Annotated in this window: 51 protein-coding genes and 2 pseudogenes (2 of these 53 running past the window's edge); 20 read left to right on the top strand and 33 right to left on the bottom strand. The window is 71.0% G+C overall.

Annotated features, from left to right (window positions below; all coding sequences use genetic code 11):
- On the top strand, positions 1-1,155 hold the 3' portion of the coding sequence (locus RKD05_RS12090) for a DUF4032 domain-containing protein (protein ID WP_424710301.1). It extends 168 nt beyond the left edge of the window; only the last 1,155 of its 1,323 coding nucleotides appear in the window; its start codon lies off the left edge, out of view; its stop codon occupies positions 1,153-1,155.
- A gap of 54 nt (positions 1,156-1,209) precedes the next feature.
- Here RKD05_RS12090 and RKD05_RS12085 read toward each other — a convergent pair whose 3' ends face one another.
- The 4 genes from RKD05_RS12085 to RKD05_RS12070 form a co-directional block, all read right to left on the bottom strand.
- Positions 1,210-1,851, bottom strand: a complete 642-nt coding sequence (locus tag RKD05_RS12085; protein WP_424710300.1) for an NAD(P)-dependent oxidoreductase — start codon at positions 1,849-1,851, stop codon at positions 1,210-1,212.
- Between the two features lie 103 nt (positions 1,852-1,954).
- The gene (locus RKD05_RS12080) at positions 1,955-2,623 is read right to left on the bottom strand and encodes a 2-oxo acid dehydrogenase subunit E2 (protein ID WP_424710299.1); all 669 of its coding nucleotides are present in this window, start codon (positions 2,621-2,623) and stop codon (positions 1,955-1,957) included.
- Positions 2,624-2,633: 10 nt separating this feature from the next.
- A complete protein-coding gene (locus RKD05_RS12075; RefSeq protein ID WP_424710298.1) occupies positions 2,634-3,305 on the bottom strand; it encodes an E3 binding domain-containing protein in 672 nt (223 codons plus the stop codon).
- On the bottom strand, positions 3,305-5,494 hold the full coding sequence (locus tag RKD05_RS12070; RefSeq protein WP_424710297.1) for an alpha-ketoacid dehydrogenase subunit alpha/beta: 2,190 nt from the start codon (positions 5,492-5,494) through the stop codon (positions 3,305-3,307). The genes RKD05_RS12075 and RKD05_RS12070 overlap by 1 nt, the downstream gene beginning before the upstream one ends.
- A 149-nt stretch (positions 5,495-5,643) precedes the next feature.
- Between RKD05_RS12070 and RKD05_RS12065 the strand changes: the two genes are divergently transcribed.
- Together RKD05_RS12065 and RKD05_RS12060 are read left to right on the top strand one after the other, a co-directional pair.
- Entirely contained in the window at positions 5,644-6,168 is a 525-nt protein-coding gene (locus RKD05_RS12065) for a VOC family protein (RefSeq protein WP_424710295.1), read from the top strand.
- Positions 6,165-6,848 carry a GntR family transcriptional regulator gene (locus tag RKD05_RS12060; protein ID WP_424710293.1) on the top strand — a complete coding sequence of 228 codons (684 nt, stop codon included), beginning with the start codon at positions 6,165-6,167 and terminating at the stop codon, positions 6,846-6,848. The genes RKD05_RS12065 and RKD05_RS12060 overlap by 4 nt, the downstream gene beginning before the upstream one ends.
- Here RKD05_RS12060 and RKD05_RS12055 read toward each other — a convergent pair.
- The 8 genes from RKD05_RS12055 to RKD05_RS12020 all read right to left on the bottom strand — a co-directional run bounded on the left by RKD05_RS12055 (position 6,841) and on the right by RKD05_RS12020 (position 17,660).
- Positions 6,841-7,545 (bottom strand): SDR family oxidoreductase, encoded by a 705-nt coding sequence (locus tag RKD05_RS12055; protein WP_424710292.1) that lies wholly within the window; start codon positions 7,543-7,545, stop codon positions 6,841-6,843. The two genes, RKD05_RS12060 and RKD05_RS12055, sit on opposite strands and share 8 nt — an antisense overlap.
- Complete coding sequence (locus RKD05_RS12050; protein ID WP_424710290.1) at positions 7,542-8,447, bottom strand: NAD(P)-dependent oxidoreductase; 906 nt, start codon at positions 8,445-8,447, stop codon at positions 7,542-7,544. The genes RKD05_RS12055 and RKD05_RS12050 overlap by 4 nt, the downstream gene beginning before the upstream one ends.
- Positions 8,447-9,829, bottom strand: a complete 1,383-nt coding sequence (locus RKD05_RS12045) for a M24 family metallopeptidase (protein WP_264631858.1) — start codon at positions 9,827-9,829, stop codon at positions 8,447-8,449. Before RKD05_RS12045 ends, RKD05_RS12050 begins: the two co-directional genes overlap by 1 nt.
- Positions 9,830-9,879: 50 nt before the next feature.
- Entirely contained in the window at positions 9,880-12,390 is a 2,511-nt protein-coding gene (locus RKD05_RS12040) for an ATP-binding cassette domain-containing protein (RefSeq protein WP_424710289.1), read from the bottom strand.
- Positions 12,390-13,574 carry a substrate-binding domain-containing protein gene (locus tag RKD05_RS12035; RefSeq protein WP_424710288.1) on the bottom strand — a complete coding sequence of 395 codons (1,185 nt, stop codon included), beginning with the start codon at positions 13,572-13,574 and terminating at the stop codon, positions 12,390-12,392. The genes RKD05_RS12040 and RKD05_RS12035 overlap by 1 nt, the downstream gene beginning before the upstream one ends.
- Before the next feature lie 104 nt (positions 13,575-13,678).
- Positions 13,679-14,644: an ABC transporter permease gene (locus tag RKD05_RS12030; protein WP_424710286.1), complete on the bottom strand. Its 966-nt coding sequence runs from the start codon at positions 14,642-14,644 to the stop codon at positions 13,679-13,681.
- A 57-nt stretch (positions 14,645-14,701) separates the two neighbouring features.
- A complete protein-coding gene (locus RKD05_RS12025) occupies positions 14,702-16,081 on the bottom strand; it encodes an amidohydrolase family protein (protein ID WP_424710285.1) in 1,380 nt (459 codons plus the stop codon).
- A 133-nt stretch (positions 16,082-16,214) separates the two neighbouring features.
- A complete protein-coding gene (locus RKD05_RS12020; RefSeq protein ID WP_424710284.1) occupies positions 16,215-17,660 on the bottom strand; it encodes an amidohydrolase family protein in 1,446 nt (481 codons plus the stop codon).
- Positions 17,661-17,785: 125 nt separating this feature from the next.
- Between RKD05_RS12020 and RKD05_RS12015 the strand changes: the two genes are divergently transcribed.
- Entirely contained in the window at positions 17,786-18,826 is a 1,041-nt protein-coding gene (locus RKD05_RS12015; RefSeq protein WP_063256358.1) for a ketopantoate reductase family protein, read from the top strand.
- A 119-nt stretch (positions 18,827-18,945) separates the two neighbouring features.
- Positions 18,946-19,638, top strand: a complete 693-nt coding sequence (locus RKD05_RS12010) for a helix-turn-helix domain-containing protein (RefSeq protein WP_424710283.1) — start codon at positions 18,946-18,948, stop codon at positions 19,636-19,638.
- Between the two features lie 29 nt (positions 19,639-19,667).
- Here RKD05_RS12010 and RKD05_RS12005 read toward each other — a convergent pair whose 3' ends face one another.
- From RKD05_RS12005 to RKD05_RS11995, 3 genes are read right to left on the bottom strand one after another with little or no spacing between them, the layout of a single operon-like run.
- Entirely contained in the window at positions 19,668-20,714 is a 1,047-nt protein-coding gene (locus RKD05_RS12005; RefSeq protein WP_231901738.1) for a zinc-dependent alcohol dehydrogenase, read from the bottom strand.
- A gap of 5 nt (positions 20,715-20,719) precedes the next feature.
- Positions 20,720-21,031 carry a Dabb family protein gene (locus RKD05_RS12000; protein WP_424710281.1) on the bottom strand — a complete coding sequence of 104 codons (312 nt, stop codon included), beginning with the start codon at positions 21,029-21,031 and terminating at the stop codon, positions 20,720-20,722.
- A gap of 9 nt (positions 21,032-21,040) precedes the next feature.
- Complete coding sequence (locus RKD05_RS11995) at positions 21,041-22,507, bottom strand: amidohydrolase family protein (RefSeq protein ID WP_424710279.1); 1,467 nt, start codon at positions 22,505-22,507, stop codon at positions 21,041-21,043.
- Between the two features lie 143 nt (positions 22,508-22,650).
- On the opposite strand from RKD05_RS11995, the gene RKD05_RS11990 reads away from it, so the two are divergent.
- Positions 22,651-23,655, top strand: a complete 1,005-nt coding sequence (locus tag RKD05_RS11990) for a ketopantoate reductase family protein (protein ID WP_424710278.1) — start codon at positions 22,651-22,653, stop codon at positions 23,653-23,655.
- A gap of 4 nt (positions 23,656-23,659) precedes the next feature.
- Here RKD05_RS11990 and rlmB read toward each other — a convergent pair whose 3' ends face one another.
- Both rlmB and cysS read right to left on the bottom strand, forming a co-directional pair.
- Positions 23,660-24,658, bottom strand: a complete 999-nt coding sequence (gene rlmB / locus RKD05_RS11985) for a 23S rRNA (guanosine(2251)-2'-O)-methyltransferase RlmB (RefSeq protein ID WP_063256353.1) — start codon at positions 24,656-24,658, stop codon at positions 23,660-23,662.
- A complete protein-coding gene (gene cysS, locus RKD05_RS11980) occupies positions 24,655-26,037 on the bottom strand; it encodes a cysteine--tRNA ligase (RefSeq protein WP_424710276.1) in 1,383 nt (460 codons plus the stop codon). Before cysS ends, rlmB begins: the two co-directional genes overlap by 4 nt.
- A 68-nt stretch (positions 26,038-26,105) precedes the next feature.
- On the opposite strand from cysS, the gene RKD05_RS11975 reads away from it, so the two are divergent.
- On the top strand, positions 26,106-26,567 hold the full coding sequence (locus tag RKD05_RS11975) for a GNAT family N-acetyltransferase (protein ID WP_424710275.1): 462 nt from the start codon (positions 26,106-26,108) through the stop codon (positions 26,565-26,567).
- Here RKD05_RS11975 and ispD read toward each other — a convergent pair.
- Together ispD and RKD05_RS11965 are read right to left on the bottom strand one after the other, a co-directional pair.
- Complete coding sequence (ispD, locus tag RKD05_RS11970; RefSeq protein WP_424710273.1) at positions 26,564-27,763, bottom strand: 2-C-methyl-D-erythritol 4-phosphate cytidylyltransferase; 1,200 nt, start codon at positions 27,761-27,763, stop codon at positions 26,564-26,566. The two genes, RKD05_RS11975 and ispD, sit on opposite strands and share 4 nt — an antisense overlap.
- Before the next feature lie 43 nt (positions 27,764-27,806).
- A complete protein-coding gene (locus RKD05_RS11965; protein ID WP_022878946.1) occupies positions 27,807-28,289 on the bottom strand; it encodes a CarD family transcriptional regulator in 483 nt (160 codons plus the stop codon).
- Positions 28,290-28,471: 182 nt separating this feature from the next.
- On the opposite strand from RKD05_RS11965, the gene RKD05_RS11960 reads away from it, so the two are divergent.
- Positions 28,472-29,020: a hypothetical protein gene (locus RKD05_RS11960; RefSeq protein WP_063256349.1), complete on the top strand. Its 549-nt coding sequence runs from the start codon at positions 28,472-28,474 to the stop codon at positions 29,018-29,020.
- Positions 29,021-29,087: 67 nt separating this feature from the next.
- On the opposite strand, the gene RKD05_RS11955 is transcribed toward RKD05_RS11960, so the two are convergent.
- Together RKD05_RS11955 and RKD05_RS11950 are read right to left on the bottom strand one after the other, a co-directional pair.
- The gene (locus tag RKD05_RS11955; protein ID WP_424710272.1) at positions 29,088-29,771 is read right to left on the bottom strand and encodes a response regulator; all 684 of its coding nucleotides are present in this window, start codon (positions 29,769-29,771) and stop codon (positions 29,088-29,090) included.
- Positions 29,768-30,985, bottom strand: a complete 1,218-nt coding sequence (locus tag RKD05_RS11950) for a sensor histidine kinase (RefSeq protein ID WP_424710271.1) — start codon at positions 30,983-30,985, stop codon at positions 29,768-29,770. The genes RKD05_RS11955 and RKD05_RS11950 overlap by 4 nt, the downstream gene beginning before the upstream one ends.
- 171 nt (positions 30,986-31,156) lie before the next feature.
- Between RKD05_RS11950 and phoU the strand changes: the two genes are divergently transcribed.
- Positions 31,157-31,831 carry a phosphate signaling complex protein PhoU gene (gene phoU, locus RKD05_RS11945; protein WP_424710270.1) on the top strand — a complete coding sequence of 225 codons (675 nt, stop codon included), beginning with the start codon at positions 31,157-31,159 and terminating at the stop codon, positions 31,829-31,831.
- A gap of 63 nt (positions 31,832-31,894) precedes the next feature.
- Here phoU and RKD05_RS11940 read toward each other — a convergent pair whose 3' ends face one another.
- On the bottom strand, positions 31,895-32,641 hold the full coding sequence (locus RKD05_RS11940) for a phosphoglyceromutase (RefSeq protein WP_063256345.1): 747 nt from the start codon (positions 32,639-32,641) through the stop codon (positions 31,895-31,897).
- A gap of 59 nt (positions 32,642-32,700) precedes the next feature.
- On the opposite strand from RKD05_RS11940, the gene RKD05_RS11935 reads away from it, so the two are divergent.
- Complete coding sequence (locus tag RKD05_RS11935; protein WP_424710269.1) at positions 32,701-33,489, top strand: class I SAM-dependent methyltransferase; 789 nt, start codon at positions 32,701-32,703, stop codon at positions 33,487-33,489.
- 1 nt (position 33,490) lies between these two features.
- Here the strand turns inward: RKD05_RS11935 and RKD05_RS11930 are convergent, their stop codons facing one another.
- From RKD05_RS11930 to RKD05_RS11915, 4 genes are all read right to left on the bottom strand, one after another.
- The gene (locus RKD05_RS11930) at positions 33,491-34,600 is read right to left on the bottom strand and encodes an FUSC family protein (RefSeq protein WP_424710267.1); all 1,110 of its coding nucleotides are present in this window, start codon (positions 34,598-34,600) and stop codon (positions 33,491-33,493) included.
- Between the two features lie 10 nt (positions 34,601-34,610).
- Entirely contained in the window at positions 34,611-35,714 is a 1,104-nt protein-coding gene (locus RKD05_RS11925) for a YgfZ/GcvT domain-containing protein (RefSeq protein WP_424710266.1), read from the bottom strand.
- Positions 35,714-36,313, bottom strand: coding sequence for an FABP family protein (locus RKD05_RS11920; RefSeq protein ID WP_424710264.1), 600 nt, complete (start codon positions 36,311-36,313; stop codon positions 35,714-35,716). The genes RKD05_RS11925 and RKD05_RS11920 overlap by 1 nt, the downstream gene beginning before the upstream one ends.
- A gap of 134 nt (positions 36,314-36,447) precedes the next feature.
- Positions 36,448-36,738 carry a hypothetical protein gene (locus tag RKD05_RS11915; protein ID WP_424710263.1) on the bottom strand — a complete coding sequence of 97 codons (291 nt, stop codon included), beginning with the start codon at positions 36,736-36,738 and terminating at the stop codon, positions 36,448-36,450.
- A gap of 152 nt (positions 36,739-36,890) precedes the next feature.
- On the opposite strand from RKD05_RS11915, the pseudogene RKD05_RS11910 reads away from it, so the two are divergent.
- The 4 genes and pseudogenes from RKD05_RS11910 (at position 36,891) to RKD05_RS11895 (ending at position 41,255) form a co-directional block, all read left to right on the top strand.
- A pseudogene (locus tag RKD05_RS11910) lies at positions 36,891-37,584 on the top strand (response regulator transcription factor).
- Positions 37,585-37,639: 55 nt separating this feature from the next.
- Positions 37,640-39,808 carry an RNA degradosome polyphosphate kinase gene (locus RKD05_RS11905; protein WP_424710261.1) on the top strand — a complete coding sequence of 723 codons (2,169 nt, stop codon included), beginning with the start codon at positions 37,640-37,642 and terminating at the stop codon, positions 39,806-39,808.
- Positions 39,805-40,743 (top strand): NUDIX hydrolase, encoded by a 939-nt coding sequence (locus RKD05_RS11900; RefSeq protein WP_424710260.1) that lies wholly within the window; start codon positions 39,805-39,807, stop codon positions 40,741-40,743. Before RKD05_RS11905 ends, RKD05_RS11900 begins: the two co-directional genes overlap by 4 nt.
- Positions 40,740-41,255 carry a hypothetical protein gene (locus RKD05_RS11895; RefSeq protein WP_424710258.1) on the top strand — a complete coding sequence of 172 codons (516 nt, stop codon included), beginning with the start codon at positions 40,740-40,742 and terminating at the stop codon, positions 41,253-41,255. Before RKD05_RS11900 ends, RKD05_RS11895 begins: the two co-directional genes overlap by 4 nt.
- A 164-nt stretch (positions 41,256-41,419) precedes the next feature.
- On the opposite strand, the gene RKD05_RS11890 is transcribed toward RKD05_RS11895, so the two are convergent.
- Both RKD05_RS11890 and RKD05_RS11885 read right to left on the bottom strand, forming a co-directional pair.
- Entirely contained in the window at positions 41,420-42,718 is a 1,299-nt protein-coding gene (locus RKD05_RS11890) for a M1 family metallopeptidase (protein ID WP_424710257.1), read from the bottom strand.
- On the bottom strand, positions 42,715-46,653 hold the full coding sequence (locus tag RKD05_RS11885) for a Pls/PosA family non-ribosomal peptide synthetase (protein ID WP_424710256.1): 3,939 nt from the start codon (positions 46,651-46,653) through the stop codon (positions 42,715-42,717). The genes RKD05_RS11890 and RKD05_RS11885 overlap by 4 nt, the downstream gene beginning before the upstream one ends.
- A 158-nt stretch (positions 46,654-46,811) precedes the next feature.
- Here RKD05_RS11885 and RKD05_RS11880 point away from each other — a divergent pair, with 158 nt between their 5' ends.
- From RKD05_RS11880 to pstB, 4 genes and pseudogenes are all read left to right on the top strand, one after another.
- A complete protein-coding gene (locus RKD05_RS11880; RefSeq protein ID WP_424710255.1) occupies positions 46,812-47,933 on the top strand; it encodes a phosphate ABC transporter substrate-binding protein PstS in 1,122 nt (373 codons plus the stop codon).
- Positions 47,934-48,095: 162 nt separating this feature from the next.
- Positions 48,096-49,097, top strand: coding sequence for a phosphate ABC transporter permease subunit PstC (gene pstC, locus RKD05_RS11875; protein ID WP_424710253.1), 1,002 nt, complete (start codon positions 48,096-48,098; stop codon positions 49,095-49,097).
- A 5-nt stretch (positions 49,098-49,102) separates the two neighbouring features.
- Positions 49,103-50,198, top strand: a pseudogene (pstA, locus tag RKD05_RS11870) (phosphate ABC transporter permease PstA).
- Positions 50,199-50,214: 16 nt separating this feature from the next.
- On the top strand, positions 50,215-50,994 hold the full coding sequence (pstB, locus tag RKD05_RS11865; RefSeq protein WP_134128067.1) for a phosphate ABC transporter ATP-binding protein PstB: 780 nt from the start codon (positions 50,215-50,217) through the stop codon (positions 50,992-50,994).
- 62 nt (positions 50,995-51,056) lie between these two features.
- On the opposite strand, the gene RKD05_RS11860 is transcribed toward pstB, so the two are convergent.
- The 4 genes from RKD05_RS11860 to sigK form a co-directional block, all read right to left on the bottom strand.
- Entirely contained in the window at positions 51,057-51,941 is an 885-nt protein-coding gene (locus RKD05_RS11860) for an aminodeoxychorismate lyase (RefSeq protein WP_424710251.1), read from the bottom strand.
- Between the two features lie 278 nt (positions 51,942-52,219).
- Positions 52,220-52,858, bottom strand: coding sequence for a hypothetical protein (locus RKD05_RS11855; protein ID WP_063256332.1), 639 nt, complete (start codon positions 52,856-52,858; stop codon positions 52,220-52,222).
- Positions 52,859-52,909: 51 nt separating this feature from the next.
- A complete protein-coding gene (locus RKD05_RS11850; RefSeq protein WP_424710249.1) occupies positions 52,910-53,707 on the bottom strand; it encodes an anti-sigma factor in 798 nt (265 codons plus the stop codon).
- Complete coding sequence (sigK, locus tag RKD05_RS11845) at positions 53,704-54,306, bottom strand: ECF RNA polymerase sigma factor SigK (protein WP_424710247.1); 603 nt, start codon at positions 54,304-54,306, stop codon at positions 53,704-53,706. The genes RKD05_RS11850 and sigK overlap by 4 nt, the downstream gene beginning before the upstream one ends.
- A 300-nt stretch (positions 54,307-54,606) precedes the next feature.
- On the opposite strand from sigK, the gene RKD05_RS11840 reads away from it, so the two are divergent.
- Positions 54,607-55,278 carry a fasciclin domain-containing protein gene (locus RKD05_RS11840; RefSeq protein WP_424710246.1) on the top strand — a complete coding sequence of 224 codons (672 nt, stop codon included), beginning with the start codon at positions 54,607-54,609 and terminating at the stop codon, positions 55,276-55,278.
- Positions 55,279-55,385: 107 nt separating this feature from the next.
- Here RKD05_RS11840 and RKD05_RS11835 read toward each other — a convergent pair whose 3' ends face one another.
- Entirely contained in the window at positions 55,386-56,435 is a 1,050-nt protein-coding gene (locus RKD05_RS11835; RefSeq protein ID WP_424710244.1) for an ABC transporter substrate-binding protein, read from the bottom strand.
- Positions 56,436-56,458: 23 nt separating this feature from the next.
- On the opposite strand from RKD05_RS11835, the gene RKD05_RS11830 reads away from it, so the two are divergent.
- Positions 56,459-57,204: the 5' portion of a FecCD family ABC transporter permease gene (locus tag RKD05_RS11830; RefSeq protein ID WP_424710243.1), read on the top strand. 304 nt of this gene lie beyond the right edge of the window; only the first 746 of its 1,050 coding nucleotides appear in the window; it begins with the start codon at positions 56,459-56,461; its stop codon lies beyond the right edge, outside the window.

The following is a 57,204-nucleotide window of genomic DNA, read 5'->3' as shown; positions in this document are numbered from 1 at the left end:
ATCAAGGAGACGACCGAGGAGATGGCCCGTCGCGAGTACGACATGCTGGGCAACCTCGACCGCCTCGACGCGCCCTGCGTCGACCGCGTTGCCGTGATCGCGGGGCGCACCGATGCCTCGGGCCGCCCGCTCCCCGCGGCGCTGGTCACGGCGCACCTGAAGTTCTCACTCCCCTACCGCGCGCTGTTCACGCAGGTACTGCGCCCGCACACCGCGACGCGTCTGGTCGACGCTCTGGCGGTTCTGCTCGTGCGCCTCCACAACGTCGGCTTCTACTGGGGCGACGTGTCGCTGTCGAACACGCTGTTCCGCCGCGACGCGGGTGAATTCGCCGCGTACCTCGTCGACGCGGAGACGGGCGAGCTGCAGGGCAACCGCCTGACCGCCGGGCAGCGCGCACACGATCTCGACATCGCCCGCATCAACATCGCCGGCGAGATCATGGACCTTGAGGCCGGCGGCCGCCTCGAGGGCGGAGTGGATGCCGTCGCGATCGCCGACGGACTCGTCGCCTCGTACCACTCGTTGTGGGGCGCGCTCACCGACAAGGAGACGTTCGCCGTCGACGAGTCGTGGCGGATCACCGAGCGCGTGCACCGCCTCAACGCTCTCGGTTTCGACATCGGCGAGATGTCGATCAAGACCGCGAGCGACGGCACGCAGGTCTCGATCCAGCCCAAGGTCGTGGATGCCGGGCACCACCAGCGTCGCCTGCTGCGGCTCACGGGTCTCGACGTGGAGGAGAACCAGGCCCGCCGCCTGCTCAACGACCTGGACGAGTTCCGCGCGCGGGTCTCACGCCTCGGAGCCGACGAGGAGATGGTCGCGCACGAGTGGCTCACCCGCGTCTTCGAGCCCATCGTCATGGCGATCCCGTTCGACCTGCGCGCGAAGCTCGAACCGGCCGAGGTCTTCCACCAGGTGCTCGAGCACCGGTGGTACATGTCGCAGGCGCGCGGCCGGTCCGTGCCGCTGGCCGAGGTCGTGACCTCCTACATCGACGACGTGCTGAGCCACCGTCGCGACGAGGCGACGGTCATGGGACCGCCGACCGACACGATGTCGCTGGCCACCATCTCCGACGCCTCGGCCCCGGAGACCGGTGAAGTCCCCACCACCGACACGGACGTCATCGACTGGCGCGATCTGGTCTGACAGAACGACGACGGCGCCGCCCCGGAAGGGACGGCGCCGTCGTCGTTCGAGCGGTCAGTAACCGACGGCGAAGTGGTCGCGCGAGTGCTTCGGGTTCTCGATCTCGTCGAGCACCGCCACGGCGAAGTCGGCGCCCGAGATGAACGAGTTGCCGTCGGCATCCACGACGAGGACGTGCCCGCCGTCGCGGTACGCGCCGGTGCGCTCCCCGGGAGCCCACACGCCGAACCCGCCGGCGGGGTGCACGTAGAACCAGTCGCGGTCCGAGGAGTCTGCCTCGAGGTCTTCCAGGATGCCGATGGCCTCCGACGCCTCGGGCTTGTACTCGTCGGTGAAGCCCTCGGTGTCGATGAGGCGCGGGCCGCCCTCGGCCACGAGCGATCCGCCGGCGCCGCCGATGACGCCCAGACGCACGTCCTCGGGGAGGACGGAGTTCAGCTGCGCGATCGCGGGGCGGAGCTTGCCCAGCATGTCGCCGCGCGGCGCGACGGCCGAGACGACGACGTCGACGCCCTCGAGCTCGGCGAGCAGGCCGGGCACGTCGAGGACGGTGCCCTCGATGTAGGTCGCTCCCTCGACGCGCTCGGCCGGCACCGAACGGGCGACCGAGACGACCGTGTGGCCGCGACGGACGGCTTCGGTCACGATGTGGCTGCCGGCGTAGCCGGTTCCTCCGATGACGGCGATACGGGTCACGGGTGTTCCTTTCCTCCGGTCCGCGATCCCCCGCGGACGTGTCCTCCCAGCGTGCCGGTTCCGGGCCCCGTCGCGAAGCGCGGACGCCCGAAACCGACACGATTCACAGCAGGATCTGCAGCGGGTTCTCGATACGCGCCACGAACGCGGCCAACCACTGCGCCGCGAGCGCCCCGTCGAGCACCCGATGATCAGCCGAGAGCGTCACGGACATGACCGTGGCGGCCGCGAGCGACCCGTCCTCCTCGACCACGGGACGCCGCGTCGCGGCTCCGACGGCGAGGATCCCGGCGTGCGGCGGGTTGATGATCGCCGAGAACGACGTCGTCCCGTACATGCCGAGGTTCGACACCGCGAAGGAACCGCCCTCGAGCTCGTTCTGCTTCAGGCGGCTCTCGCGCGCCCGCTCCGCGAGGTCACGGACCGTGGCGGCGAGCTGGCTGATCGAGAGGCGGTCGGCCCCTCGGACCACCGGGGTGAGGAGCCCGCCGGGCACCGACACGGCCACGGCGATGTCGGCGGCCGAGAACCGGCGCGTGGCATCCGGGGTCCAGATCGCGTTCGCCTCAGGAACATCGCGCATCGCGCCGGCGACCGCCTTCACCACGAGGTCGTTGACCGAGATGCGCTGTTCGCGCCCCGCGTTGATCTGAGCCCGGAGGGCGAGCAGCGCATCGACCCGGCAGTCGGCCTGCAGGTAGAAGTGCGGAACGGTGGACTTCGACTCGGTGAGTCGCCGCGCGATCGCGCGACGCATTCCCGTGTGCGGCACGTCCTCGTACTCACTCCCCGCCGCCGCCGGAGCGGTCGGTTCGGACGCGGGCGGGGACGGGTTCGGGATGCCGCTCCTCCGGCGCCGGTGTCCACGCATCCAGGTCGCGGCGGACGATGCGTCCACGCGGACCGGATCCGGGGACCTCGGCGAGGTCGATGCCGCGCTCCGCGGCCAGCCGGCGCACGAGCGGCGAAGCGAAGAGGCGGCGCTCCTCGGCGAGCGGTTGAGCGGGAGCGGGAGCGGGAGCCGGGGCGGCAGCGGGAGCCGGAGCGGCGGCGGAAGCCGGAGCGGCGGCGGGAGCCGGGGTGGACGCCGGTGCCGGGGCGGCCGGCGCCTCCGCCGCCTCCTCGGGCACGGCGGCGACCTCGGCGTCGGACGGCGTCGCGCTCGCGGAGGCGGGCGCTCCCCCGGCCGCGGCGAGGGCGGCATCCACGCTCTCCCCCTCCTCGGCGAGGACGGCGATGGGGACGCCCACAGCGGCGGCGTCACCGGCGGGCAGGAGGATCCCTGCCAGGATGCCGGCGCGTTCGGCCTCGTATTCGACGACCGCCTTCTCGGTCTCGATCTCGACGATCGCCTGACCGGCGCGGACGGGACTGCCGACCTCGACGAGCCAGCTCTGGATCGCGGCCTCGGCGGCCCCGGTGGCGATCTCGGGCATGCGGACGACGACGGCCATCAGCGGATCCCTCCCGCCGCGCGCACGCGCTCGAGCCCTTCGACGACCTCTTCCGTGCGGGCGATCGCGGCCCGTTCGAGCACCTTGGAGATGCTCGGGCTCGCCTCCCCGCCGGTGACGCGCTCGACCGGCTGGTCGAGCCAGTCGAAGAACCGGCGCTGGATCTCGTCGGCGAGCCACGTTCCGTAGGACGGTCCGCGCGCGCCCTGTTCCACGATGAGGACGGCGTTGGTCTTGCGGATGCTCTCACCGACGGTGTCCCAGTCGAGCGACGCGCGGTCGAGCCAGCGGAGGTCGATGACCTCGGCATCCGTTCCGGTCTGCTCGACCGCCTCCAGGGTGTGACCGACCATCGACAGGTACGTGAGCACCGTCACGTCGTTGCCCTTGCGGCGCACGGCGGCGGATCCGGGCGGGATGACGTAGTCGAGATCGGCGTCGGGGACGCGGTCGGGCGTGCCGTAGAGGTCGACGTGCTCGATCACGAGCACCGGGTCTTCGAGTGCGAGGGCGGCGTTCATCAGGCCGACGTAGTCGGCGGCGGTCGAGGCGGCGACGATGCGCCACCCCGCCTGCGTCGCGAAGATGCCGGCCGGGTCCATGAGGTGCTGCGAGCCGTAGCCGGACCCCATCGCGACCTTCGTGCGCAGCACGAGCGGGACGGTGTTGTTGTCACCGAACATGTGCCGCGCCTTGCCGACCTGGTTGAACACCTGGTCGGCGGCGACCCACATGAAGTCGGGGTACATGAACTCCACGACGGGGCGGAACCGGCCGTCCATCGCGATGCCGCCGGCGGCGCCGAAGAAGCCGTTCTCACTGATCGGGGTGCCGATGACGCGGTCGGGGCCGTACTTCTCGGCGAGCCCCTTCGTCGCGCCGTTCGTGCCGCCGCCGAGGCGGTGCACGTCCTCGCCGAGCACGATGATGCGCGGGTCGGTCTCCATGCGGCGGTCCATGGTCTGGGCGACGGCATCGACGAACTTCACGTCGCGCCAGGGTCCGGTCCATTCCGCGGGCTCGGCGGTCGCGAGCGCGGCGAGTTCGGAGGCATCCCCCCGGATGCCGGTGTCCACCACGGCCGGGTCGGGCCACAGCTCCGGGCGGATGCGGCGTCGGCCGGGACGCTCGGGGTCGGCCTCGACAACGGCCGCGACCGACTGCGCGACGGCGGCCACGGCCTGCTCGCGGACCGCCTGCGCCTCGGCGTCGTCGAGGAGGCCCAGGCGGCGCATCTCGGACGCCGTTCGCTCGAGCGGATCGCGCGCCCGCCACTGCCCCTCTTCGTCCTTGGTCCGGTACCCGAACGCGCTGCCCGGGTAGGGGCCGTTCTGGTGGAAGAAGCGGTAGACCTCGGCCTCGACGATCGCGGGGCCCTCCCCCGCGCGCATGCGGTCGAGCGCTTCGCCCGTGGCGAGGTGCACGGCGAGCGGGTCCATGCCGTCCACGCGCCACGCGGGGATAGAGAAGCCCTGGCCGCGCACGGAGAAGCGCGTGTCGGCGCTCGCCTCGTCGGCGCGGGTCGACACCGCGTAGAGGTTGTTCTCGATGAAGAACGCGACGGGGAGCTTCCACGTCGACGCGAGGTTCATGGACTCCAGCACCGAGCCGATCTGGCTCGACCCGTCACCGAAGTAGTTGATCGAGACATCCGAGGTGCCGGCGTGCTTCTGTGCCCACGCGTGGCCGGTGGCGAGCGGAGCGCCGCCGCCGACGATCGCGTTCGTCCCCAGCGCACCGGCCTCGAGCCACTGCAGGTGCATCGAGCCACCGCGTCCCCCCGAGAAGCCGGAGGCGAGCCCGAGGATCTCGGCGAGCGTGCGGTCGAGCAGCGTCTGGATGTCGGGCGTCACGAGCGCGGCGGGATCGAGCGCGCCGCCGGAGACGTACGCGAGCGTCTTGGCGAGGAACTGGTGGTGTCCGCGGTGCGAGCCATTAACGGCATCCGCCGGGCGGAGGCTCACGATCGAGCCGACCGCGCCGCCCTCCTGCCCGATGCTGGAATGCGCGGGGCCGTGGACGAGACCCGCGCCCGCCAGGTCGAGCACCGCCTCCTCGAAGGCCCGGATGAGATGCAGCTGACCGAGCATCGTCCCGAGCAGTTCCGAGTCGGCCGCCTTCCAGTCCGCGGCGGTCGTCTCCAGCTGCACCCACTCGACACCGGTGTTCAGCCGTTTCCGCTTGGCCATGTCGCTCCTCACGCGTCGTTGCGTCCACCTATACAGGTCGTTCGCTCACACTGTACGATCGGATTGTCTCCAATACAAGGCGCAATCGCCGCGAGATACTGTCGGAAGGCGCCTCGAGCGGCGTCAATGGATCCAATGGAGGATGCGACATGGGACTTCCGGGACTGCGTGGCAGCGACCACATCGGCTTCACCGTGCCCGATCTCGACGAGGCCGAGGCCTTCCTCGTGGACGTCCTCGGTGCTGTGCCGGTGTACACGCTGCCCGCACGCAGCGGCGAGGGCGACTGGATGACGCGACAGCTCGGCGTCCACCCGCGGACGGCGATCCGCGAGATTCGCTTCTACCGCCTCGGCAACGGCACGAACCTCGAGGTCTTCGCGTACGACGCCGCCGACGGACAGGCTCCTCCCCCGCGCAACAGCGACATCGGCGGGCATCACCTCGCGCTGTACGTCGATGACCTGGATGCCGCTGTCTCCCACCTCCGCGCGCACGGCGTCGACGTCATGGGCGAGCCGGTCGTGAGCGGCGCCGCCTCGGCGGGACAGCGCTGGATCTACTTCCGCGCCCCGTGGGGCATGCAGTTCGAGCTCGTGAGCTTCCCCGACGGCAAGGCCTACGAGCGCGACGCCGAGACGCTGCTCTGGCACCCCGCGAGGCCCGCCGAATGACCGAGCTCATGCCCCTCGCGCGAGACCACGGCCGCGCCGGATTGGGGATCGCCGACACCCTGCGCGACGAGATCCTCCGCGGCATCCATCCGCCCGGGACCCGGATCCGGCAAGAAGACCTCGCGGCCCGGCACACCACGAGCCGCATCCCGGTGCGCGAGGCGCTGCGGATCCTCGAGGCCGAGGGACTCGTGACGCTCGTCGCCAACTCGGGCGCGTGGGTCTCGCGCCTCACGCTCGCCGAATGCGAAGAGCTCTACCTCGTGCGCGAGCGCATCGAGCCGGTGCTCCTCGGGATGAGCGCGCCGCTGCTCTCCCCCGACGACCTGGACGCCCTCGACGACCTGGCCGCACGCATGGAGCACGCGGATGCCGAGGACTTCCTGCGCCACGATCGGGAGTTCCACTTCGCGACCTACGCGCCGGCGCGCACCGTGATGCTCGGCGACACGGTCGTGGGCCTGTGGAACCGGACGCACCACTACCGCCGCGCCTTCGTCACCGCGGCGCACGCCCGCCACGACGGCACCGCGCACCTCGACCACCGGCTGCTCGTCGCCGCCCTCCGCCGCGGCGACGCCGAAGAGGCCGCCCACGTGCTCGAGCGCCACATCCGGCGCACGCGCATCGAGCTGGAGCGGCATCCCGAGATCTTCGGCGACGCGCCCGGCATCAGGTGATGCGCCAGCCCCGGTCGACGTAGAGGTTGGTGGCCGAGACGCCCTCGTTGTGGAGCAGGAACCGGGTGGCATCCACCACGTCGTTCATCGTCGCGAGTTCACCGCCGGGCGTGCGGGACGAGTAGCCCTCGAGGACGCCCGCGGGCTTTCCTGCCCAGAACGGGCTGTCACCGATGATGCCCGGGTGCAGGGCGTTCACGCGCAGCGGCGCGAGCTCGAGCGCGAGGGCGGTGGTGAGCCCCTCCACACCGCCGTTGATGGTCGACACGGTGATGGAGCCGGGGTACGGCGCATCCTTCGCGCGGCCGCCGAACAGCACGATGCCGGTCGAACGCGCGGGCACGAGCCGATCGAGCAGCGCATGCACGGTCTCGGTGTACCCCACGAGCTTGAGGGTCACCAGGCGCCGGGCGCGGGCGATGTCGTAGTCGCGCACGGTGTTCGCGTCGCGCTCGATCGCGGCGAGCACGAGGCCGTCCAGTTCGCCGACGTCGGCGAGGGCGGGGGCGATGTCCTCCGGCTCGGAGATGTCGACCGCGATCCCGCGGACGTTCGGGCCGATCTCCGCGGCGATCGCCTGGGCGGCGATCGGGTCACGACCCGTGAGCGTCACCTCGTGGCCGTCCGCGGCGAGTGACGCGACGATCTCGCGTCCGATCCCGGACGTGCCCCCCACCACCAGATACCTGCGGCTCATGCCGCACCTCCTTCTCGTTCGTCATCGGATGCCGGCAGGAGCCCCCGCCGGGTGACTTCGGCCGCGGCGCCCCAGTCGAGGCGCGCGAGGTCGGGTTCGGCGAGCGCCCGCTCGAACACCGCGGTGAGCGCGGCCAGGGTCGGCAGGTGCGTCCCGGTCTCGCCCGCGATCTCGGCGCTCAGCCGGAGATCCTTGTAGCCAAGGGCCACGTCGAATCCGGGCGGGTCGTACGCCTGCCGCGCGATCATCCCGCCGTAGCCGCTGTACACGACCCCGGCGAACAGCGTCGACGTGAGGATCTCGACGAAGAGTCCGGGATCGACGCCGCGCGCTTCGACGAGGGCGACCGACTCGCCGATGGCCTGGATCGCGTGAATGATGTCGTAGTTCACCGCGATCTTCACGGCGTTCGCGGTCGACGGCTCCGCCCCGAGCGGCCACAGGCGCGCGGCGAACAGCTGCAGGAACGGCTCGACCGCGGCGACGTCGTCGGGCGCGCCCGCGACGAGGACGTTGAGCTTGCCCTCGGCGGCGACGGTCGGCCGCCCGAGCACGGGAGCGGCGACGTACCGGGCGTCCGCTGCCGCGAATCGCCGCTGCAGCTCCCCCGCCTCCGCGGGGCTGATCGACGCCATGTTCACGTGGACGCCGCCGGTCGCGGATGCCACGGATCCGGCATCCAGGACGGAGAGGGCCGCGGGCCCGTCGGCGAGCATCGAGAACGACACCGGGTGCGCGAGCGCCTCGCCCGGCGTCGCGCAGGCCACGGCCCCGACCGCGACGAGGTCGTCGACGGGCCCGCGCGAGCGGTTCCAGACGTGCACGTCGTGGCCGGCGTCGACGAGGCGGCGAGCGAGCGCCGCCCCCATCGAGCCGAGGCCGAGGAATCCGACCGACGCCATCACGCCTCCCCGCGGCCCCACGTCGTGTTCAGGTGCGACTGCGAGTCGCGCTGGTTGTTCAGCGGGCCGCCGACCGCGATGTACCGGGGACCGGCGATCAGCAGCTCTTCGGCGGGGAACTTCGTGATGACCTCGCAGCCGTCCGCGGTGACCACGACCTCCTCCTCGATGCGCGCGGCGCCCCAGCCGTCCGCGGAGGGCCAGTACGTCTCGAGGGCGAAGACCATGCCTTCCTTGAGCTCCTCCGGGTGGTCGAACGACACCAGCCGCGAGAAGATCGGCTTCTCCCAGATCGACAGGCCGACCCCGTGGCCGTACTGCAGGGCGAACGCCGCTTCCTCATCCGCGAAGCCGAACTCCTGCGCCGTCGGCCACACCGAAACGATGTCGGCGGTCGTGGCACCGGGACGCACGAGGGCGATCGCGCGGTCCATGTACTCGCGCGCCCGGGTGTAGGCATCCTTCTGCTTCGTGCTCGCCGAACCGACCGCGAAGGTGCGGTAGTAGCACGTGCGGTAGCCGTTCCAGCTGTGCAGGATGTCGAAGAACGCGGGGTCGCCCGGCCGGATCAGCCGGTCGGAGAACACGTGCGGGTGCGGGGAGCAGCGCTCGCCCGAGATCGCGTTGACGCCCTCGACGTACTCGGACCCGAGGTCGTACAGCGTCTTGGCGACGAGCCCCACCGCCTCGTTCTCGCGGACGCCGGGGCGCAGGAACCGGTACAGGTCCTCATACGCCGCGTCCACCATCGACGCCGCCTGCGTGAGGAGTCGGATCTCGTCGTTCGTCTTGATGCGCCGGGCCTCCATGAAGACCTGCTGGCCGTCAACGACCCGGATGCCGACCTGCTGAAGCGCGAAAAGGATCGGGAGCTCGATGACGTCGACGCCGAGCGGCTGGTCGGCGACCCCGAACTTCTCCAGCTCGCGCTTGATCTTGCGCGCGACCTCCTCGGCGATCCCGGCATCCGGCGGGAAGGCTCCGCGGAGGGTCGAGATGCCCGCCCGCGCCCCCGACTCGAGCCGCGGACGCTTGGTGCCCTCGTGCGGCGCGTGGGGATCGGCATCCATCTCCGACGACGTCACGTCCAGCCACGGGTTGTACAGCGCGTGGTGCTTGGCCGCGGATCCGAAATCCCACGAGATCGGGTCGGTGTTGCGGGTGAGCAGGCTGAAGCGGATGAGCTTGTCCATCGCCCACGTGCCGATGTGCGTCGCGGTCATGTAGCGGATGTTGGAGAAGTCGAACGCGAGCACCGCACCGAGGTCGGAGCGCTCCAGCTCCGCCTTCACGCGCGCGAGACGCTCGTCGCGGAGGCGGTCGAAGTCGACGCGCGCCTCCCAGTCGACACCGTTGGTGCCGGTGGTTCCGGTGTTCTTCATGATGGCCTTTCCGAGAGGTCTGAGGGTTCCGAAGGGGGACGACGCAGCGGTCAGCCGGCTCGCGTGCCCGGTGAGCGACCGCGGCGCACGAGCGCCATGACGAGCGGGACGACGGCGGCGAAGAGCACGAACGCGCCCTGGATCCAGTACTGCCAGGACAGCCCGAGCGACAGGAACGCCAGGGCGCTCGTCACGGTCTGCAGCAGCAGCCCGGCTGCGGCGACGGCGAGGGCCGAGCCCGAACCGCCGAAGATGCTCGCGCCCGCGATGACGACGGCCGTCACGGAGGTGAGGGTGAGCGCCTGCGCCGCGTTGGCGTCGCCGATGCCCGACCGCGAGTACACCGCGAGTCCGGCCAGGGCCGCGAGCACGCCCGCGGTGACGGAGGCGAGCAACCGGGTGCGCGGGACGCGGACGCCCATGCGGTTGGCCTTGACGGGGTCGGATCCCGCAGCGCGCAGGGCGCGACCGCCGCGGGTGCGCTGGATGACGAACCACATCACCACCGCGATCGCCACGGCCAGCGCGAGGATCATCGGCACCCCCGCGATCGCGAGGCCGAGCGTCGTGAGGACGTCCGCGCGGGCGGAGCCGCCCGGACTCGGACGCAGCACCTGCGCGAGACCCAGCACCGCGATCGAGCTCACGAGCGTCGCGATCACGGGCGGCAGCGAAAGGCGCGTGACGAGGAGGCCGTTGACCCACCCGACCGCGGCACCCGCGGCGAGCGCCAGCACGAGGCCGACGAGGAAGTAGCCGATCCCCTGTTGCGCGAAGAACGACAGGATCACCGCCGACAGCGCCGTGACCGACCCGATGCTCAGGTCGATGCCGCCGGTCATGACGACGACGAGCTGCGCGAGCCCCACGAAGATGAGGACGCTCGTCGCCGCCAGCAGCTGGCTGATGCTGAGCGGGCTCAGGAACGCCGACGACGCGAACGACGCCACGATCGACAGCGCGACGGCGAGTCCGAGGAGGACGACGGCCTGCGTCTCCCCCGCCAGGAACCCGCGCGACCGACGGCGCGTGTCGCGAGCGACTTCGATGGATGCCGTCTCGTGAGACATCACCGCGGCGCCCGTGATCGCGCGCTCGTCGACGTCGTCGCCGATGAGGGTCGTCTGCACACGGCCGCGGGAGAACACCACGACCCGGTCGCACAGTCCCTCGAGCTCGACGGCATCCGTCGACAGCACGACGACCGCGACGCCCGAGGCGGCGAGTTCGCGCAGGAACGCGTAGATGTCCACGCGCGCGCCGGCATCGACGCCCTGCGTGGGGTCCTCGACGAGCAGCACCTTCGGGTCGCCGAGGCGTCCCCGGGCGAGCAGCACCTTCTGCTGGTTGCCGCCGGACAGCGCCGACACCGGCACCTCGAAGTGCGGGGTCTTCACGGCGAGTCCGGCCACGCCCTCGCGGGTCAGCTCGTACTCGCGGCTCCGGCGGACGAGGCCGCCGGGCATCGCGGCGCGCAGGGCCCCGGCGACGGCGTTCTCGCGAATCGACATCTTGCCGAACATCGCCTCGCCGATGCGGTCGCCGGGGAGGAACACGACCCCCGCGGACGACGCCGACCGGCGGGAGCGGGTCGAGATCTCCTCGCCGTTCACGAGCACCCGGCCGCCCGTCGCGCCTCCGCCGGCGATGCCGCGGAGCACGCGGCGCTGGCCGTTGCCCTCGACGCCGGCGAGACCGATGATCTGGCCGGGGTACACCGAGAAGGAGACGTTGTCGTACCCGGGGCCGCTGAGCTCCAGGACCTCCAGCGCGGGCGTCGCCGTCGCGGCCGGAGCCGCGGGCTTGTCGGGGAACGTCGTCTCGAGCGACCGCCCGACGATGAGCTCGACCACCTGATCCGCGGTGAAGTCCGCGACCAGGCCGCGCCCGACGACGCGGCCGTCGCGCAGCACGGTGAGGTCGTTGCCGATCTCCATCACCTCGGGGATCCGGTGCGTGATGTAGACGATCGCGACGTCCTTCTCGAGCAGCCCCCGGACCTGGGCGAACAGCCACGCGGTCTCCTCCGGGCCGAGCGCCTCGGTCGGTTCGTCGAGCACGAGCACACGGGGGTCGGATGCCAGGGCGGCGGCGATCTCGACGAGGTGCGCCTCGCGCAGCGAGAGCGACGACACGAGAGCGTGCGGGTCGATCTTCAGCGACAGACGCTCGAAGTGCGCGCTGACCCAGGCGGCCGCCGTGCGACGGGAGGGGCGCTTGCTCGCGGGGAGCAGTAGGAGGACGGCATCCACCACGCTCAGGGAGGGAGCGAGCGCGGGGATCTGGTAGACGATGGCGAGTCCTGCCTCCCGCGCCTCGGCAGGGCGGATGCGATCGAACTCGCGCCCGGCGAGGCCGATGGTGCCGGCATCCGGCACCACCGACCCCGCCGCGATCCCCACGAGGGTGGACTTTCCGGCGCCGTTCTCGCCGAGCACGGCGTGCACGCGACCGGCGGCGATGTCGACCGAGACCGCGTCCAGCGCGGTGACACCGGGGTAGGTCTTGGTGATGCCCGAGAGAGTGAGTGCGGATGCCACGGTCGTGGGGGTCTCGTTCATCAGCCGAAGAGCTTCGTGATCTCGTCGGCGGTCAGCAGCGTCGACGGCGTCGCGTCGGACGGGGCGGACGACAGGCACGCCTTGTCGGGCGTGACAGCGCCGGCCGTCTTGCCGGTGGAGTCCTCGAACAGCGCGAGCTCGTACAGCGAGGGCTCGGTGTCGGACTTGCCCGCGACGGCGGCGAGGGCCTTGCGCAGCGCCACGCGACCGATCCAGGTGCGCGACGAAACGGTGGCCAGCTCGTAGCCGGGGTTCTTCGCCTTCAGGTCGGCGTAGCCGCAGCTGAGGGAGTTGTCATCGGTCGAGGTGAGGATCGGCAGCTGCTGACCCGCGGCCTCGTACGCGCGGATGATGCCCGACGCGGAGGCGCCGTAGTCCGCGATGATCGCGTTGATCGGCGTGCCCTGCGAGAGGACGCCCGCCATCGCCTGCTGCGCCTGCGCCGGGTCCCAGTTGGTCCAGATCGGCTCGGTGTTGACGAGCTTGATCTGCGGGTTGGCGTCGAACACCTCCTTGGCACCGGCGAACTCCTGCGTGGACACCAGGGCCCCCGAGGGACCGCCGAAGAAGGCGACGTTGCCGCCGGCGCTGCCCAGCTGGTCGACGATCCACTGCGCCTTGGACTTACCGACGAACGCGGGGATCTGGTCGGTGTAGTCGAGGTAGTCGGTGCCGGCCGTGCCCTGCGGGTCGGAGGCGAAGGCGACCACCGTGGAACCGGCCTGCGTGGCCTGGCGGATCGCGGGGAGGTGCGCCTCACCGGGACCGGCGTCGGGGATGACGAGGATGATGTTCGTGCCCTTGGCGGCGAGGCTCGTGATGCCCGAGGTCGTGGCCTCGAGGTCGCCGCGGCCGGCGATGAACTCGACGCCCGAGATGGCGGAGCACTTGGCCGCCTCGCTCTGGATCTCGGCCAGAACGGTCTTGGACCACGTGTTGGTCCCGTAGCCGTCGACGACGCCGACCGAGACCTTCTTGCCGTCCGTGGGGCAGACGGCCGAGATGTCGGTGAACTGGTCGACGGTGCCCGTGCTGCCGGCGGCGATGTCGGCGGTGAGGTTGCTGGCACCGTCGGTGCCGCCGCCTCCGCCGGCGCTGTTGGTCGACGAACAGCCGGCGAGGACCAGCGCTCCGAGCGCGAGGACGACGAGACCTGCTCGCCGTGCGGGTGCTGTGGTGATCATGGGGGTACTCCTCTTCGAGTGGTGATCGGGTATGCGGGGACGGGTTTCGGGCGCGACGGATCGCCCGTCGACCCGGATGGGTCGCGGTCGGGAATGAGCCGGTGTCAGGCTCCCGGACGCCGTCGCATGAGGTTCCGGATGCGGGAGGTGGAGCCGCCCAGCTGGAGCTGGGCGACGATGCCGACGCCGATGATCAGCGCCTGCACGATGTTCTGCACGGCGGTGGCCTGCGTGAACGTCTGGACGAGCTGGGTCAGCTGGGCCAGGAAGAGTGCGCCGAGCGCGGTGCCGACGACGCTTCCCCGCCCGCCCGTGAGGGCGGTGCCACCGAGCACCACCGCCGCGATCGAGGGCAGCAGGTAGTCGTCGCCGGCGGTGAGCGTGGGCGTGCGCAGGAGCCCCGCGAGCAGCACGCCGCCGACGGCGGCGAGCGCGGCCGACAGCACGTACGCGATGATCGTGTACCCGCGCGTCCCGATGCCGAGATTCGCGGCGCTGCGCGGGTTCTCGCCGACGAGTTCGAACCGGCGGCCGAGTCGGGTGAGCTTCAGCACGACGTGGACGGCGAGCGTCAGCACGAGGGCGAAGAACACCAGGACGGGGATGCCACCCCAGCGGCTGAGCGCGAACTGGTTGAGGGCGTCCGGGCTCTGGGTGGCGAATCCGCCGGACAGGGCCTGGACGGTGCCGATCATCAGCGCGTTGACCGCGATGGTGACGACGAGCGGCGGGAGACCGAAAAGCGTGATGACCAGGCCGCTGGCCAGGCCGAACGCCGCGGTCGCGACGATCGCGACGGTGATCGCCGCGGGGAGACCGAGCGCGTCGTCGCCGCCGAAGCGCGCGACGATCAACGCGCCGAGCGTCACGGCGCCCGGGATCGACAGGTCGAGACCGCCCTGCTGGATGACGAGGGTCTGACCGATCGCGACGATCGCGATCAGCGCCGCGAACGGCAGCATCGACACGATGGCCGTGGGCCCGACGCTGCCCGGTGCGATCAGCGGGCTGATCAGGAACAGTGCCGCGACGGCGATGAGCGCCCGGGTCCCCGGCCACGCCAGCACCATCCGCGCCGTGGACCCGTGGTCCTTCGGGGGCGATGCGCGCGGGAACGGCGAGATCGGTCATGCCGTCACCAGGGCGGGGTGCCACGTGCCGTCGAGGCGGGCTTCGGGCATCTCGCCGAGCAGGTAGCTGCGGGAGGACTCGGCATCCGCCTTCAGCCGGGCGATGTCGACGCCGACGAGCTCGCCGTCCTTCTTCACCCGGCGCCCCTGGACGAACACGTCGCGGACGAGACCCGGGTGTGCCGAGTAGACGAGGCTGCCGATGGGGTTGTTCAGCGGCGTGAGGGCGAGCGAGCGGTCGTCGAGCACGACGATGTCGGCGGCCTTGCCCACCGCGATCGAGCCCGTCGTGTCGGCGAGACCCGCGGCGTGGGCGCCGTCGATCGTGGCGAACTGCACGACGTCGGCGCACGTGAGGCTGATCCGTTCGAGCACCTCGCCGGTGTCGACCGACGGGGCGTTGTCGAGCGCGCGCTGCATGCCGATCGCGGTGCGCATCGTGGCGAACATGTCGCCGCCGTTCGAGCTGCACACGTCGATCGAGAAGGTCGGACGGATGCCGGCCCGCAGCAGGCGGCCGGTGGCGGGGAAGCCGTGGCCCATCTGCATCTCGACGTCCGGCGCGACCGAGGCGGTGCCGCCGCTGTCGGCGATGAGCTTCAGCTCGTCGTCGCCCAGCGTGCAGCAGTGCACATATGTGATGCGGTCGGACAGCAGGCCGTCGGCGTGCATCTTGCGGATCGGGCCCGACTTGCCCCAGTACCCGTCGCCGGCGTGCATCGTGACGCGGAGGTCGAGGTCGGCGGCGAGCTGGAAATCGGCGACGTTGACCTCGGGGGTGACGAACTGCGGACCGCGCAGCGCGAGGGCCATCGTGACGAGGCCGCCCTCCGAGGAGAAGTGCTCGTCGCGCACGCGCCGAGCGTCGGCGGGGTGGACGTTGGCCGACGGCAGGCTCCCCCACTGCTCGGCCCCGCCGCCGTGGGCGAAAACGGCGCGCATCCCGGTGTCCTTGAGGGCGGCGACGGCAGCGTCGGCGTGCTCGGGGGTCGCGAGGTTGTGCGACCAGTCGACGAGCGTCGTGATGCCGGAGTCCAGCGCCTCGAGCGCACCGAGGTAGTTGCCCGTGTAGGTGTCCTCGGGACGGAAGTGCTTGCTGAGACCGGTGTGCAGACCCGCGAGGTACTCCGTGAGCGACCAGTCCGAAGCGAGGTTGCGGACGACCGACTGCCACGTGTGGCGGTGGGTGTCGACGAAGCCGGGGTGCACGATGCGGCCGTGGACGTCGATGACCTCGGCGTCCGCGGCATCCAGGCCCTGTCCGATGGCCTCGATCGTTCCGTCGGCCCCGATCAGGATGTCGGTGTCGGTGAGGACCTCGCCGGGACGGACGGCCGTGATCACGGTCCCTCCCCGCAGCAGCGTGCGCGTGCTCATGTGGTGGTGACTCCCTCGTCGAACCGGAGCGTCGTCGCGCCGGTGGTGTTCGTTGATTGGATGCTAGAAAGCAGCACTGAACGTGTCAAGTATTTGTTATCACTGTGTTCAGTTCGTCCAGCGCTGCTGAAATTCACGCGCGCTCGCGGTACAGCGGGATGTCGATCGGCGGCTGCGGGATGAACTCCCCCGCGCCGCCCATGCGGTCGTACAGGTACTCGTGCGAGCGCTCGAGGGTCGCCGTCGCGGCCGGGAGGTCGACGTGCGTGAGGACCCCGCCGCGCTTGACGACGCGCCCGTCGACGAAGATCGTGTCGATGCATCCGGCGTGCGCCTGCGACACCACCGCGCCCGTCGGATCCGCGCGATTCCAGCCGACCTGGCTGATCCCGGACATGTCCACGAGCACGATGTCGGCACGCTTGCCCACCGTCAGCGAGCCGACGAGATGATCGACGCCGGCCGCCCGCGCCCCGTTCAGCGTGGCCCACCGCAACGCGTCCTTGGTCGTCCACGACATCGTCTGCGGCGCCCGCATCGCGGCGTACTCGGGCTCGTCGGCGCGGTAGCGCGTGGCCTGCAGCACGAGCCGGCTGTGCGACACCATGTCGCCGCCGTTGCCCGAGACGCAGTCGATGCCGAGGCTCGGTCCCGCGGTGTGCGCGGTGGCCTCGGCGATCGCCGGATACCCCATGCCCATCTGCATCTCGGTCTCGGCGCAGACCGACACCGTGACACCGCTGTCGTCGAGCAGATCCCATTCGTGCGGGGTGTTGAACGTGCAGTGCACGAGCAGCAGATCGTCGGCGAGCAGCCCGTGGGCGTGCAGCACCTCGACGTCCTGGAACAGCTGCCGCACCATGACCTGATTGGCGTGGAACGTGATGCGCGCCCCGAGTTCGCGGGCGAGACGGAACTCCGCGGCCACGTCGGCGACGGGCGCGATCGCGAGCTCCTGCGGGGCGATCCCGAATCGCAGGAGCTGGTCGTCGCTGGAGAAGTACTCCTCGCGGATGCGGCGGGCGAGGATGGCCCGCGTGGCCAAGGCCGCGGGGTCGGCTCCCGCCGTCGAGCCCCCGCGCGACTGGCTCCACGTGTTGGTCGTGATGGGAGTCAGCCCGTGGGCGTAGAGCGCCCGAATGCCGGCATCCCGCAGTCCCGTGACGGCCGCGTGCGCGCCGTCCGGATCGAGGATGTTGTGGCAGTAATCGACGATGGTCGTGATGCCGGAGTTCAGCGCGTCGAGCGCGCCGACGTAGTTGCCGGCGTACATGTCCTCGGCGCGGTAGAGCGGAGCCATGTGCAGCCGGATGCCGCGCAGGTAGTCGGGGATGTTCCCGTCGGCCAGGATGCCGCGAAGAGCCGTCTGCCACGTGTGGCGGTGGGTGTCGACCATCCCGGGGATGGCGATCTTGTCGGTCCCGTCGACGATCTCTCCATCGAACGATGCGTCGTCCACGGCGATGTCCGGGCGGATCTCCCGGATGACGCCGTCCTCGATGAGGATGTCGGTCCGGGCGAGGTCGCCCAGTTCCGGGTCGACGGTGGCCGCCGCCACGTTGCGGATGAGTGTGCGCATGGTCGCTCCCTCGCGATCCGACCGGGATCGTCCTCGACCCGGCGTTGTGCTGAACTACACACGAATGTACAGTCGCTCCCAGATTTGTAAAGTCTCAGCGAACGTTCCGCGGTCAAGGAGGACCCATGTCACGAACGAGCCCCCGCATCGCCGTCCTCGGCACGGGCGCCCAGGGAGCCAGCGTCGGCGCCGATCTGCTGCGCGCCGGTCTCGATGTCACCTACATCGAGCAATGGCCCGCGCACGTCGAAGCCATGCGCGCCCGGGGCATCGAGGTGCGCCTCCCCGGCGAGACGCACGTCACGCCCGTGCATCCCCTGCACCTGTGCGAGGTCGCGACGCTGCGCGAACCGTTCGACATCGTCTTCATCGTCGTCAAGGCGTACGACACGCGCTGGGTCGCCGAACTCATCGCCCCCCACGTCGCCGAGGACGGCCTCGTCGTGGGGCTCCAGAACGGGATGACCCAGGATGCCATCGCCGCCGCCGTGGGCGCGCACCGGACCATGGGCGCCGTGATCGAGGTGGCATCCAACATGTTCGAACCCGGCATCGTGAACCGCCAGACGCCCGTCGCCGGCTCGTGGTTCGCGGTCGGCGCCTACGACGACGCGGCCCGAGGCCGCGAGCACGAGGTCCAGGCGGTGCTCTCACACACCGGCCGCGTGGACGTCTCCCCCGACATCCGCTCGTCGAAGTGGATGAAGCTCGTCGCCAACGCCGGCGAGCTCGTCCCGTCCGCGATCCTCGACCTCCCCCTGGCCTCCGCCGTCGCGCTCCCCGGCGTACACGACTTCATGATCGAGTGCGGCAAGGAGGCCGCGCGCGCCGCGCTCGCCGACGGCAGCCGCCTCGTGCCGATCTTCGGCCTCTCCGACGACGCCGTCACCGACCCCGACCGCTACGCCGCCGACCTGCTCGGCGAGGTGCTGGACAGCTTCTCGCTCCCCGACACGAACACCACTGTTCTGCAGGACTGGATGAAGGGTCGCCACGCCGAGTACCAGGAAGTGAACGGGCTCGTCGTCTCGGTGCTCGCCGCGGCAGGCCAGGACGCCCCCTACAACGCCCACACCGTGCGCCTGGCCCAGGAGATCGAGGCCGGACGGATGCCACGCTCCGCCGCCAACGTCGACGCCCTGCTGGACGTCCCCGGACGCGGGTGAGGCCCGCCCGTGTTCAGGCGCGGCGCACAGGATGTGCGCGCATCGGCCGGTAGCGTGGTCTCGCGAGAGGCGGGGCACCCGTGATCGGGGTCACCGCCTTCGGACGAGGAGGCGCCGACATGACGGACGACATCGGCAGCAGGTTGCGCGACGCACGGCTCGAGCGCGGGATGAGCCTGCGGAGCGTCGCGAGCGCGCTCGGCGTCTCGGCCAGCCTGATCTCGCAGGTCGAGACGGGGAAGACGCAGCCCTCGGTATCGACGCTCTACGCCATCGTGACGCACCTCGGCATCTCGATCGACGAACTGCTCGGCGTCTCGCCGGCGCCGCCGACGGGCGCCGCCGTCCCGACGCCCGAGCCGCGTCCCACCGACCCCACCGTGCAGCACGCCGCGGACAATGCCGTCCTCGACATGGAGAACGGCGTGCGGTGGGAACGTCTCGCCGCCGGTGTCGGCCCGGCCGACTCTCTGCTCGTGACCTACCAGCCGGGCGCCTCGAGCTCCGTCGAGGGCAAGATGATGCGGCACGCCGGTGTGGAGTACGCCTACCTCCTCGAGGGCGAGCTCACGCTGCGCCTGGAGTTCGACACGTACACCCTGCGCGCCGGTGACAGCCTGCACTTCGACTCGGTGCGCCCCCACCTCTACATCAACCAGAGCGACGCGATCGCGCGCGGCATCTGGTTCGTGGTGGGGCGCCGCGAGCAGAACCAGGCGATGCCCTCGGCCGGACACCAGTTCAGCGCCCCGCGCGACACGATCGGATCAGCGGTCGACGTCCTTCGGGCGATGGACGATCTCGACCGCTGACCCGACCGGCGCTCCCCCGGATGGGAGCCTCAGGAGTGGCGGGCCACGCGGCGCCGTGACGCCGTCGGGTCGATGATCGTCTTGATCTGTCGCGACCCCCCGCGTGTGAGCGGCTCGAGGGCACCCCCCGCGACCTCGTCGAGCGGCAGCACCTCGTCGGCGACGTCGGTCCAGTCCGGACGCCCCGCGAGGAGTTCGACGGCGCGCGGCAGGTCGGCCGCGATCGCGTGGGCCACGGTCCCGACGATCGTGTACTCGCGCAGCGTCCAGGAGCCGAGCGGCACCGGGACGTCCTCCCGCTGGATGCCGACGGGCACCAGCACCGCGCCGGGCAGCGCCGCGGCGACGACCTCGTCCCAGCCCGCGCGGGAGCCGCTCACCTCGAACAGCACGTCGGCTTCGCGGCCGGACGCCGCGAGCTCGGCCGCGACGGATTGCTCCCCCGCGAGCAGCGTGCGCTCGGCACCCAGGTCGCGGGCGAGCGCGAGGCGCGCCTCGGACCGGTCGACCGCGAGCACGCGCGCCCCGACGGACGCGGCGGCGTAGGTGAGGAAGGCGCCGATCCCGCCGATCCCGAGGACGACGGCATCCTGCCCCGCGGACAGACCGCTCCGCGCGACCGCGTGCACCGCGATGGCCATGGGCTGCGCGAGGGCGAGAGTGTCGGATGCCAGGCCCCACGCCGTGACGTCGAGCAGCGTCGCGGCGGGCACGCGGACGAACTCCGCGAGCCCGCCGTCGATCTGCAGCCCCGCCGTCCGGTAGCGCCGGCAGAGGTTCGTGCGTCCGGCCCGACACGGCTTGCACTCGCCGCAGGAGATTCCGGCTCCGCACACCACCTGTGCGCCGAGCGGCAGGTCGACGCCGTCGCCCACCGCCTCGACCGTGCCGGTGAACTCGTGGCCGAGCACGACCGGCAGGTGCGTGAGGACCGGGCCGCGGGAGTACTCCGTGGCATCCGATCCGCACACGCCGCACCCGCTCACCCGCACGAGCGCCTCGCCCGGACCGGGGGTCGGCACGGGGCGGCTCTCGATGCGCAGGTCGCCGGGACCGTACAGCACCGCCGCGCGCATGCGCGTCACAGGGCCACCCCGTCCGGCACGGCGAGCTGCACGGCCTGGCGCGACTCGATCATCCGCGACAGGTGCGCCTCGTACACCGCGGCGTGCGCGGGCGAGTCGAGGTACGCGGCGAGCGCCTCCTCGTCGGCGACGAGCGCCACCACGGCGTAGTCGGCGGGGCTCGGACGCAGACGGAGGTTCACGCCGCAGCGATACCCCCGGAGCATGGAGAGACCGGATGCCATCTCCTCGAGCGCCGCGGTCACCGCCTCCACCTCCTCGGGGCCGACCTCGGGTCTCCAGGTGAACAGGGCGGCGTGCAGGATCATGCGGTCCTCTCAGTCGTGGGCACGGGCGACGACGTGCGCGTCCCCGTCGGTGTAGCGGTACGGGTTCTCGATCTCCTCGTCGACGGGGATCTCGGGGTGCATGCCCTCGGTCCACGCCTTCTCACCGAGCTTCGACCGCACGTACTCGACGGAGGCGGCGACCTTGTCGCGAACGGGTGCGAGCGGCAGGCCGATGCGCTTGCCCTGGTACTTCACGACCTTGCCGTCGACGACGACCGTGTGCACGTCGGCCGTTCCGGCCTGGTACACGACGTGCGCGTAGGGGTGGAGGATCGGGGTCATCGCGGGCGACTCGTCGTTCTTGATGAGCACGATGTCGGCGCGCTTGCCCGGGGTGAGGGAGCCGATGCGGTCCTCGAGACCGATCGAGAGCGCCCCGCCCATGGTCGCCATGTGCAGCACGTCCTCGGCCCGCAGGCGGTTCGCGACGATCGTCTCGCCGCGCGCGTGCGCCTCGAGGTGGTCGCGCGAACGGTCGGCGCTGAGGGTGGCGCGCATGGCCGAGAAGAAGTCGGCGCTCCACCACACGCTCGTGTCCATCGAAAGGGATGCCGGGATGCCGTGCTTGCGGATCGCCCACGTCGAGGGATATCCCTGTCCGGCGCTCTGCTCCGACTCCGTGGCGACCGAGACGGTGCCGCCGGTGGCGGCGATCTTCTGGTAGCTCTGCTCGTTGAGGGACGCGGAGTGCACGTACGTGATCTCGGGCGTCATGAATCCCGCGTCGTACATCTGGGTGATCGCGGTGTCGGTCGTCGCGCCCCACACTCCCGCGTGGGTCGTCACGCGCAGGCCCAGTTCGCGAGCCGCCTCGAACGCCCCGCGCTCGGGGAAGTCGGACGCGCCGGGGACGTCGAACGCCAGCTGCAGCGTCAGCATGTCGTCGTGCGAGGAGAAGTTCTTCGAGACGAAGTCGCGGAACTCGGGGGCGTTGGCCCACTCCCACGGGGCCCCCAGGTAGTTGCCGTAGCCGAGGACGAAGCGGCCCGGGATCTCGCGCAGTGCCTGGAGCGCGGCCTCGCCGTACTCGGGTGTGCGAAGGCCGTGCGACCAGTCCAGGGTGGTCGTCACGCCGGTGTCGACGGATTCGAGCGCGCTGAGGAGGTTGCCGGCGTAGACGTCCTCGGGGCGGAAGACTTCGCCCCAGTTCAGGTAGTAGAAGACGAAGTACTGGCTGAGGGCCCAGTCCCCGCCGTAGCCGCGGAGCGCGGACTGCCACATGTGGCGGTGCGTGTCGACGAAGCCGGGGGTGACGATGCCCCCCGAGGCGTCGATCTCGAGCGTGCCCTCGGGCACCTCGAGACGGTGGCCGACCGCGGCGATGTCGCGGCCGATCACGAGGACATCGGCATCCTCCAGAACGCCCTGCTGGTCCATGGTGATGACCGTGGCGTTGCGGAAGACGAACGGGCGGTCCGACGAGAACTGCTCGGCGGCGGGTGTGGATTCTGTCATGGCTTTCTCCCCATTGAGAATGTACGTTCCTGGTTTACACTCTCCGTGGGGACGTGGCAAGAGTCGGGTTTTCGTTCAGCCTGGTTTCATGAACCGCATCACCGGCGCCCTCCCGTTCGCTGACACTCCAACGAAGGAGCGACATGTCCACTCCGTCCATCGCCGTCCTCGGCGCCGGCGCGAACGGCGCCTCGATCGGCGCCGATCTCATCCACGCGGGTCTCGATCCGGTCCTCATCGAACAGTGGCCCGCGCACGTCGAGGCCATGCGGCGCGACGGTCTCCGCATCGAGATGCCCTCGGGCACGCGCCACGTGCACCCCCGCACGCTGCACCTGTGCGAGGTGGCGACCCTGCGCGAACCGTTCGACCTCGTGCTGCTCGTCACCAAGGCCTACGACGCCCGGTGGGCCGCAGCTCTCATCGAGCCGTACCTCGCGCCCGACGGGGCGATCGCGGCCGTGCAGAACGGCATGACGACCGAGACCGTCGCCGACATCGTGGGCGCGGACCGCTGCGTCGGCACCGTGATCGAGATCTCCTCCACCATGACCGACCCCGGTGTCGTGCACCGTCACGTCGATCCCGAGCGGTCCTGGTTCGCGGTGAATGCCACGGCCCCCCGCGGGAGCGACGTGGCCGACGTCCTGTCGCACTCGGGCGAGGTCGCCCGGGTCGACGACATCGCCTCCGCCAAGTGGATGAAGCTCGTCAGCAACGCGTCGGTCCTCGTGCCCACGGCGGCGCTCGGCCTGCCGATGGTCGACGCGATCCGCGTCCCCGGCATGCGGGAGCTCATGCTCGACGCGGGCCGCGAGGCGCTCCGCGTCGCGGGCGAGCACCGGGTGCTGCCGATCTTCGGCCTCACCCCGGAGTCGATCGCGAGTTCACCCGATGTCGTCGAGACCATGCTCGACGCGCTCTACGAACGGTTCACGGTTCCGGGCGCCACGACGACCGTGCTCCAGGACTGGCGCAAGGGCCGCCACAGCGAGGTCGACGACATCAACGGCGCGGTCGTGGCCGCGGGCCGGAGGCTCGGCATCCCGACCCCCGTCAACGAAGCGATCGTCGAGGTGGGCCACGCCATCGAGCGCGGCGACCTCGAGCCCGCCCTCGCCGCGCTGCAGCGGATGCAGCGCGGCTGAGGGATCAGCCGGCGTTGCGGAGCGTCGACACCTGGTATAGGGCGACGGATGCCGCGATCCCGGCGTTCAGCGACTCGGCCGCGGTCGAGATCGGGATCGACACGACCTGGTCGCACGTCTCGGTCACCAGGCGCGACAGACCCTTGCCCTCGGAGCCCACGACGATCACGACGGGTCGATCGGCGAGCTGCAGGTCGGGCAGCGCGACGTCGCCGTCACCGGCGAGGCCGAGGATGAAGACGCCCTGCTTCTTGAACTCCTTGAGCGTCGCGGTGAGGTTCGCCGCGAGCGCCACGGGAACGCGCGCGGCGGCACCGGCGCTGGTCTTCCACGCGGCGGAGTTCACGCTCGCCGACCGGCGCTGCGGGAGCACGAGACCCTGCCCGCCGAACGCGGCGGTCGATCGGATGATGGCGCCGAGGTTGCGCGGGTCGGTCACGCCGTCGAGGGCCACGAGCAGCGGCAGCTCGCCGCGGTCGATGATCTCCTCCAGCATGTCCTGCGGGTGCGCGTACTCGTACGGCGGCACCTTGAGGGCGACGCCCTGGTGCACGCCGTCGAAACCGGCCATGCGGTCGAGCTCGGGACGGGTCACCTCGAGGACCGGGATGCCACGGTGCGTGGCGATCGAGAGCATCTCCTTGACGCGGTCGTCCATCTCGACGCGCTGCGCGATGTAGAACGCCGTGGCGGGGATCTTGGCGCGCAGCGCCTCGAGCACCGAGTTACGGCCCGTGACCGTCTCGGTGTCGTCCGTCTGCTTGGCGCGGGCACGGCCCTGCGACGAGCCGACCGGGCGAACGCCGGGCTTGCCCTTGCCGCCGGCGGCGGCGTAACGCTCCTGCGCCGCCTTGCGCTTGCCGGCGACGTGCCAACTGCGGTCCTCCGCCTTGGGCGTGGGGCCCTTGCCCTCGAGGGCCTTGCGGGAGTGACCGCCGGTGCCCTTGAGCGGGCCCTTCTTCTTGCCGGGCTTGCGCGCCCCGGGCCGTCCAGGCTTGGTCATTCGATACTCCAATGGGTTCCGGCCGGAGTGTCCTCCAGCGTGATTCCGGCGGCAGCGATGGCATCACGGATGCGATCGGCAGCGGCCCAGTCCTTGTCGGCGCGCGCACGGGCGCGCTGCGCGATCATCTCGGCGACGAGCGCGTCGAGCGCCGTCTCCGCTCCCCCGCCGGCGGCGGCGGGCGCCGAGGCCTCCAGCCCCAGCACCTCGAGCATGCCGACCACCGCGCGGGAGGCCTCGACCGCCGCGACGAGGTCGCCCTCGTCGATCGCGGTGTTGCCCGCCCGCACCGTCTCGTGCAGGACGGCGAGCGCCTGCGGCACCCCGAGGTCGTCGTCCATCGCCGCGGCGAAGTCCGAGGGCACAATGCCCGCCGAGGGGTCGGCGTCCGCCGCGCGCGCGACGCGGTCGAGGAACGTCAAGATGCGGTCGAGGGCGCTCGCGGCCTCGGCGAAGCCGCGGTCGGAGATGTCGAGGTTCGAGCGGTAGTGCGCGGCGGCGAGCGCGTAGCGCACCACCCGCGGGTCGCGCTCCGCGAGAACGTCAGCAGCGAGGGTGAAGTTGCCGAGCGACTTCGACATCTTCTGGCCGTCCACGGTGACGAGGCCGTTGTGCACCCAGTACCGCGCGAACGCGTCGCCCGCCGCGGTGGACTGCGCGATCTCGTTCTCGTGGTGCGGGAAACGCAGGTCGAGGCCACCGCCGTGGATGTCGAACTCGGGGCCCAGGTAGCGGCGCGACATCGCCGAGCACTCGATGTGCCAGCCCGGGCGCCCCGCACCCCACGGCGAGGCCCACGTCGCCGACGCCGGCTCGCCCTCCTTCGCGCCCTTCCACAGCGCGAAGTCGCGGGGGTCGCGCTTGCCGCGGGGATCCGCGTCGGTCGCCGACTCCATGGCATCCACGCTCTGGTGCGTGAGCTCGCCGTAGGCGGGCCACGAGCGCACGTCGAAGTACACGTCGCCCGCGGCGGCGTAGGCGTGACCGCGTTCGATGAGCTCGGCGATGAGCTCCTGCATCTGGGTCACCGACGCGGTCGCGCGCGGCTCGTAGGTGGGGGGAAGGATGCCGACGGCGGCGTATGCCCGCGAGAACTCGAGCTCCATGCGGTAGGCCAGCGCCCACCACGGCTCGGTGTCGGTCGCGTTCGCGAGGATCTTGTCGTCGATGTCGGTGACGTTGCGGACGAAGGTGACGCGACCGAAGCGGTGGGCGAGCCAGCGGCGGAGGACGTCGAACGCGAGGGCCGCGCGGACGTGTCCGATGTGGGGGCCGGACTGCACGGTGGGGCCGCAGACGTACATGGTGACGTTCGCGGGGTCGACGGGGACGAAGTCACGCAGAGCCTGCGCTTTCGTGTCATACAGCCGGACGGTCACCGCACAAGCCTACCGGCCGCCCCTGACGGCGACCCGTGCACGAAACATGCCGGCGCTAGGGTCGCAGAATGCCCCTGGACATCGCACGGGACGACGTCAGCGTTCCCGACACCCGCGCCCTCGTGACGGCCCACGTCTCCGGGATGCTGGCCAACACGCCGGCCGAGAGCTGCCACGCGCTCGACGCCGATGCGCTGGTCGACAACGGGGCGTCCCTGTGGTCCGCGCGCGTCGACGGCGAGCTCGCCGGCATCGGCGCGCTCGCCCCGTTCGGCGACGACGCGGGCGAACTGAAATCGATGCGTGTCGCCGAACGGTTCCTCGGCCAGGGGATCGGACGCGCGATCCTCCGGCACATCATGGCGGAGGCGCGGGAGCGTGGCATCCGGACCCTGTGGCTCGAGACGGGGAGCGGCGACGATTTCGCGGCCGCGCGCGGTCTCTACGCGAGCGAGGGGTTCGTCGAGTGCACGCCGTTCGGGTCGTACCGCCCGGATCCACTGTCGACGTTCATGACGCGCGAGATCTAGGCCGGAACGACCAGCGCGGTCGCGAACGCTGCCACGCCCTCGGTGCGGCCGGTGAAGCCGAGGCCGTCCGTCGTGGTCGCGCTCACCGACACTGGTGCGCCCCCGAGCGCGGCCGACAGCACGCGCTCGGCCTCCTCCCGCCGCCCGGCGAACCGCGGCCGGTTCGCCTGCACCTGCACGGAGACGTTGCCGATGCGCCAGCCCGCCGCGCCGAGCAGATTCCGGGTGTGGGCGAGGAACGCCTCGGCGTGCGCGCCCGCGAACTCGGGCCGGTCGGTGCCGAAGTGCGTGCCGATGTCGCCGAGTCCGGCCGCCGCCAGGAGGGCGTCGACGATGGCGTGCGCGACGGCGTCGCCGTCGGAGTGCCCGGAGAGCGCCTGCTCCCCCGGCCACTCCAGGCCCGCGAGCCACAGTGCGCCGTCGCCGCCGAAGGCGTGCACGTCGGTCCCGATGCCCACGCGGGGAGCGGCGGGACCGTCATGCCGCACGGCGCGAGGCGCGGCCTGCGCGATCAGCGCCCGCGCGCGGTCGAGGTCGGGGCCGGTAGTGATCTTGAAGGATGCCTCGTCCCCGGCGACCGTGATCACGGGGTGACCGGCAGCCGCGACGAGCGCCGCGTCGTCGGTGTGGTCGGCGTCCGCGGCGCGCGACGCCTCCTCGAGGATGCCGCGGCGGAAGCCCTGCGGGGTCTGTGCGGCGGCGAGCTCGGACCGGTCGACGGCCGCGACGATCGCCCCCGCGGCATCCACACGCTTGATGGTGTCCACAACCGGGACGGCCGGGATGACCGCGAGCGCACCGTCGTCGAGAGCGGCGACGACCCGCTCGAACACCGCGACCGGCGTGAGCGCGCGCGCGGCGTCGTGGACGAGGACCGTGTCGATGTCGGCCCACAGCGCCGCCAGCCCGGCGGCGACGGACGACTGACGCGTCGCTCCCCCGGCCACGACGGAGACGAGGTCGATCCGGTCACCGGCGACCTCGCGGACGTCGGTGAGCGCGGCTCCCTCGAAGCCCGCGGGCACGACGATCACCACCTGTGCGCGCGGCGCGGCGAAGACACGGCGCAACGAGTGACGCAGAATCGTGTTCTCGTCGAGACCGACGAACGCCTTCGGCGCACCCCCGTTGAGGCGGGTGCCGGAACCGGCGGCCACGACGATGACGGCCAGACGCGGGACGGGTGCGGGACTCACCCGACCACGCTAGCGCGGACGCGCCGACGAACCGCGACCGACGTCAGGACGCGAGGACCTCGTCGAGCACGACGCTCGCGCGGTCTTCGTCGGTCTTCTCGGCCAGAGCGAGCTCGGACACGAGGATCTGACGGGCCTTGGCCAGCATGCGCTTCTCGCCGGCGGACAGGCCGCGGTCCTGATCGCGGCGCCACAGGTCGCGGACGACCTCGCTCACCTTGATGACGTCACCCGAAGCGAGCTTCTCGAGGTTCGCCTTGTAGCGGCGCGACCAGTTGGTCGGCTCCTCGGTGAAGGGCGCACGGAGCACCTCGAAGACGCGGTCGAGACCCTCTTTGCCGATCACGTCGCGGACGCCGACGAGGTCGACGTTCTCGGCGGGGACCTCGATGACCAGGTCGCCCTGCGTGACGTTGAGCTTCAGGTACTTCTTCGTCTCGCCCTTGATGACGCGTTCTTTGACCTCGATGATCGTGGCCGCGCCATGGTGCGGGTAAACGACGGTCTCGCCAACCTCAAAAAGCATGGAGTTATGTCCTTTCGGCAACATCCAGGATACCACAGGCCCCCATGCGCTAAGGTTCCGCCCCCTCCCCGGCAGCTGTCGTTCCCGCGCGTAGGGCGCCCGCGAGGGCGGTGCCCGGACCGGGCGCGGGTCGGCAACCCCGTAGGATGATCAGGATGCCGTCTGTCGTTCCGGGAGGATCCGTGAAAACGCGCCTGTTCGCGTCCCTGGCCGTTGGTGCCGCCGTCGTTCTGGGAACGACCGGCTGCAACCTCATCGCTCCCCAGGCGACCACGATCGAGTACTCCGCCTCCGACGGGGTCAACGTGCCCGAGTCCGGCCCGCTGCAGGTGCGCAACGCCCTCATCGTGGCCGACGAGGAAGGCACGGCGGGCAACTTCGTCGCCGCGATCGTCAACGACACCAACCAGTCGCAGACCCTGCGCCTCGAGGTCGGCGAGGGCGGCAGCACGGTCCGCGCGTCGGTCAACGTCCCCGCCAGCTCGACCGTGAGCCTCGGCGACCTCGCCAACAAGGTGAAGCCCCTGGCCCTGGAAGGGTTCGAGGGCGCCCCGGGTTCCACCGTCCCGGTCTACTTCCAGTCCGGTGACGCCGAGGGCGCGCTGGTCCAGGTCCCCGTCCTCGACGGCGCGCTCGAGTACCTCGCGCCGCTCGCGCCGACCCCCACGCCGACGACGACGCTGATCCCGGCGACGCCCGCGGCCACCCCGTCGCCGACGCCGTCCTCCTGATCTCCGCCCGCCCGGGCAACGCGAAGGCGCCGACGGTTCTCCGTCGGCGCCTTCGTCGTTCTCGCGGTCAGGCCTCGAAGCGGTAGCCCAGGCCGCGCACCGTCACGAGCATGGACGGTTCGCTCGGGCTCTGCTCGATGCGCGACCGGATGCGCTTGATGTGGACGTCGAGCGTCTTGGTGTCGCCGAAGTAGTCGGTCCCCCACACCCGGTCGATCAGCTGACCGCGTGTGAGCACGCGACCGGCGTTGCGCATCAGCACCTCGAGGAGCTCGAACTCCTTGAGCGGCATGTTGATCTCGGCGCCGTCCACCGACACGGTGTGGCGGTCGATGTCGAGGGTCACGCGGCCGCCGCTGAGGATTCGCTCGTCGATGTCGGACTCCTCGGGGCTCCGACGGCGCAGAACTGCGCGCATCCGGGCCAGGAGCTCGCGCGTCGAGTAGGGCTTCGTGACGTAGTCGTCGGCGCCCAGCTCGAGACCCACCACGATGTCGACCTCGGAATCCTTGGCGGTCAGCATGATGATCGGCACCTGCGACGTCAGCCGCAGCTGACGGCACACCTCGGTGCCCGGCATCCCGGGGAGCATGAGGTCGAGCAGCAGGATGTCCGCTCCGCGCTCCCGGAACGCCGCCAGGGCGAGCGCGCCGTCCTCGGCGATCTCGACCTCGTACCCCTCCCGTCGCAGGAGGTAGGCGAGTGGGTCAGCGAGGTCGGGTTCGTCCTCGACGATCAGAACGCGGGTCATGCGGTGTCTCCCTTCACGGGTGCGGGGCGGGTCGCGGTGCCGGACTTGCGGCTCTTGCGACGCGCCTTGGGGCGTACGAGGTCGAGGTCGGGTGCCTCGGACAGGGGCAGGCGGATGGTGAACGTCGAGCCGCGCTCGGGTCGCGACCAGAGGCGGACCTCGCCGCCGTGTCGCTGCACGGCGTGCTTGACGATCGAGAGGCCGAGACCCGTGCCGCCGGTGCGGCGCGAGCGGGCCTGATCGGCGCGATAGAAGCGCTCGAACACGCGGTGCTGATCGCTCTCCGGGATGCCGATTCCCCGGTCGGTCACGGCGATCTCGACGACGTCCTCGTCGAGCTTGATCCCCACCCCGACCTTCGATCCCTGGGGCGAGTAGGCGATCGCGTTGGCGATGAGGTTGCCGACGGCTTCGGTGAGGATCTGCGGTTCGCCCCGCACCCACAAGCCCTTCGTGCCGCCCCGCACGACGGTGACCTGGGCGGAGTCGGCCTGAATCGTGTGGGATTCGATCGCGGCGGTCACGACCTCGTCGATCGAGACGTCGCGCACGTCGCGGAGCTCGTCCGCGGCCTGGAGACGGGACAGGCTCAGGATGCGATTGGTGAGCGCGGACAGCCGCTGGATCTCGGCCTGCAGACGGCCCGAGAAGTACCGCACCTGCGCCGGGTCGTCGGCGGCCGATTCGATCGCCTCGGCGAGGAGGCTCACCGCGCCGACCGGCGTCTTGAGCTCATGACTGGTGTTGGCGACGAAGTCCCGACGCATCTCCTCGACGCGCTCGCGCTCGGTGATGTCGCGGAGCACGAGCAGCACCAGGCGGGGCGAGAGCGGGGCGGCGCGCACGGCGACCAGTCGCGGCTCCGCCGGAGCGGCTCCGCGCCGCAGGCGCAGCGTCTCGCTCACGGGGGCGCCGTTCTCCCGGGCCGCGCGGGCGACGCGGCGGAGATCCTCGTCGACGATGGCGGAGCCGGCATCCAGTCCGAAGACCTCGGCGGCCGGGGAGAGCGCCAGCACCGTGGCGGACGTGTCGCACACCACCGCCGGGTCGTCGAGGGCGCCGAGCATGGACTCCACACCCTCGGGGAGCTCCGAGGAGCCCTGGGCGAGAGCCCGGTCCCGGGCGCGCTGCGCGACGACGATGAGGCCCACCACGGAGCTCCCGACGATGATTCCCACGAGGAGCGCGAGCAGCGAGAGCTGCGTGTGATCCATGGCTCCAGCGTAAAGCCGCCCTTCGGACGTCACCGGCCGTTCAGACGGGGCCGACCACACCCAACAGCTACTATTCACTGTCACAGCACCACTCGTTAACCTTCGCTGGGAAGAATCCCGGAGGGTCGCGGGACGTATGTGTGCCGTGCCGCCGACGAGGAAGGTATCGCGATGCGCGAAGTGTTCCACCAGTCCCTCGAGGACGTCCAGAGCCGACTGGTCGAGATCGCCGAACTGGTCGCGGTCGCCATCGACCGCGCGACGCGTGCCTTCGGTTCGAGCGACGTCTCGCTCGCGGAAGAGGTCATCGAGGCCGACGCGATCATCGACGAGAAGGCCATGGCCCTCGACGAGCTCGCGATCGAGATCCTCGCCCGCCAGCAGCCGGTCGCGCGCGACCTGCGCATCGTGGTCACGGCGCTCCGTGTGAGCGCGTCGCTCGAGCGCATGGGCGACATGGCCGAGCACATCGCCCAGCTCGCGCGGTCGCGGTTCCCCGAGCGCGCGATCCCCAAGGGCCTCAAGAGCACGTTCACCCGTATGGGCGAGCTCGACGTCGAGGTCGCCCGGCGCCTCGCCGAGCTCCTCCGCACGCAGGACCTCAAGATCGCGGAAGAGATCCGCGACGTCGACGACGACATCGACGAGCTGCACGTCAGCGTCTTCGAGAAGGTCCTCGGCGACTCCTGGAAGGGCGAGGCCACGGCCACGGTCGACGCGACCCTCGCCAGCCGCTACCACGAGCGCTTCGCCGACCACGCGGTCTCCGTCGCGAAGAAGGTCGTCTACCTCGCCACCGGCGACTGGGCCGGCGCCGACGACGTCACCCCGACCCCGGTGGTCTGACGCCGCGAACGTCGAACGGGGTGGATGCCACTGGCATCCACCCCGTTCTCGTTGCGGTGGGCGTTACTTCTTGTTGCCCTGCGCGGCGACAGCGGCGGCACCGGCCGCGGCGGCCTCGGGGTCGAGGTACTCGCCCGGGCCGAGCGGCTTCATGTCGTCGTCGAGCTGGTAGACGAGCGGGATGCCGGTCGGGATGTTCAGCTCGGCGATGTCGGCGTCGCTGATGCCCTCGAGGTGCTTGACGAGGCCGCGCAGCGAGTTGCCGTGCGCCGTCACGAGAACGGTCTTGCCGGCCTGCAGGTCGGGGACGATGTCGCTGTGCCAGTACGGCAGCATGCGGTCGATGACGATCTTCAGCGACTCGGTGTCGGGCACCTCGCCGTCGATGCCGACGTAGCGCGGGTCGCCGACCTGGCTGTACTGGTCGTCGGCGGGCAGCGGCGGCGGCGGAACGTCGAACGAGCGGCGCCACAGCATGAACTGCTCGTTGCCGAACTCCTCGAGCGTCTGCGCCTTGTCCTTGCCCTGCAGGGCGCCGTAGTGGCGCTCGTTCAGGCGCCACGAGCGCTGGACGGGGATCCACAGGCGGTCCGCCGCGTCGAGCGCGATGTTGGCCGTCTGGATCGCGCGGCTGAGGACCGAGGTGTGCAGGACGTCGGGCAGCACGCCCGACTCCTTCAGGAGCTCGCCGCCGCGCTGGGCCTCGGCCTTCCCCTGGTCGGTCAGCCGGACGTCGACCCAGCCGGTGAACTGGTTGGTCTTGTTCCACTCGCTCTGCCCGTGGCGGAGGAGGATCAGCGTGTGAGGCATGTCTCCATGCTAGCGACGCCGACGAGTCTCCTCCGGGCCGCGCCTGGCATCATGTCGGAGTGACTCCCTCCCCCGTCGGCCGCCCCACGCGCGGCACGACCGGAGTCAACCGCCTGCGACGAGTCGACCGCTGGATCGCGCGGCATCCGGTGCTCCGACGGGCCGCGGATCCGCTCGTCGTCGACCTCGGATTCGGGGCGAGCGCCGTGACCCCGCTCGAACTGCACGCACGGGTGACGAGGGTCCGGCCGGATGCCACGGTCCTCGGTCTCGAGATCGATCCCGACCGCGTCGCGCGGGCGCGTGCGCAGGCGCAGGGAGTCGAGGGCGTGAGCTTCGCGCGGGGCGGCTTCGAGGTCCCGACACCCGACGGCCGGCGCCCCGCGATCATCCGCGCGATGAACGTTCTGCGGCAGTACGACGAGGCGGACGTCGCAGACGCCTGGGCGCGCATGTGCGCACGGCTCGCGCCCGACGGCATCCTGGTCGAGGGGACGTGCGACGAGATCGGCCGCGTCGTGACGTGGGTGGAGGTGGGGGCGGATGCCGTCCCCCGGAGCCTCACCGTCTCGTTGCGGCTCGCCGAGCTCGACGACCCCGCGATCCTGGCCGAGCGCCTGCCGAAGGCTCTCATCCACCGGAACGTCCCCGGCGAGCGCGTGCACGACTACGTCGCGGCGCTGCAGCGCGAGTGGAACCGCGCCGCCTCCGTCGCCCCGTTCGGTCCCGTGCACCGCTGGCGCACGGCGATCGAGGCGCTGGCCGCGGATGGCTGGCCGGTGCGGGGACGGTCGCGCTGGAGACTGGGCGAGGTCGGCGTGGACTGGGACGCCGTCGCCCCGGCGTGAGTCAGACCCGCGGAAGCAGGGCCTGGGCCTCGGCGAACGGCATCCCGGTCGCCACGAGCAGATCGACCGTCAGCGGGCGCAGGGCCGCGACGAGGTTGAGCTCTCCGATGTTGCCGTCGGGCAGGATCTGAGCCGGATCGAGCCGCATCGCAAGGGCCGCGAGGGTGGCGCGGGCGGCCGGTTCGACCGAGACGTCGTCGAGTGCGTCGCGGACGAGGCCGGCACCGCGCTCGATCTCGCCGAGCAGGTCCGCCGGCACCGCGCGCGGCTGCCCGTCGGCGCACAGGTAGGCGGCACGGCGGGCGACGACGCGGAGGTTGCGGGTGGCGAGGTCCATCGCCGCGCGCACGCGCGCATGGCGCTCGAGCTCGGTGCGCTGGCGGCGCAGGAACGGTGAGATGCGCGCGACCTCCTGTCCCGACTCGAGCGATCCGCTCCACGCATCGACGTAGGTCTGCAACGCTCGCGCACGCTCGAGCCCTCGCTCGGCACGGGCACGGTCGCCGCGCCGGAGCGCCCGCACGATCGTCGCGGTCGCGACGTCGAACGCGTCGAAGAGCTCATCGGCATCCCGGAGCTCGGTGCGCCGGAGCGTCCGCGGGATGAGCGCCGTGACGAGCAGGGCCGCCGCTCCCCCGACCGCGCCGTCGATGAGGCGGACGAACGGCGCGCCGGTCACCAGCACCAGCGCGATGAGCGACTGCACCACGGCCGACAACGCGAAACCGGGCTGCGGCGAGAGGAAGCGCGCCACCACGAGGGTCACGAACATCGCCACCGCGATCTGCCACCACCCCGCGCCCGCGACCAGGAGCACGAGTTCCGCCAGGAGGATGCCGACGAGCATTCCCGCGACGGTCTCGGCGACGCGCCACGGACGGGCATCCCGCACCAGCCCGAGGCTCGACACCGTCACGGTCGCGGCCAGGAGCGGCACGGTATGTCCGAGCACGAGATGCGCGAACGCGAACGCCGCGGTCGCGGCGACGACGATCTGCACGATCGCGGGAATCGACTCGCGGACCCGCCCCCACCGGCGCCGCAGGGTCGTGCGCACGCGCGAGTGCGGCACGACGACGCCGAGCGTCGTCGAGGACTCCTCGGCGGTCATTTCGCGGCGGTCATTCCGCGGCGCGGCGGCGCCCGAGGCGCGGCAACCGGGGAACGCCGGCGGTCGCGCCCGCGTCGGAGGGGACGACCGTCTCCACCGCCGCGGCGATGGGACCGTCCGCGGTGTCGACCACGTACGTCACGTCGGCCGGAGCCGTGCGCTTGACGAGGGCCAGGGCGATCGGGCCCTCCTCGAAGTGCACGGCGACCGAGGTCACGGCGCCGATCGCGTCGTCGCCGACGCGCACGACGTCACCGCGCGCGGGGAGCACGCTGTCGCTCCCGTCGAGCTGCAGCGCGACCACGCGACGCGGCGGGTGGCCGAGATTGTGCACCTTGGCCACCGTCTCCTGTCCGCGGTAGCAGCCCTTCGACAGGTGCACGGCGGTGCGGAGCCAGTCCATCTCGTGCGGCAGCAGGCGCTCGTCGGCGTCCACCGAGACCCGCGGACGCCACGCCGCGACCCGCAACGCCTCGACGGCCTCGCGCCCCGCGAAGGCGACCTCGCCGGCCACGGCCGCGGCGACGATGCGGTCGAACTCGGTGGCATCCACGACCGCTTCGGCCCAGTCGCGCTCGGCACCGGGGTGATCCTCGACGCGGGCGTAGGCCCAGCCGCCGGGAGAGACCTCGGGCCACGGGTCGACCCACACGACGGGGACGCCCGCGGGGGCCAGCGCGCTCAGCCCCGCGACCGCGGCCCGGGTGCCGCCGACGACGAAGACCTCGTCGGACCGGTCGCGCACCTCGACGCGCAGACGGAAGCGCATGCGCCCGAGCCAGGCCGCGAGCGGCTCGGCGTCGGCGGCATCCACGATCAGCCAGGCGGTCTCACCGTCGTCGATCACCGACGCCGCGTGCTCGACGCGACCGTTCGGGTCGAGGATGAGCATCTCGGTCGACACGCCCGCGGGAAGATGCGTGAGCGCCTGCGACGACAGCGAGTCGAGCCAGCTCAGCCGGTCGGGACCGCCGACCGACAGCACGCGGCGATCGCCCAGGGGCGCCAGCGCGGAACCGGATGCCAGCCGACGCTGCTCCGCGAGGGGCGAGCCGACGTGGCGGAGACCCGCGTCGTCGACGACGGCCCCGGGAACCTCGGTGAGAGACGCCATCACTCGGCCCGTGCCAGTCGCGCCGAGGCGTGGGACGCGAGCTCGCGGCCGAAGGCGGCGATGTCCCACGCCCACAGCAGGTGGTCGTCGACGAGTCCGTAGATGCGGGTCGCGGAGGCGTAGGGCTTGGCGCCCGCCGTGCGGACGACGGCGTCGCTCGCCAGGTCGATCCGCGGACCGCGGACCTGACCGAGGTACAGCTCGAGAACGCCGTTGGAGTGCGCCAGGCTCACCTCGAGCGGGAAGCCGCCCTCGGCGGTACGGAGCGTCTCGACGTCGTCGGCGGTCCGCCGCGGGGCGGTTTCGGTGGGCGGCAGCAGCGCGGGTCCGGCATCCGCGTCGGTGGCCGGACGAGGAACGCGCCAGTACCCGGTCTCGGACACGAGGGGACGGCGGTCGTCGCCGTCGAGCAACCAGGCCCGTGCCGAGTAGTTCAGGAAGTCGCCGCCGTCATGGCTGAAGCTCACGCGGTGCGCGAACTCGCCCGAGAACGTGCGGCCGTCGGCCTCGTAGTCGATGACGCCGGTGCCCTCCCACACGCCGATCAGCCACGAGAGCGGGACGAGGTCGGCGGGGAGGTCGGTCGGAATCTCGATCACGACGGCGCTCGTCAGCGCTGGCCGCGGTAGAGGTTCCAGATGACGGTGCCGGAGACGAAGGCGATCGCCAGCGAGGCGAGACCGAGAAGTCCCACGAAGAAGAGTTCGAGCGCGAGGAGGTCCATGGCCCAACTCTACCGGGGAACGATGGATGCCAGCCCGAACCCCGCCGTCACGACACCGAGCACCACGAGCGCCCCCAGCACACTCGCCGCGACCCGCTGGATGAACGCCTGCGAGCGGCCGTACCAGAGCTGCACGGCGAAGGCCGCGATGACGCAGCCGCCGAGCGCGACCGTGATCCACTGCGCGCGCCAGTCGGCCGGGACGAAGAGTCCGATCGCGACACCGGCCACGAGCGCGAGGACCCAGACCGCGACGATGCCGCCGTACGTGCGGCGCGGCGCGAGGTCGGGGGTCGACATGCCCTCCATCATCGCGCACACCGCCGCCATCGTGCGCATGCGAAGGCCGGGGCGCGTCGCGCCGGAGCGGCCCCACCGAGGGCGTGACCGCGCGACGGCGCGGCACCCCCCTAAGATGGGCGGGTGCGGCAGGCCCGCACTGGGAGGTCCGTTTGGCTCAGCTGCTCGTTCTCAGCTCCGCCCCCGGCGGTAGCGCGGTGCTGCCTGCGCTCGAATTGCTGAGCCACCGTGTTCGGCAGATTCCGGCCGAACCGGCGCAGCTGGTCAATGCCCCGAGCGCGGATGTCGTGTTCATCGACGCACGCGTCGACCTCGTCGGCGCCAAGTCGCTGTGCAAGATCCTCACGACGACCGGAATGGAAGCGCCGCTCGTCCTGGTGGTCACCGAGGGCGGTCTCACCGCGGTCTCGACCGACTGGGGAGTCGACGACGGTCGTCCTCGTCGGTGCCGGCCCCGCCGAGATCGACGCCCGCATCCGCCTCGCGATGGGGCGCCGCAGTGCCGAGCAGGTGTCGTCGCGCATCTCGACCTCGGGCATCACGATCGACGAGTCCTCGTACTCGGCCAAGGTGCACGGGAAGCCGCTCGACCTGACGTACAAGGAGTTCCAGCTCCTGCACTTCTTCGCCACCCACCCGTCGCGCGTCTTCACACGCGAGCAGCTGCTCAGCGAGGTGTGGGGGTACGACTACTTCGGCGGTACGCGCACGGTCGACGTGCACGTGCGACGCCTCCGCGCGAAACTCGGCGACCTCGAGCAGCTCATCGGCACGGTGCGCAACGTCGGCTACCGCTTCAACGTGTACGAGGACGATCAGCCGCCCGTCCCCGCGACGCCCGCCTGAGCCCCGCCACGCAACCGTTCACGCGTACGTCATCGACCCCTGCAATGATGAGGGAATGATCGAACACGACGTGCTGGACGCGGGCCTGGGCGATGGGGATGACGACGACTTCGACGAGGCGGTCGAGGCCGCCGACGAGCAGTTGCCCGACAACCGCTACCTCGATCGGGAGATCAGTTGGCTGGCGTTCAACCAGCGCGTCCTGGAGCTCGCCGAGGATCCGATGGTCCCGTTGCTCGAGCGCGCCAACTTCCTCGCGATCTTCGCCAGCAACCTCGACGAGTTCTTCATGGTGCGCGTCGCGGGCCTGAAGCGTCGCATCATGACGGGTCTCGCGGTCCCCACGAACGTCGGCCGCGCTCCGCAGGACGTCCTGGCCGACATCTCGGCGGAAGCCCACCGCCTCCAGTTGCGGCACGCCGCCGTCTGGACCGACCAGGTGCGCCCGGCCCTCGCCGAGGCGGGCATCGAGGTCGTGTCGTGGGACTCGCTCGACGAGGACTCGTCTTCGCGGCTGACCGAGTACTTCCAGCGCAACGTTTTCCCCGTGCTGATGCCGCTCGCGGTCGACCCGGCCCACCCGTTCCCCTACATCTCGGGCCTGTCGCTCAACCTCGCGATCCGGATCCGCAACGCACGCACCGGACGCCAGGAATTCGCGCGACTGAAGGTGCCCCCGATGCTGCCGCGATTCGTCGAGGTTCCCGGAGACGGCCCCGGTGTGCGCTACCTCCCCCTCGAGGAACTCATCTCCAACCACCTCGGCGACCTCTTCCCGGGTATGGAGGTGCTCGACCACCACGCGTTCCGCCTCACCCGCAACGAGGACATGACGATCGAGGAGGACGAGACCGAGAACCTCATCCAGGCGCTCGAGGCCGAACTGCTGCGTCGTCGATTCGGCCCGCCCATCCGCCTCGAGATCACCGAGGACATGGATGACGTGACCCGGGCGTTGCTGCTCAGCGAACTCGACATCACCGAGCAGGAGGTCTACCGGCTGCCGGGCGCCCTCGACCTGCGCGGACTGTTCGACCTCTCGCGCATCGACCGTCCCGACCTGCACTACCCGCCGCACGTCCCGAAGACGGCGCTGGCCTTCCAGCCGCCGGAGCAGAACGGCCGCGCCGACATCTTCGGCGCGATCCGCAAGGGCGACGTGCTCGTGCACCACCCGTACGAGTCGTTCGCCACCAGCGTCCAGGCCTTCCTCGAGCAGGCGGCGAAGGACCCCCACGTCCTCGCCATCAAGCAGACGCTGTACCGCACGTCGGGTGACAGCCCCATCGTGCAGGCGCTCATCGACGCCGCCGTCGCGGGCAAGCAGGTGCTGGCGCTCGTCGAGGTCAAGGCGCGTTTCGACGAGGCGAACAACATCGTGTGGGCGCGGAAGCTCGAGAAGGCCGGCGTGCACGTCGTGTACGGCCTCGTCGGACTCAAGACGCACTGCAAGCTCGCGCTCGTCATCCGCGAGGAAGAGGGGCGCCTGCGCCACTACAGCCACGTCGGCACGGGCAACTACAACCCAAAGACGAGCCGCATCTACGAGGACTTCGGCCTCTTCACCGTCGACGACCAGGTCGGTCGCGACCTCACGCGCCTGTTCAACGAGCTGAGCGGTTACGCGATCGAGAAGAAGTTCAAGCGCCTCCTCGTCGCTCCCCTGCACCTGCGGAAGGGCCTGATCCGCCACATCGAGCGCCAGCGGGCGAACGCGCTCGCGGGCAAGCCCTCAGGCGTGCGCATCAAGGTCAACTCGATGGTCGACGAACAGATCATCGACGCGCTCTACCGCGCGAGCCAGGCCGGCGTGCCGGTCGAGGTGTGGGTACGCGGGATCTGCTCGATCAAGCCCGGCGTCGAGGGCATGAGCGAGAACATCCGTGTCCGGTCGATCCTCGGCCGCTACCTCGAGCACTCGCGCATCTTCACGTTCGTCAACGACGGCGACCCGCAGATCTTCATCGGCAGCGCCGACATGATGCACCGCAACCTCGACCGTCGTGTCGAAGCGCTCGTCCGCGTGGTCGACCCGAAGCAGATCCAGGAGCTGTCCGACCTGTTCGACCTCGCCATGGACGACAGCACGAGCTCGTGGCACCTCGGCCCCGAGGGCGAGTGGGTCCGACACAGCGTGGATGCCGAGGGCGCTCCGCTGATCGACCTGCAGGAGCACACGATGGCGCAGGTGCAGCGCAAGCGCCGATCGCGGGCGGTCCGGTGACGGAAACGGCCGTCTACGCCGCCGGCGGCGTGGTCTGGCGCATGGTCGACGGCAAGTACAAGGTGCTCCTGATCCACCGCACCAAGTACCGCGACGTCACGCTGCCCAAGGGCAAGGTCGATCCCGGTGAGACCCTCGCCGAGACCGCCGTGCGCGAGATCCGCGAGGAGACCGGCATCCGCGTCTCCCTCGGTGTCCCCGTCGGCGTTTCGCGGTATCGGATGCCGAACTCGCGGACGAAGATCGTCCACTACTGGGCCGCCGAGGCGACGGACGCGGCCGTGCGGATCTCGACGTTCGTCCCGAACAAGGAGATCGCGGCGATCGAGTGGGTCGGGCTGAAGAAGGCGCGCAAGCACCTCAGCTATCCGGTCGACATCGAGATCCTCGACGAGTTCGTGCGCCTGGTCGACGAGCAGGCGCTCCCGACCTTCCCGATCATCGCGCTGCGCCACGCGAAGGCGCGCGCCCGCGACGAGTGGGACGGTGCCGACACGGCGCGTCCGCTCACGCCGCGCGGACGGAAGCAGGCGAACGCCATCGTGGGTCCGCTGCTGGCTTTCGGGGTGCGACGGATCGTGTCGAGCCCCGCGGAGCGCTGCGTGCGCACCGTCGTCCCGCTGTCGGCGGCGCTCGCTCAGCGCGTCCAGCTCACCGAGGCGATCAGCCAGGACGCGTGGGAAGAGGGACGCAGCGACGCGCGGACGGTCGTGGGTGAGCGCGTGCGCGCCCGCAAGCCGGTCGTCGTCGTGAGCCACGGTCCCGTGCTGCCCGACATCATGCACGAGCTGGCCCTTGCCACCGGAACCATGCGGGGTTCGTACCTCGGCAGCTCGTCGGCGCTCGAGCCCGCGGCGTTCTCCGTCGCGCACATCCCGGTGGAGCACCCGGGGTCGGGCATCGTCGCGATCGAGACGCACGAGCCGCAGGTGTGACGCTCCCGTCCGACGTACGCCTCGCCTGGCGGCGGGTGCCGACGGGTGTCGCGCGCCGCACGGTGTCGCGGGCGCTGCTCGCCGAGCTGCTCGCCGGCGCGGAGTTCGTCTCGCGCTGCCCGGCGTGCGGCGGCGATCACGGCCGCATCCGCGTGATCGGGATGGATGCCACGGCCTCGGTGTCCTACGCCGCGGGGTGGGCGTTCGTGGTGGCGACGCCCGGAGAGATGCGCGTCGGACTGGATGCCGTCGCGGCCGACGCCGACGGGCTGGACCGCGTGCTGCCCGGGGGCGATGCGCGCGCCTGGGCGCGGGTCGAGGCCGTCCTCAAGGCCGACGGCCGCGGGCTGACGGTCGACCCGGCGCGGGTGCACGTGATGGATGCGTTCGTGCCGGGGTCTGACTGGAGCGCGCGGATCGACGACGGCGCCCCCATCGCGGGCTGGGACGTCGCCGGTCCGCCGGGCATGGTGGTGGCGGTGGCCGCCGTCGGCACCGCGCCCGCTCCCTGATTCGCATAATCTCAGCCGGCCGGCATCCATTCCGACTCACCGAACGCGAATCACTGACCTTGTGCCGCGGCACCGCACAACCTCAGCGATCCGCACACCCTCAGTCAGCCGGCATCCCTCCCGACCGACCGAACGCGAATCGCCGACGTACCGCGGCGGCGGGCTCAGGGCAGCGCGGGCAGCGCGGGCTGGTCGATCCAGGCAGACAGCAGCTCGGCGGCATCCACTCCCCCGGCCGCAAGGACGGCCGCGCGGAAGTCGTCGGTGGATGCCAGGGAGTGGCGGTTCTCGGCAGTCCAGCGACGGAGCAGGTCGAAGAATGCCACGTCGCCGACGACGTGCCGCAGCGCGTGCAGCGCGAGCGCGCCGCGCTTGTAGACGCGGTCGTCGAACATGTCGTCGGGCCCGGGGTCGGTGAGGAGGAGGTCCTGCGGTTTCGCGGCGAGCCGCGCGTAGTGGCCGCGCGCGCAGTCGTCGGCGGAGCGGCCGCCCGAGGCCTCGGACCACAGCCACTCCGCGTAGCAGGCGAAGCCCTCGTTGAGCCAGATGTCGCTCCAGTGCGCGATCCCGACGCTGTTGCCGAACCACTGGTGCGCGAGCTCGTGCGCGATGAGTCGCTGGGCCGCGGGGACGAGGTGGTTCATGCCGAACACGGCGAGACCCTGCGCCTCCAGGGGGATCTCGAGCTCGTCGGCCGTGACCACGAGGGAGCAGGTCTCCTGCGGGTACGGGCCGAACAGCCCGTGGAACACCTCGAGCATCTCGGGCACGGCGGCGAAGGCGCGATCCGCCGCCGCGGCGAGCGCGGGCGGCGCGGTGACGGTCACCGCCGGAACGACTCCGGCACCGGAACCGGCAAGCGGACGCACGCGATACCGGCCGACGTGGACGGCCGCCAGGTAGGTGGCGGTCGGGACGGAGGACGTGAAGGTCGTCGCCACGCGCCCGCCGCGGCGACTCTCGGGGCCGGGAACGCCGGTGGCTGCGACCGCGTAGCCGTCGTCGACGGTGATCCGCATCGTCATCCGCGCGCGATCGTCGGGGCGGTCGTTGCACGGGAACCACGTCGGCGCACCGATCGGCTGGCCGGCGACGAGAGCGCCGTCGGTGAGCTCCTCCCACCCGACCGCGCCCCACCGCGACCGGCGGGGGGCGGGCGCTCCGGCGTAGGCCACCTCGATCTCGAACGCCTCCCCGGCCGGGATCGGTCGCGGCGCGGCGACGCGCAGCTTGCCCGCTGCGGCGGAGAATCGCGCCGGCGCCCCGCCGATGCGGGCGCGCGTGGCACGGAGCCCGACGAGATCGAGGACGACCGTCGTCAGGTCGGCGAGGGCGACCGCGGCGATGACCGCCGTCCCCTCGAGGCGGTTCGTGCGCACGCGGTAGCTGAGTGCGAGGTCGTACGCCTCGACGCGGTAACCGCCGTCACCGCTCTGGGGGGCGTACGGGTCGGGCCCGCTCACGTGGTCGACTGGTAGGCGCGCACCTTCACGGCGCGCCAGGGTCCGATGGGGTTGCCGCTCCACCGCGAGCCGACGGGGACGGTCTCGCCCCGCATGACCAGCGACGCGGGGCCGACGGTCGCGTGCGCCCCGAGGGTCGATGCGGGGAGCACCACGCTGTGCGGCCCGAGGGTCGCACCCGTTTCCAGCTCGACGGTGTCCATACTCATGATTCGATCATGGAAGAGGTGGGTCTGGACGACGCACCCGCGGTTGACCGTCGATGCGTCGCCGAGAGTGACGAGATCCGGCTCCGGCAGCCAGTAGCTCTCGCACCACACGCCGCGGCCGATGCGGGCACCGAGGCTCCGCAACCAGATCGCGAGCGCGGGCGTTCCGGCGGCGGCGCGGGCGAACCATGGCGCCGCGACCATCTCGGTGAACGTGTCCGACACCTCGGTGCGCCAGACGAAACTCGACCAGAGCGGCTGCTCCCCCGCGCGGATGACGCCGACGATCGCCCACTTCGCGAGGGTCGAGACGGCCGCGGCGATCGCGCCCGCGGCCAGCAGCACGAGTCCCGAGAGCAGGAGCGTCCACACCGGGCCGATGGCATCCCACAATCCGGCCAGGGTGAAGATCACGCCGAGCCCGATCCCGCACGTCACGACGACGGGCACGAAACGGCACAGCTCCCACAGCGTGCGCGCGAGGCGCAGGGCCGGGGTGGGACGGTACGTGCGCGATTCATCGCCCTCGGCCGACAGACGCCGTAGACGCACGGCGGGCGAACCGAGCCAGGACGATCCGGGCTTCGCCTTGAGCGGCGCGGCGGACAGCACCGCGACCAGGCCGTCGCGCGGCACGCGGTGTCCGGGGGCGGCCATGCCGGAGTTCCCGAGGAACGCCCGCTTGCCGATGCGCACCGACCCGACCCGCAGCCAGCCCGCGCGCAGTTCGTAGGACGCGACCATCGTGTCGTCGGCGAGGAACGCTCCGTCCTCGATGCGCGTCATCGTCGGCAGGAGCAGGACCGTGGATGCCTCGACGTCATGGCCGACGTGAGCGCCCAGCATCCGCAGCCAGACGGGCGTGAACAGGCTCGAGTACAGGGGGAAGAGGATCGTGCGCGCGGAGTCGAGCAGCCGCTCGATCGTCCACGCCTGCCACGCCACGCGGCTCCGCACCGGGAAGGTGCCCTCGACGAGCCCGACCGAGAACGCCCGGACGAGAAGAACCACGGATGCCGCGAACACCAGGCCCGTGGCAGCGACCCCGGGCACGAGCCAGGCGAACGCCGCCCCGGCCGCCGCCGCGAGCGAGTCCGCGCCGCTGATGCCGCGCGCGACGACGAGCCCGCCGACGGCGAAAGACAGCAGCGGCAGCAGCGCGAGGAGCACCGCGGAGGCGGCATAGGCCCACAGCCAGCGCGTCGGCGCGGCCGGACGCTCCGTGGGCCACCCCTTCGCGGTGCCGCCGACACGGACCGCGGGAGACCCCGCCCAGGACTGGTCGGCCTTGACGCGGCCGAACACGGCCGACCCGGGCGCGATCTCCGCACGTCGGCCGATGCGCGTGCCCGGGGCGAGGGTCGAGCGCGCGCCGACCGTGGCCTCCGCGCCGATCCGCACCTCGCCGATACGCACGAGGTCGCCGTCGATCCAGTAGCCCGTGAGGTCGACCTCGGGCTCGATCGAGGCGCCGTCGCCGATGACGAGCATGCCGGTGACCGGCGGCAGGGCGTGCAGGTCGACGTTGCGGCCGATGCGCGCGCCGAGCGCGCGGGCGTAGTACGACACCCACGGGGCGCCGGCGAGGCCGACCGCGTCGACCTGGGCGGCGATCTGCTCGGCGAGCCACAGGCGCACGTGCACCGATCCACCGCGCGGATAGTCGCCCGGGCGGAGTCCCACGAGGAGCAGCCGCGCCGACACGACGGCGATCGCCATGCGGCCGAACGGCGTGGCGAAGACGAGCAGCCCGATCAGCAGCACGGGCCACGGAACGTCGGGCAGCACCTCGAAGCCCGGAACGAGCTGGAGGATCGCGGATGCCGTGAGCAGATACAGCAGCCAGCGAACGCCCGAGAGGATGAAGAGCGGGGCACCGAGGAGCGTCTGGACCCACTGCGTCGCCCGCGGGGTCGGCGTCGGCTTGTGGAAGGCCGTGGGGGTCTCGTCGCCGAGTTGTGGGCCGAGGGCCTTCGCCATCGCCCCGAGGCGCGGCACGTCGTAGATGTCGGCAACCGAGAACTCGGGCACGCGCGCGCGGATGCGCGAGACCAGTTGCGCCGCCGCGAGCGAGCCACCGCCGAGGTCGAAGAAGTCGGCCTTCCGCTCGGTGACGGGCAGTCCGAGCACCGCCTGCCACTGCTCCGCGAGCCACGCCTCGTCGGCGGAGAAGTCCGTCGCGGCGGGCGCGTCGACGCCGGGGAGCGGCCACGGCAGCGCGGCCCGGTCGACCTTGCCCGACGTGCGCACCGGGAGTTCGTCGACGACGCCGAGCAGCGGGATCGTGGCGGCCGGCAGGCGCTCCGCGAGCGCCGCGCGTGCGGCGGAGCGGTCGAGTTCGGCGCCGCCCTCCATCACGAGGTATCCCACGAGCACGGGCACTCCCGCCTCGGTCGTGCGCACCGCGACCGTCGCGGCGTGCACCTGGGCGAGATCCTGCAGCGCCGACTCGACCTCGCCGAGCTCGATGCGTCGTCCGCCGACTTTCACCTGGTCGTCGGCGCGGCCCTGGAAGACCAGCCCCTCCGGCTCGAAGCGCACGAGGTCGCCGGAGCGGTACGCGCGCTCCCACCCGAGGGTCGGCATGGGCGCGTACTTCTCGGCATCCTTCGCCGGATCCAGGTACCGGGCGAGGCCCACTCCCCCGATGATGAGTTCGCCGACGTCGCCCTCGGCCACCGGCTGCCCCTCGGCGTCGACCACGGCCAGGGCCCAGCCGTCGAGCGGCAGGCCGATGCGGATGGGGAGCGTCCCGTCGAGAGGCGCGGCGCACGCGACGACCGTCGCCTCGGTGGGTCCGTAGGTGTTCCAGACCTCGCGGCCGTCGGCGACGAGCCGCGCGGCGAGCTCGGGCGGGCACGCCTCTCCGCCGAAGATCAGCAACCGCACGTTCTCGATGGAGTCGGCCGGCCACATCGCGGCGAGCGTCGGCACGGTCGAGACGACGGAGATCCCCTGGCGGAGCAGCCACGGGGCGAGATCCTCGCCCGACCGCACGAGCGAGCGCGGGGCGGGCACGAGGCACGCGCCGTGTCCCCACGCGAGCCACATCTCCTCGCACGACGCGTCGAACGCCACGGAGAGCCCCGCGAGCACGCGGTCGCCGGGGCCGAGCGGATCGCCCTGAAGGAACAGGCGTCCCTCCGCCTCGACGAACGCCGCGGCGGAGCGGTGCGTCACGGCCACGCCCTTGGGCACGCCGGTCGAGCCGGAGGTGAAAATGATCCACGCGTCGTCGTCCGCGGTCGGCGGTGCCAGGATCGGCACCGCGCTGGTGCTCGGGTGCGGCGCCTCCCCGTCGTACAGGCGCACGAGGTCGTCGTCGCCCCCGACGAACTCGCCGTCGCCCGCGATGATGCCCTTCACCCCGGCCTCGCCGAACACCAGTCGGGCGCGCTCGTCGGGGTCGTCGGCATCCACGGGCACGTAGGCCGCCCCGGCCGCCATCACGGCGAGGATCGAGACGTACAGCTCCTTCGAGCCGGACGGCATCCGCACGCCGACCCGGTCTCCGCGACGCACACCCGCGGCGTGCAGGGCCGCCGCGGTCCGCCAGACGCGCGCGAGCAGCTCGCGATAGCTGAGCGCACCCGACCCGTCGTCGATCGCGGAGGCCTCCGGATGCCGGGATGCCACGTCGGCGAGGATGTCGATGAGCGTGCGCGCCGGTGGGGCGAAGCTCGTACGGTCGAGCAGCTCTTGGCCGGGAAACGCGGGGGTCGTCACGGGGGTGAAGCGTACACAGGCCAGGAAAACACCCCGGAACGGCGGCACCGGTTCACCTTCCGTTCACCCGTGCAACGCACTCTGGTAAGGGACGGTGTTTACCGTGCGGGAGAACCCTGCACCGGGTTCGTGTCCCCGACATGCGAAGGATTCACATAGTGAAGCTCTCCCGACTCGCCCAGCTGGGCACCGTGGCCGCAGTGGCCTCTCTCGCCCTCGCCGGCTGCTCCTCCTCCAGCGGAGGCACCACCGAGTCCTCCCCGTCCGCCTCGTCCTCCGACGTCGCGTTCACGATCGACCCCACCCTCGCCGGCACCATCACCGCCGGTGGCTCGAGCGCCCAGGCCAACGCGCAGGCCGCGTGGACGAGCGCCTACAACGCCACCGCCAAGGGAGTCACGATCAACTACGACAAGTCGCAGGGCTCCGGCGGCGGTGTCACCAACTTCCTGAGCGGCGCGTACGACTTCGCCGGCTCCGACTCGCCCCTCAACGCCGACCAGACCACGCAGTCCAAGGCGCTGTGCACCGACGGTGGCGTGAACATCCCGATCTACCTCGACGGTGTCGCGATCATCTTCAACATCCCCGGCGTGACCGAGCTCAAGCTCAGCGGCGAGACCATCGCGAAGATCTTCGCGCTGCAGATCACCGACTGGTCCGACCCGGCCATCACCAAGGACAACGGCACGGCTCTGGCCGCCGGCCCCATCACGACCGTCGCGCGTTCGGACGGCTCGGGCACCACGACCAACTTCACCAACTACCTCGCCGCGACGCAGTCGTCGGTCTGGACCTCGCCCGCGGGCAAGGACTGGCCGATCGAGGGCAACGTGTCGAAGCAGAAGGGTGGCTCGGGTGTCGTCGAGGCCGTCAAGGCCGGCTCGGGCACCATCGGCTACGCCGACCACTCCGCCATCGGCGACCTGAAGTCGGTCGCGATCATCCAGGACGGCACCGCGATCCCGTTCAGCCCCGAGGCCGTCACGGCGACCTTCGCGGCCGCGGCCGTCGACGCCGACAACGGCGTTCCCGGTGACCTGTCGAAGAAGTTCGACTACACCAAGCTCACCGCCGAGACGTACCCGATCCCGCTGGTCTCGTACGCGATCACCTGCACCGAGTTCAAGGACACCAAGCAGGCCGAGCTCGTGAAGTCGTACCTCGGCTTCATCACCAGCTCGCTCGGCCAGCAGGTCGCCGCGAAGAACGCCGGTTCGGCGCCGCTGCCCGAGTCGGTCCTCGCGGACGCCGCGAAGACGCTCGAGGCGATCAAGTAAACATCTCTCGGATCCGAACCGGTCCGCACCTCGGTGCGGGCCGGTTCGGGCTGATCAGGAGCGTCGACGTCCGCGTCGACGCTTCCGCTGAGCCCGACCATCCTCAGAGAGAATCCCGACCCGAGGAGCACACCATGACCATTGCCGAGCGCGAGGTCAGCCGTGGCTGACACCGTCTCTGCTCCCCCGGCCGGGGGCCCTTCGACCATCGTCGGCAAGCGCCGCGCCGGAGACACGGCCTTCCTCGGCCTGTCGATGACGGCGGCCGTCTCGATCATGATCATCCTCGCGGGCGTCGCGATCTTCCTGATCATCAAGGGCCTGCCCGCCATCACCGGCAACTGGACCGAGGGCGACCTCGCCGGCTACCAGAACGGGTCGTGGACCAACTTCTGGGAGTACGTCGGCCCGCTCCTCTGGGGCAGCATCTGGGCGGCCCTGATCGCCATGGTGCTCGGCACGCCGGTGGCGATCGGCATCGCGCTCTTCATCTCGCACTACGCGCCGCGCCGCATCGCCGGCGCCCTCGGCTACATCGTCGACCTGCTGGCTGCGGTGCCGTCGATCGTGTTCGGCCTGTGGGGCATCATCGTGATGCGCCCGCTGCTGATCCCGGTGGGCCAGTTCCTCAACGAGTACCTGGGCTGGATCCCCCTCTTCGCGGGTTCGCCCTCCAGCACGGGTTCGACGCTCCTCACCGGTTCGGTGGTGCTCGCCGTCATGATCCTCCCGATCGTCACCTCGATCACGCGCGAGATCTTCCTGCAGACCCCGCGCCTGCACGAAGAGGCGGCGCTGGCGCTCGGAGCGACGCGGTGGGAGATGATCCGCCTGTCGGTGTTCCCCTACGCCCGCAGCGGCATGGTGTCGGCCACGCTCCTCGGTCTCGGCCGCGCGCTGGGCGAGACGATGGCGATCGCGCTCATCATCTCGCCGAGCCTCATCTACTCGGTGCTGATCCTCACCGACGGCTACAACTCGCAGACGATCGCCGCCAACATCGCGCTGAACTTCCCGATCGCCACCGACCTGCAGCGCTCGGCGCTCATCGGCACCGGTCTGATGCTGTTCGTCGTGTCGCTCGCGGTGAACATCCTCGCTCGCTACATCATCGGCGCGACCGGCCCCGGTGCGAAGGGTCGCAAGAAGGGGAAGCGCTCGTGACCACCATCAAGGCGCCGTCGCAGGTGTCGACAGCATCCGCACCCCTCGCGCTGACCAGCGGCCAGCTCCCCCGCTTCATCGAACCGATCATGCTGGTCGGCGTCGCGGTGATCGTCGCGGGCATCCAGTTCCTCATCGGCGGGTTCAACCTGGCCGCGTGGCTGATCCTCACCGCCGTGCTGTACCTGATCGCGATCGGCGTCGGGTCGACGATCGTCGAGAGCCGCCGCAAGGCCGTTGACCGCGTGATCCGCGGACTCGTGACCGCCGCGTTCCTCCTCGCGGTCGCGCCGCTCATCTCCACGCTGTGGACCGTCGTGTCCAAGGGCCTCGCGATCGTGAACTGGGACTTCATCACGAAGACCGGCGGCAGCGCCTTCGACCCCGACACCCTCGCGGTCGTCGCGACGCCCGGTGCGCTCCAGGCGATCGTCGGAACGCTCATCATCACGGGGATCGCGGCCCTCATCTCGGTGCCGATTGGTGTGCTCGCGGCGGTCTACCTCGTCGAGTACGCGCTGCCGACCAACCCGCTCCGCCGCACGATCACGTTCCTCGTCGATGTGATGACCGGTATCCCCTCGATCGTCGCCGGTCTGTTCGCGTTCTCCTTCTTCGCGCTGATCGTCGGACCGAAGGCGTTCTCCGGGTTCTCGGCATCCATCGCCCTGTGCGTGCTGATGATCCCCATCGTCATCCGCTCCACCGAGGAGATGCTGCGCCTGGTGCCCGCCGATCTGCGTGAAGCGTCGCTCGCCCTTGGCGTGCCGCGCTCGGCGACGATCGTCAAGGTGGTCCTCCGGACCGCGGCGAGCGGCATCATCACCGGTGTCGTGCTGGCCGTGGCCCGCGTCGTCGGTGAGACGGCGCCGATCTTCATCGCCGCGAGCTTCACCGACAACTTCAACTCCAACCCGTTCGACGGTCCGATGCAGACCCTCCCCGTCATGGCGTACACCGCGTACAGCTTCCCGGGGCAGGACATCGACGCTTCTCAGGCCCAGGCCTGGGGCGCGGCATTCCTGCTGGTCGTGCTCGTCGTCATCTTCAACCTGATCGCCCGCATCGTGGGCCTCGGTGTTCGCACCGAAGGCGCGCTGATCCCAGGAAGGCCCCCGTGTCCAAGCGCATCGAGGTCGAAGACCTCAACGTCTACTACAGCGACTTCCTCGCGGTCGAAGGCGTCTCCATCGACATCCAGCCCCGCACCGTCACGGCCTTCATCGGCCCGTCCGGCTGCGGGAAGTCCACGTTCCTCCGCACGCTGAACCGCATGCACGAGGTCATCCCCGGCGGTCACGTCAAGGGCCGCGTGCTGGTCGACGGTGACGACCTGTACGGCCCGGGCGTCGACCCGGTGCTCGTGCGCCGCCACGTCGGCATGGTGTTCCAGCGTCCGAACCCGTTCCCGACGATGTCGATCCGCGAGAACGTCCTGGCCGGCGCGAAGCTCAACAACAAGCGCCTCTCCAAGAGCGACGGCGACGCGCTCGTCGAGAAGTCGCTGCAGGGCGCGAACCTCTGGAACGAGGTCAAGGACCGTCTCGACAAGCCGGGCGGCGGCCTCTCCGGCGGTCAGCAGCAGCGTCTGTGCATCGCCCGCGCGATCGCGGTCTCCCCGGACGTCCTGCTCATGGACGAACCGTGCTCGGCCCTCGACCCCATCTCGACGTTCGCGATCGAGGAGCTCATCTCTGAGCTGAAGAACGACTACACGATCGTCATCGTCACGCACAACATGCAGCAGGCGTCGCGCGTGAGCGACAAGACGGCGTTCTTCAACATCGCCGGTACCGGCAAGCCGGGCAAGCTCATCGAGTACAACGACACCGCGACGATCTTCACGGCGCCCACCGTCCAGGCGACCGAGGACTACGTCTCGGGACGCTTCGGATAAGCACCGCTCCCCCGCTCCACTACGGTGGCCCCGCTTCGGCGGGGCCATCGTCGTTTCCGGACTCAGTCGCGCGGCGAGAGCAGGTACGCGTTGAGCTCGTCGGTGAGGGTGCGGTCGACGGCCGTCGCCTGGCCGTCCACCGCCGCGATCGGAGCGGCGAGTCGGACGCTGGACAGCAACCACGCGGCATCCGCTCGCGAGAGGTCCGACGCGGGCACCGTCTCGTACGCGGTCTCGAAACCACGTTGCTCGAGGTGGGCGAACAGGCTCCGCTGGGTGGTCCCGTGGAGGATGCCGGCGTTCGGGGTCGGCGTGACGAAGCGGTCGCCGAAGCGCAGGACCACGGATGCCGTGGGTGCCTCCAGCACGAAGCCGTCGCTGGTGACGAACACGGCGTCGTCGGCCCCGCGCCGCTTGGCCTCCCGGATCGCGGCCATGTTCACCGCGTACGAGAGGGTCTTCGCGCCGAGCAGGAGCCACGGCGCCCGCGCCGGGACGTCGGAGGCATAGCCGCGGTCGAGCGTCGTGACGCGCACGCCCTCCGCGCGCGCACGGGCGCTGTCGGGCGCGTCGGCCAGGGTGATCCACGCGGTCGGCGCCGGGCCGTGCTCCACCCCGCGGCTGAGGATGAGCTTCACCACGCTCTCCCCCGCCGGCGCCTCGGTGGCGACGCGCGCGATCGCGGCCCGCCACTGCTCGAGGTTCGGCGTCGGGAGCTCGCACAGGCCTGCGGAGTGCGCGAGGCGCGCGAGGTGGGGTCCGACCTCCTGCACGTGCCCGTCGATCACGCCGAGCGACTCGAAGATCCCGTCACCGCGCTGGGCGCTGAGGTCACCGACGCGCAGCGCCGCACCGTCGGGGTCGATCACGGTGAACGTGTCGGAGAAGTCGTCTCGCCGGATGTCGGATGCCACGGGGTCGATCATGAGAGCGAAACGCCAAGCCATGCATCGACCCTATGCCCCTGTACCGACACGCCCGGGTCGCGTCAACCACCCCGCGCGAGGGAATGCCTCAGCGCCGCGCTTGTTACACTTCGATAGCCGGGCCGCAGTAACCCCGGGCTCCATCTTCTGCCGCTGCGAGCGGCCTTGCGCCGAGAGGCGTTCTGCGGCCCGGCACTTTTCTTTTCTGCCCTGACGGCGCTGCGCTCACCGTCGAGTGTCCACGACACGCCGCTGGGCCTTCCCCCGGCGCGGCGTGTCTCGGACGCTCGACGTCAGGATCAGGTCAGCGCGTCGCGGCGCCACAGGGCGGCCGCGGCCGCGAGGTCGTCGGCGTAGGTCGAGAGGCGCAGCGCGCGCGTGGTCAGTGCCGTCGCGCGCTCCGATTCGGTGTTCTCGTAGTCGTCCGCGAGGTGCGTCGCCCCGGACGCCTGGATGCGGCAGAACGCCGCCGCGCGCTCGAGCGCGACGGCGAAATCGCCCTCGAACAGGCCGCGCAGGATCGTGTCGATGAGCTGCACCAGCTCTTCCGGGCCCGCGGGCGCCGGAGCGCCGACGACCACCGGGTCGACGGTCGCCATTTCGGCGCGCCCGCGCTCGAACAGGAGAGCTGCGGTCGCGGCGTCGTCGTGGATCATGAGCTGCAGCAGGTACAAGCGCCACAGCGCGCCCGGGAGCGACCGGGCCGGAGAACGGGACCACAGCTCGGCGATGTCGTCGATGCCGTGGTCGTCGGTGAACGCCACGAGCCGCTCGACGACGTCGACCGAGGGGTCGGCGCGGACGCGCGACAGGAGGGCGTGGGCGGTGCTGTGCGCGACGCGCGACACCTCGGCGGGGTCCTCGGCGGCGAACAGCCGGTCGAACAGCTCAGCAGGGCGCCGGATGGGCTTGTGGAAATCGCGAGGGGAATCGCTCATCGTTCCAGGCTAGAGCGTCTCCCGCGCGAGCCGGGCCGGAGTGACGACCGTTCAGGCGGTGGCCACCGCGACGACGGGAGCCGAGCTGGGGGTGCCGTCCGGCGACCCGCCCGCGGGTTCCACCGTCACGGCGATCACGTCGCCGGAGTGGAACTGGCCCTGCAGCACCGCGGTCGCCTTGCCCGTGGCATCCGTCGAGAAGATCCCCGCCGCAATGGCGGTGTCGTCTCGGACGAACCAGAGCTCGTAGGTCCGGTCCGTCGGGAGCGCGGGCATGCCGTCGGTCACGAGCACGCTCTGCCCCGTGGATGCCGACCAGTGCGCCGTCACGACACCGCCGTCGGGCATGGTCGTCGAGGCCGACTGCGCGTCGGGGGCGGACGTGATCTGCTCGAGAGCGACCACCGATGCCGGGCGCGTGAGCTGCTGGCTGATCGTCACCGCACCGAAACCGAGCACGAGCACGGCCACGAGGGACGCGGCGAGGGTGAACCAGCGCCGGAGGCCCCAGCCGGATCCGGCCGCCTCGGACTCCGACGCGTGCGCGACCTCGACGGGCGCGGGGCCGGCGGCGGCGTAGTCCTCGACGTCGGATGAGTCGAGCTCCGGCTCCGCGGGGATCTGCGGGAGGTCGCTGATGCGCGCCAGCAGAGAGGCGCGGATGGATGCCGGCGGCTCGACGGGCGCGATCGTGTCGCTGATCGCGGCGACGGCGTCAGCGGCATCCTGAAGGTGGGAGGACCAGTGCGGATTACCCGCGAGAGCCTCCTGGTATGCGCGTTCGTCTGCATCGGATAGCGCGTTCAGCGCGTGACCGGCAGCGAGGTCGGCGAAATCCCTCTCGTTCACTTGTCCACCCCCATCTCCGTTCTCAAGCGCGACAATCCGTCGCGCATCCTGGTCTTGACCGTACCGAGCGGCGCTCCGACGAGAGTAGCGATTTCACTTTGGCTGTACCCACCGAAGTAGGCCAGCGTGAGCGCTTCTTTCTGCGCGTCGGGCAACGTCGCGAGGGCGTCCACGACGCGCCGCCCTTCGATCTTGAGTTCTACGTTCTCTGACACATCGTCGTACGCGACGTCGATATTCCGGAAGCCCGCACGCACGTCACGATCGACGCTCGACTGCGATGACCGTACGCGGTCCACCGCTCGTCGGTGTGCGATCGTGAGGACCCACGACCTTCCCTGACCTTTGTTCGGAGTGAAGCGCCCGGCGGATTGCCAGATCTCCAAGAAGACCTCCTGCAGCACTTCTTCGCTCTGCGACCGGTCGACGAGCACCCGCAGGATGAGACCGAACGCGCGAGCCGACAGCGTGTCGTAGAGCTCGGCGAAGGCGATTCGATCGCCGGCGGCGACTTTCTGCAGCAATTCTCCGACGTGGTCGACGCGGTCCGCCCCGTCCTCGGGGAGAGAGAAACCGTCGATCACCATGAATCCCAGCATGCCGCACGGACCGAGGACTTCCCTCCCCCGTGCGCGCGTGGCGCAAGAGCGCTACGCAAACGTGATCCGTGCGGGCGGCAGCGCCGGGTCGACGGCATCCAGGAAAACATTCTCGAGAATATTTTCAGGTCCCGGATCTGGCCTTTTCCCGGATCGCAGGCATCGATTCGCAAGAATCCGCAATCCGAACGTGAGGGGGTCCCGAAGACCCTGTGTACGCCGCAACACGGCGAACCACCCCCCGCACCGGGGTGTCCTTACGGGTCGCAGCCGCGGTCCGAACGATTTCGGAGGAATGTCATGCTGAAGAACAAGAAGCCTGTCGTCGCCGGTCTCGCCCTCGTGCTGGGTTCGGCCTTCGCTCTCACCGCATGTTCGGGTGGCTCCACCACCGCCGGCGGAACCACCGAGGAGTCCTCGGCCGCCCCCTCGATGGCCGCGTCCCCCTCGGCCTCGTCGAACATGATGGACCCGGCCGCCAACCTCGTGGGCCCCGGCTGCGCCGACTACGCCGCCGCCGTCCCGTCGGGCGCCGGTTCGGTGGAGGGCATGGCCGCCGACCCCGTGGCCGTGGCCGCGTCGAACAACCCGCTGCTCAAGACCCTGACCGCTGCGGTCAGCGGCCAGCTGAACCCCGACGTGAACCTCGTCGACACGCTCAACGGCGGCGAGTTCACCGTCTTCGCTCCGGTCGACGACGCCTTCGGCAAGATTGACCCCGCCGTCATCGACTCGCTGAAGACCGACTCGGCCTCGCTGACCAAGATCCTCACGTACCACGTGGTTCCCGGCCAGATCACCCCCGACAAGATCGACGGCACGCACGCCACGGTCGAGGGCCAGGACGTCACCGTCTCCGGCTCGGGTGACTCGATCAAGGTGAACGACGCCAACGTCATCTGCGGTGGCGTCCAGACCGCCAACGCGACCGTGTACCTCATCGACTCGGTGCTGATGCCCCCGGCTGCGTAATTCCACGCACCGGACCGATCACTGATTGATCGGACCTGACGGCGAGCGCCGGACCCCAGGCGAGGGGGTCCGGCGCTCGCTCTTTTCGTGCGCTCTCTTTCGTGCGCTCAGCCGTCGATCGCGCGCACGATCTCGTCCTGCACCAGCCGCGCCGCGGCCGGACCGGCATTCATGAACCACGGGTCGAAGTCGACCACCGTGGTCCGTCCGTCCGCGACCGCCGTGAGGGTCGACCACAGCGGAGCCGTTTCGATGAACTGCACGCCCTGGCCCGTGCCCGCGTAGAACACGTGGTCGGCGTCGGCGAGGTCGATCTGCTCGGCGCTGATGTCCTGCGAGGTCTCGTCGAACCGCTGCGACTCCGGCCGCGCGAGTCCGAGGTCCTCGGCGAGTCCGCCCGCGAAGGACGGTACGCCCATGATGCGCGTGCGATCGCCGGTGGACTGGAGGAACGACACGGTCGGAGCTTCCGCGGGAAGCGTCGCCGCGAAGGCGGCGCTGTCGGCCTGCAGCGCGTCCAGGTTCGCCCGCGCGGCACCCTCCTGCCCGAGCGCGTCGGCGATGAGCAGGAAGTCGCTCTTCCAGTTCACCCCGTTGCCCTTCGTGACCACCGTCGGCGCGATGGCCGAGAGCGCGTCGTACGTCTCGCTGCCGCGCGTGGAGTTGATGAGGATCAGGTCGGGGGCGGCCTGCGCGATCGCCTCGAGGTCGGGCTCGGTACGCGAGCCGATGTCGGCCATGGCGTCGAGCTGCGCCGCGTCGGCGGCGAAGGCGTCGCGCAGGTACTGCGGCACGAGCCCGCTGTTCTCGGCTCGCGTCGCCGCCACCGGGACGTGACCGAGGGTGAGGACGGCATCCACCTGTCCCGTCGAGACGACGGCGATGCGCTGCGGAGCGGCGGGGATCTCGGTGGTCCCCGCGAAGTGCGTGACCGTGCGCGGGAAGACCCCATCGGCCTCGCTCGAGCCCATGCCCGGCTCGAGGTCGCGCGCCACGACCCACTGTCCGGTGGAGCCGGCCTCGGCGTCGGGGAGCGCGGGAGCGGGCGCAGCGGAGGCGCAGCCGGCGAGCGCGAGGAGCGCACCGATGCTCGCGGCGGCCACGGCCCGTCGACGTCGGGAACGGAAGCGGGGAGACGGGAAGCGAAGGAATGACATGCAGTTAGGTTAGCCTTAGCTACATGCCGGTGACTGACGTGGGAGCTGCTCCCGCGGCGACGCTGGTCGCCGCCCGGCGGCAGAGGCGGCGAGTGCGCACGGTCGTCGCAACGCTGGCGATCGTGGCGCTGCTCGCGGGGGTCATCGTCGCCAGCCTGGCCGTCGGATCCCGTCCCCTCGCGTTCCCCGATGTGATCTCCGCCCTGTTCTCGGACCGGAGGGATGCCACGGCCGTCATCGTCCACGACCTGCGGCTCCCCCGCACGCTCACCGCGCTGCTCGTGGGCACCGCACTCGGCGTCGCCGGGGTGCTCATGCAGGCGGCCACGCGGAACCCGCTCGCCGACCCCGGCCTGCTCGGCGTGAACGCCGGCGCCGCGGTGGGGGTCGTGGTCGCGATCGCGTTCTTCGGCATCGGCACCGCGAGCGGATACGTATGGTTCGCTTTCGCCGGAGCGGCCGGCGCGGCCGCGGCCGTGTACCTCGCGGCACGCCCCGGCGGTCGCGGCGGTGCCGTGGGACTCGTGCTGGCCGGGGTCGCGCTGAGCGCGTGTCTGACCGCGGTCGTGCGCATCATCACGCTGGCCGACGACGACACGTTCGAGTCGTTCCGGTTCTGGGCCGTGGGATCGTTCGAACGACGGGATGCCGATGTCGCGGTCCAGCTCCTGCCATTCGCGGTCGCCGGCCTGGTGCTGGCCGTGGTGGTCGCGCGCGGGCTCGATCAGCTACGCCTCGGCAACGACCTGGCGCGGGCGCTGGGCGTCTC

The organism is Microbacterium sp. SLBN-111 (assembly GCF_049739645.1).
Lineage (GTDB): Bacteria > Actinomycetota > Actinomycetes > Actinomycetales > Microbacteriaceae > Microbacterium.
This window is presented reverse-complemented; position numbering and strand designations above follow the sequence as displayed.

Coding starts and splice junctions, on each gene's coding strand:
- RKD05_RS11990 (WP_424710278.1), top strand. CDS start 22,651: ATGTCCACTCCGTCCATCGCCGTCCTCGGCGCCGGCGCGAACGGCGCC.
- RKD05_RS12000 (WP_424710281.1), bottom strand. CDS start 21,031: ATGATCCTGCACGCCGCCCTGTTCACCTGGAGACCCGAGGTCGGCCCC.
- RKD05_RS12070 (WP_424710297.1), bottom strand. CDS start 5,494: ATGGCCAAGCGGAAACGGCTGAACACCGGTGTCGAGTGGGTGCAGCTG.
- RKD05_RS12075 (WP_424710298.1), bottom strand. CDS start 3,305: ATGGCCGTCGTCGTCCGCATGCCCGAGATCGCCACCGGGGCCGCCGAG.
- RKD05_RS12035 (WP_424710288.1), bottom strand. CDS start 13,574: ATGATCACCACAGCACCCGCACGGCGAGCAGGTCTCGTCGTCCTCGCG.
- RKD05_RS11840 (WP_424710246.1), top strand. CDS start 54,607: ATGCTGAAGAACAAGAAGCCTGTCGTCGCCGGTCTCGCCCTCGTGCTG.
- RKD05_RS11950 (WP_424710271.1), bottom strand. CDS start 30,985: ATGGATCACACGCAGCTCTCGCTGCTCGCGCTCCTCGTGGGAATCATC.
- RKD05_RS12045 (WP_264631858.1), bottom strand. CDS start 9,829: ATGAAGAACACCGGAACCACCGGCACCAACGGTGTCGACTGGGAGGCG.
- RKD05_RS12065 (WP_424710295.1), top strand. CDS start 5,644: ATGGGACTTCCGGGACTGCGTGGCAGCGACCACATCGGCTTCACCGTG.
- RKD05_RS11915 (WP_424710263.1), bottom strand. CDS start 36,738: ATGTCGACCCCCGACCTCGCGCCGCGCCGCACGTACGGCGGCATCGTC.
- RKD05_RS11975 (WP_424710275.1), top strand. CDS start 26,106: ATGCCCCTGGACATCGCACGGGACGACGTCAGCGTTCCCGACACCCGC.
- RKD05_RS12030 (WP_424710286.1), bottom strand. CDS start 14,644: ATGGTGCTGGCGTGGCCGGGGACCCGGGCGCTCATCGCCGTCGCGGCA.
- RKD05_RS12060 (WP_424710293.1), top strand. CDS start 6,165: ATGACCGAGCTCATGCCCCTCGCGCGAGACCACGGCCGCGCCGGATTG.
- RKD05_RS11860 (WP_424710251.1), bottom strand. CDS start 51,941: ATGGCTTGGCGTTTCGCTCTCATGATCGACCCCGTGGCATCCGACATC.
- RKD05_RS11930 (WP_424710267.1), bottom strand. CDS start 34,600: ATGACCGCCGAGGAGTCCTCGACGACGCTCGGCGTCGTCGTGCCGCAC.
- rlmB (WP_063256353.1), bottom strand. CDS start 24,658: ATGACCAAGCCTGGACGGCCCGGGGCGCGCAAGCCCGGCAAGAAGAAG.
- RKD05_RS12025 (WP_424710285.1), bottom strand. CDS start 16,081: ATGAGCACGCGCACGCTGCTGCGGGGAGGGACCGTGATCACGGCCGTC.
- RKD05_RS12005 (WP_231901738.1), bottom strand. CDS start 20,714: ATGCGCGCGGCGGTGCTGTACGGTCCCGGCGACCTGCGCATCGAGAGC.
- RKD05_RS11940 (WP_063256345.1), bottom strand. CDS start 32,641: ATGCCTCACACGCTGATCCTCCTCCGCCACGGGCAGAGCGAGTGGAAC.
- RKD05_RS12050 (WP_424710290.1), bottom strand. CDS start 8,447: ATGGCGTCGGTCGGATTCCTCGGCCTCGGCTCGATGGGGGCGGCGCTC.
- RKD05_RS11955 (WP_424710272.1), bottom strand. CDS start 29,771: ATGACCCGCGTTCTGATCGTCGAGGACGAACCCGACCTCGCTGACCCA.
- RKD05_RS11995 (WP_424710279.1), bottom strand. CDS start 22,507: ATGACAGAATCCACACCCGCCGCCGAGCAGTTCTCGTCGGACCGCCCG.
- RKD05_RS12055 (WP_424710292.1), bottom strand. CDS start 7,545: ATGAGCCGCAGGTATCTGGTGGTGGGGGGCACGTCCGGGATCGGACGC.
- RKD05_RS11855 (WP_063256332.1), bottom strand. CDS start 52,858: ATGAGCGATTCCCCTCGCGATTTCCACAAGCCCATCCGGCGCCCTGCT.
- RKD05_RS12040 (WP_424710289.1), bottom strand. CDS start 12,390: ATGAACGAGACCCCCACGACCGTGGCATCCGCACTCACTCTCTCGGGC.
- RKD05_RS12015 (WP_063256358.1), top strand. CDS start 17,786: ATGTCACGAACGAGCCCCCGCATCGCCGTCCTCGGCACGGGCGCCCAG.
- sigK (WP_424710247.1), bottom strand. CDS start 54,306: ATGCTGGGATTCATGGTGATCGACGGTTTCTCTCTCCCCGAGGACGGG.
- phoU (WP_424710270.1), top strand. CDS start 31,157: ATGCGCGAAGTGTTCCACCAGTCCCTCGAGGACGTCCAGAGCCGACTG.
- RKD05_RS11905 (WP_424710261.1), top strand. CDS start 37,640: ATGATCGAACACGACGTGCTGGACGCGGGCCTGGGCGATGGGGATGAC.
- RKD05_RS11835 (WP_424710244.1), bottom strand. CDS start 56,435: ATGTCATTCCTTCGCTTCCCGTCTCCCCGCTTCCGTTCCCGACGTCGA.
- RKD05_RS12010 (WP_424710283.1), top strand. CDS start 18,946: ATGACGGACGACATCGGCAGCAGGTTGCGCGACGCACGGCTCGAGCGC.
- RKD05_RS11925 (WP_424710266.1), bottom strand. CDS start 35,714: ATGGCGTCTCTCACCGAGGTTCCCGGGGCCGTCGTCGACGACGCGGGT.
- RKD05_RS11965 (WP_022878946.1), bottom strand. CDS start 28,289: ATGCTTTTTGAGGTTGGCGAGACCGTCGTTTACCCGCACCATGGCGCG.
- RKD05_RS12020 (WP_424710284.1), bottom strand. CDS start 17,660: ATGCGCACACTCATCCGCAACGTGGCGGCGGCCACCGTCGACCCGGAA.